Source organism: Acinetobacter parvus DSM 16617 = CIP 108168 (assembly GCF_000368025.1).
Classification (GTDB): Bacteria; Pseudomonadota; Gammaproteobacteria; order Pseudomonadales; family Moraxellaceae; genus Acinetobacter; species Acinetobacter parvus.
Genome location: NZ_KB849210.1, coordinates 147,900 through 205,570, shown reverse-complemented (window position 1 = coordinate 205,570; position 57,671 = coordinate 147,900). Strand labels below are relative to the sequence as shown.

Annotated in this window: 49 protein-coding genes, 3 tRNA genes and 3 pseudogenes (2 of these 55 cut by a window edge); 30 read left to right on the top strand and 25 right to left on the bottom strand. The window is 43.9% G+C overall.

The annotated features are described in order from the left end of the window. The 4 genes from rpoB to F988_RS01605 all read left to right on the top strand — a co-directional run. Nucleotides 1-3,225, top strand: the 3' portion of a protein-coding gene (gene rpoB / locus F988_RS01620; RefSeq protein WP_004680736.1) for a DNA-directed RNA polymerase subunit beta. It extends 864 nt beyond the left edge of the window; only the last 3,225 of its 4,089 coding nucleotides appear in the window; its start codon lies off the left edge, out of view; it ends in the stop codon at nucleotides 3,223-3,225. 143 nt (nucleotides 3,226-3,368) lie between these two features. Continuing rightward, nucleotides 3,369-7,562 carry a DNA-directed RNA polymerase subunit beta' gene (rpoC, locus tag F988_RS01615; protein WP_004680735.1) on the top strand — a complete coding sequence of 1,398 codons (4,194 nt, stop codon included), beginning with the start codon at nucleotides 3,369-3,371 and terminating at the stop codon, nucleotides 7,560-7,562. Between the two features lie 163 nt (nucleotides 7,563-7,725). Then, nucleotides 7,726-8,091, top strand: a complete 366-nt coding sequence (locus F988_RS01610) for a hypothetical protein (protein ID WP_004680734.1) — start codon at nucleotides 7,726-7,728, stop codon at nucleotides 8,089-8,091. Between the two features lie 228 nt (nucleotides 8,092-8,319). Further along, nucleotides 8,320-8,679 carry a YMGG-like glycine zipper-containing protein gene (locus F988_RS01605; protein WP_004680733.1) on the top strand — a complete coding sequence of 120 codons (360 nt, stop codon included), beginning with the start codon at nucleotides 8,320-8,322 and terminating at the stop codon, nucleotides 8,677-8,679. A gap of 56 nt (nucleotides 8,680-8,735) precedes the next feature. Here the strand turns inward: F988_RS01605 and F988_RS01600 are convergent, their stop codons facing one another. Then, nucleotides 8,736-9,242, bottom strand: a complete 507-nt coding sequence (locus tag F988_RS01600; RefSeq protein ID WP_010589263.1) for a DUF4442 domain-containing protein — start codon at nucleotides 9,240-9,242, stop codon at nucleotides 8,736-8,738. A gap of 90 nt (nucleotides 9,243-9,332) precedes the next feature. Between F988_RS01600 and F988_RS01595 the strand changes: the two genes are divergently transcribed. From F988_RS01595 to htpG, 4 genes and pseudogenes are all read left to right on the top strand, one after another. Next, nucleotides 9,333-10,205: an alpha/beta fold hydrolase gene (locus tag F988_RS01595; protein WP_004674351.1), complete on the top strand. Its 873-nt coding sequence runs from the start codon at nucleotides 9,333-9,335 to the stop codon at nucleotides 10,203-10,205. Between the two features lie 76 nt (nucleotides 10,206-10,281). Beyond that, on the top strand, nucleotides 10,282-11,646 hold the full coding sequence (locus F988_RS01590; protein ID WP_004680731.1) for a Na+/H+ antiporter family protein: 1,365 nt from the start codon (nucleotides 10,282-10,284) through the stop codon (nucleotides 11,644-11,646). Nucleotides 11,647-11,692: 46 nt separating this feature from the next. Next, nucleotides 11,693-11,962, top strand: a pseudogene (locus F988_RS01585) (lysozyme inhibitor LprI family protein). A gap of 104 nt (nucleotides 11,963-12,066) precedes the next feature. Then, nucleotides 12,067-13,986 carry a molecular chaperone HtpG gene (gene htpG, locus F988_RS01580; protein ID WP_004680729.1) on the top strand — a complete coding sequence of 640 codons (1,920 nt, stop codon included), beginning with the start codon at nucleotides 12,067-12,069 and terminating at the stop codon, nucleotides 13,984-13,986. A 96-nt stretch (nucleotides 13,987-14,082) separates the two neighbouring features. Here the strand turns inward: htpG and F988_RS01575 are convergent, their stop codons facing one another. The 4 genes from F988_RS01575 to F988_RS01560 form a co-directional block, all read right to left on the bottom strand. After that, complete coding sequence (locus tag F988_RS01575; protein WP_004680728.1) at nucleotides 14,083-15,144, bottom strand: hypothetical protein; 1,062 nt, start codon at nucleotides 15,142-15,144, stop codon at nucleotides 14,083-14,085. Between the two features lie 324 nt (nucleotides 15,145-15,468). Next, nucleotides 15,469-16,893: a hypothetical protein gene (locus F988_RS01570; protein WP_004680727.1), complete on the bottom strand. Its 1,425-nt coding sequence runs from the start codon at nucleotides 16,891-16,893 to the stop codon at nucleotides 15,469-15,471. 11 nt (nucleotides 16,894-16,904) lie between these two features. After that, nucleotides 16,905-17,090, bottom strand: coding sequence for a hypothetical protein (locus F988_RS01565; protein WP_004680726.1), 186 nt, complete (start codon nucleotides 17,088-17,090; stop codon nucleotides 16,905-16,907). Between the two features lie 392 nt (nucleotides 17,091-17,482). Continuing rightward, the gene (locus F988_RS01560) at nucleotides 17,483-18,178 is read right to left on the bottom strand and encodes a DsbA family oxidoreductase (RefSeq protein ID WP_004680725.1); all 696 of its coding nucleotides are present in this window, start codon (nucleotides 18,176-18,178) and stop codon (nucleotides 17,483-17,485) included. Between the two features lie 176 nt (nucleotides 18,179-18,354). On the opposite strand from F988_RS01560, the gene F988_RS01555 reads away from it, so the two are divergent. Beyond that, complete coding sequence (locus F988_RS01555) at nucleotides 18,355-19,104, top strand: hypothetical protein (RefSeq protein WP_004680724.1); 750 nt, start codon at nucleotides 18,355-18,357, stop codon at nucleotides 19,102-19,104. Between the two features lie 58 nt (nucleotides 19,105-19,162). Here the strand turns inward: F988_RS01555 and F988_RS01550 are convergent, their stop codons facing one another. Together F988_RS01550 and F988_RS01545 are read right to left on the bottom strand one after the other, a co-directional pair. Continuing rightward, complete coding sequence (locus F988_RS01550; RefSeq protein ID WP_004680723.1) at nucleotides 19,163-19,858, bottom strand: YidX family protein; 696 nt, start codon at nucleotides 19,856-19,858, stop codon at nucleotides 19,163-19,165. Nucleotides 19,859-19,868: 10 nt separating this feature from the next. Beyond that, nucleotides 19,869-20,231, bottom strand: coding sequence for a MerR family transcriptional regulator (locus tag F988_RS01545; RefSeq protein ID WP_004680722.1), 363 nt, complete (start codon nucleotides 20,229-20,231; stop codon nucleotides 19,869-19,871). A 73-nt stretch (nucleotides 20,232-20,304) separates the two neighbouring features. Between F988_RS01545 and F988_RS01540 the strand changes: the two genes are divergently transcribed. Then, a complete protein-coding gene (locus F988_RS01540; protein WP_004680721.1) occupies nucleotides 20,305-20,733 on the top strand; it encodes a nuclear transport factor 2 family protein in 429 nt (142 codons plus the stop codon). A gap of 240 nt (nucleotides 20,734-20,973) precedes the next feature. Beyond that, on the top strand, nucleotides 20,974-21,486 hold the full coding sequence (locus tag F988_RS01535; protein WP_004680720.1) for a hypothetical protein: 513 nt from the start codon (nucleotides 20,974-20,976) through the stop codon (nucleotides 21,484-21,486). 55 nt (nucleotides 21,487-21,541) lie between these two features. On the opposite strand, the gene F988_RS01530 is transcribed toward F988_RS01535, so the two are convergent. Next, nucleotides 21,542-22,165 carry a PH domain-containing protein gene (locus tag F988_RS01530; RefSeq protein ID WP_004680719.1) on the bottom strand — a complete coding sequence of 208 codons (624 nt, stop codon included), beginning with the start codon at nucleotides 22,163-22,165 and terminating at the stop codon, nucleotides 21,542-21,544. A gap of 214 nt (nucleotides 22,166-22,379) precedes the next feature. On the opposite strand from F988_RS01530, the gene F988_RS01525 reads away from it, so the two are divergent. Next, a complete protein-coding gene (locus F988_RS01525) occupies nucleotides 22,380-22,670 on the top strand; it encodes a hypothetical protein (RefSeq protein WP_228127118.1) in 291 nt (96 codons plus the stop codon). A 45-nt stretch (nucleotides 22,671-22,715) separates the two neighbouring features. Here F988_RS01525 and fadA read toward each other — a convergent pair whose 3' ends face one another. Then, complete coding sequence (gene fadA, locus F988_RS01520; RefSeq protein ID WP_004680717.1) at nucleotides 22,716-23,888, bottom strand: acetyl-CoA C-acyltransferase FadA; 1,173 nt, start codon at nucleotides 23,886-23,888, stop codon at nucleotides 22,716-22,718. A gap of 12 nt (nucleotides 23,889-23,900) precedes the next feature. Next, entirely contained in the window at nucleotides 23,901-26,054 is a 2,154-nt protein-coding gene (gene fadB, locus F988_RS01515; protein ID WP_004680716.1) for a fatty acid oxidation complex subunit alpha FadB, read from the bottom strand. A 393-nt stretch (nucleotides 26,055-26,447) separates the two neighbouring features. Here fadB and lpxO point away from each other — a divergent pair, with 393 nt between their 5' ends. From lpxO to pgsA, 4 genes are all read left to right on the top strand, one after another. Beyond that, the gene (lpxO, locus tag F988_RS01510; protein WP_004680715.1) at nucleotides 26,448-27,362 is read left to right on the top strand and encodes a lipid A hydroxylase LpxO; all 915 of its coding nucleotides are present in this window, start codon (nucleotides 26,448-26,450) and stop codon (nucleotides 27,360-27,362) included. A gap of 330 nt (nucleotides 27,363-27,692) precedes the next feature. Then, a complete protein-coding gene (uvrC, locus tag F988_RS01505; RefSeq protein WP_004680714.1) occupies nucleotides 27,693-29,492 on the top strand; it encodes an excinuclease ABC subunit UvrC in 1,800 nt (599 codons plus the stop codon). A 104-nt stretch (nucleotides 29,493-29,596) separates the two neighbouring features. Further along, entirely contained in the window at nucleotides 29,597-30,394 is a 798-nt protein-coding gene (locus F988_RS01500; RefSeq protein ID WP_004674389.1) for a thioesterase family protein, read from the top strand. Between the two features lie 105 nt (nucleotides 30,395-30,499). Further along, on the top strand, nucleotides 30,500-31,087 hold the full coding sequence (gene pgsA, locus F988_RS01495) for a CDP-diacylglycerol--glycerol-3-phosphate 3-phosphatidyltransferase (protein ID WP_004674390.1): 588 nt from the start codon (nucleotides 30,500-30,502) through the stop codon (nucleotides 31,085-31,087). Nucleotides 31,088-31,323: 236 nt separating this feature from the next. On the opposite strand, the gene F988_RS01490 is transcribed toward pgsA, so the two are convergent. Beyond that, nucleotides 31,324-32,097: an IclR family transcriptional regulator gene (locus F988_RS01490; protein WP_004680712.1), complete on the bottom strand. Its 774-nt coding sequence runs from the start codon at nucleotides 32,095-32,097 to the stop codon at nucleotides 31,324-31,326. 406 nt (nucleotides 32,098-32,503) lie between these two features. On the opposite strand from F988_RS01490, the pseudogene F988_RS15655 reads away from it, so the two are divergent. Continuing rightward, nucleotides 32,504-32,660 (top strand): annotated as a pseudogene (locus F988_RS15655) (hypothetical protein); the annotation flags it as partial. A gap of 109 nt (nucleotides 32,661-32,769) precedes the next feature. Beyond that, nucleotides 32,770-33,096, top strand: a pseudogene (locus tag F988_RS01485) (HlyD family secretion protein); the annotation flags it as partial. Here the strand turns inward: F988_RS01485 and ruvX are convergent. The 3 genes from ruvX to recN all read right to left on the bottom strand — a co-directional run bounded on the left by ruvX (nucleotide 33,097) and on the right by recN (nucleotide 35,883). Then, nucleotides 33,097-33,540 (bottom strand): Holliday junction resolvase RuvX, encoded by a 444-nt coding sequence (gene ruvX, locus F988_RS01480; RefSeq protein WP_004674392.1) that lies wholly within the window; start codon nucleotides 33,538-33,540, stop codon nucleotides 33,097-33,099. It lies immediately after the preceding pseudogene. Beyond that, entirely contained in the window at nucleotides 33,533-34,087 is a 555-nt protein-coding gene (locus F988_RS01475) for a YqgE/AlgH family protein (RefSeq protein ID WP_004680710.1), read from the bottom strand. The genes ruvX and F988_RS01475 overlap by 8 nt, the downstream gene beginning before the upstream one ends. Before the next feature lie 134 nt (nucleotides 34,088-34,221). Then, the gene (gene recN, locus F988_RS01470; RefSeq protein ID WP_004680709.1) at nucleotides 34,222-35,883 is read right to left on the bottom strand and encodes a DNA repair protein RecN; all 1,662 of its coding nucleotides are present in this window, start codon (nucleotides 35,881-35,883) and stop codon (nucleotides 34,222-34,224) included. Between the two features lie 229 nt (nucleotides 35,884-36,112). On the opposite strand from recN, the gene ppnP reads away from it, so the two are divergent. The 3 genes from ppnP (at nucleotide 36,113) to F988_RS01455 (ending at nucleotide 38,250) form a co-directional block, all read left to right on the top strand. Next, a complete protein-coding gene (gene ppnP / locus F988_RS01465; protein ID WP_004680708.1) occupies nucleotides 36,113-36,439 on the top strand; it encodes a pyrimidine/purine nucleoside phosphorylase in 327 nt (108 codons plus the stop codon). 119 nt (nucleotides 36,440-36,558) lie between these two features. Further along, nucleotides 36,559-37,308, top strand: coding sequence for a 23S rRNA (guanosine(2251)-2'-O)-methyltransferase RlmB (gene rlmB, locus F988_RS01460; RefSeq protein WP_004674395.1), 750 nt, complete (start codon nucleotides 36,559-36,561; stop codon nucleotides 37,306-37,308). A 30-nt stretch (nucleotides 37,309-37,338) separates the two neighbouring features. Next, on the top strand, nucleotides 37,339-38,250 hold the full coding sequence (locus tag F988_RS01455; RefSeq protein WP_004680707.1) for a DMT family transporter: 912 nt from the start codon (nucleotides 37,339-37,341) through the stop codon (nucleotides 38,248-38,250). Here the strand turns inward: F988_RS01455 and coaE are convergent. From coaE to pilB, 4 genes are read right to left on the bottom strand one after another with little or no spacing between them, the layout of a single operon-like run. Next, nucleotides 38,247-38,852, bottom strand: a complete 606-nt coding sequence (gene coaE, locus F988_RS01450; RefSeq protein ID WP_004680706.1) for a dephospho-CoA kinase — start codon at nucleotides 38,850-38,852, stop codon at nucleotides 38,247-38,249. The genes F988_RS01455 and coaE overlap by 4 nt on opposite strands. 1 nt (nucleotide 38,853) lies before the next feature. Continuing rightward, entirely contained in the window at nucleotides 38,854-39,714 is an 861-nt protein-coding gene (locus F988_RS15535) for a prepilin peptidase (protein ID WP_004680705.1), read from the bottom strand. After that, nucleotides 39,714-40,940, bottom strand: coding sequence for a type II secretion system F family protein (locus F988_RS01440; RefSeq protein WP_004680704.1), 1,227 nt, complete (start codon nucleotides 40,938-40,940; stop codon nucleotides 39,714-39,716). Before F988_RS01440 ends, F988_RS15535 begins: the two co-directional genes overlap by 1 nt. 24 nt (nucleotides 40,941-40,964) lie before the next feature. After that, a complete protein-coding gene (gene pilB / locus F988_RS01435) occupies nucleotides 40,965-42,677 on the bottom strand; it encodes a type IV-A pilus assembly ATPase PilB (protein ID WP_004680703.1) in 1,713 nt (570 codons plus the stop codon). A 362-nt stretch (nucleotides 42,678-43,039) separates the two neighbouring features. Between pilB and tpiA the strand changes: the two genes are divergently transcribed. From tpiA to F988_RS01390, 9 genes are all read left to right on the top strand, one after another. Next, nucleotides 43,040-43,831, top strand: a complete 792-nt coding sequence (gene tpiA, locus F988_RS01430) for a triose-phosphate isomerase (protein WP_004680702.1) — start codon at nucleotides 43,040-43,042, stop codon at nucleotides 43,829-43,831. Between the two features lie 12 nt (nucleotides 43,832-43,843). Continuing rightward, the gene (gene secG / locus F988_RS01425) at nucleotides 43,844-44,173 is read left to right on the top strand and encodes a preprotein translocase subunit SecG (RefSeq protein WP_004680701.1); all 330 of its coding nucleotides are present in this window, start codon (nucleotides 43,844-43,846) and stop codon (nucleotides 44,171-44,173) included. 57 nt (nucleotides 44,174-44,230) lie between these two features. Then, a tRNA-Leu gene (locus F988_RS01420) sits at nucleotides 44,231-44,315 on the top strand. A gap of 41 nt (nucleotides 44,316-44,356) precedes the next feature. Continuing rightward, a tRNA-Met gene (locus F988_RS01415) sits at nucleotides 44,357-44,433 on the top strand. An 86-nt stretch (nucleotides 44,434-44,519) separates the two neighbouring features. Next, nucleotides 44,520-44,596 (top strand) — tRNA-Met (locus F988_RS01410). Between the two features lie 203 nt (nucleotides 44,597-44,799). Beyond that, on the top strand, nucleotides 44,800-45,324 hold the full coding sequence (rimP, locus tag F988_RS01405; protein WP_004680700.1) for a ribosome maturation factor RimP: 525 nt from the start codon (nucleotides 44,800-44,802) through the stop codon (nucleotides 45,322-45,324). Between the two features lie 37 nt (nucleotides 45,325-45,361). Further along, a complete protein-coding gene (gene nusA, locus F988_RS01400) occupies nucleotides 45,362-46,846 on the top strand; it encodes a transcription termination factor NusA (RefSeq protein WP_004680699.1) in 1,485 nt (494 codons plus the stop codon). 10 nt (nucleotides 46,847-46,856) lie between these two features. Continuing rightward, the gene (infB, locus tag F988_RS01395) at nucleotides 46,857-49,571 is read left to right on the top strand and encodes a translation initiation factor IF-2 (protein ID WP_004680698.1); all 2,715 of its coding nucleotides are present in this window, start codon (nucleotides 46,857-46,859) and stop codon (nucleotides 49,569-49,571) included. Beyond that, a complete protein-coding gene (locus tag F988_RS01390) occupies nucleotides 49,571-49,972 on the top strand; it encodes a ribosome-binding factor A (protein ID WP_004680697.1) in 402 nt (133 codons plus the stop codon). The genes infB and F988_RS01390 overlap by 1 nt, the downstream gene beginning before the upstream one ends. Nucleotides 49,973-50,039: 67 nt before the next feature. On the opposite strand, the gene F988_RS01385 is transcribed toward F988_RS01390, so the two are convergent. The 7 genes from F988_RS01385 to F988_RS01355 all read right to left on the bottom strand — a co-directional run. Next, entirely contained in the window at nucleotides 50,040-50,420 is a 381-nt protein-coding gene (locus F988_RS01385) for a Na+/H+ antiporter subunit G (protein WP_004680696.1), read from the bottom strand. Nucleotides 50,421-50,431: 11 nt separating this feature from the next. Next, a complete protein-coding gene (locus tag F988_RS01380) occupies nucleotides 50,432-50,707 on the bottom strand; it encodes a monovalent cation/H+ antiporter subunit F (protein ID WP_004680695.1) in 276 nt (91 codons plus the stop codon). Further along, nucleotides 50,704-51,231 carry a Na+/H+ antiporter subunit E gene (locus F988_RS01375; RefSeq protein ID WP_004680693.1) on the bottom strand — a complete coding sequence of 176 codons (528 nt, stop codon included), beginning with the start codon at nucleotides 51,229-51,231 and terminating at the stop codon, nucleotides 50,704-50,706. Before F988_RS01375 ends, F988_RS01380 begins: the two co-directional genes overlap by 4 nt. Before the next feature lies 1 nt (nucleotide 51,232). Then, nucleotides 51,233-53,044: a monovalent cation/H+ antiporter subunit D gene (locus F988_RS01370; RefSeq protein ID WP_004680692.1), complete on the bottom strand. Its 1,812-nt coding sequence runs from the start codon at nucleotides 53,042-53,044 to the stop codon at nucleotides 51,233-51,235. Then, nucleotides 53,044-53,412 carry a Na+/H+ antiporter subunit C gene (locus F988_RS01365; RefSeq protein WP_004674421.1) on the bottom strand — a complete coding sequence of 123 codons (369 nt, stop codon included), beginning with the start codon at nucleotides 53,410-53,412 and terminating at the stop codon, nucleotides 53,044-53,046. The genes F988_RS01370 and F988_RS01365 overlap by 1 nt, the downstream gene beginning before the upstream one ends. Then, the gene (locus F988_RS01360; RefSeq protein WP_004680691.1) at nucleotides 53,413-56,256 is read right to left on the bottom strand and encodes a monovalent cation/H+ antiporter subunit A; all 2,844 of its coding nucleotides are present in this window, start codon (nucleotides 56,254-56,256) and stop codon (nucleotides 53,413-53,415) included. It abuts the gene before it with no gap. Between the two features lie 252 nt (nucleotides 56,257-56,508). Next, nucleotides 56,509-57,671 carry the 3' portion of an AAA family ATPase gene (locus tag F988_RS01355; RefSeq protein WP_004680690.1) on the bottom strand. 220 nt of this gene lie beyond the right edge of the window, so the window shows 1,163 of its 1,383 coding nt (coding positions 221-1,383); the start codon falls outside the window, past its right edge; the stop codon is at nucleotides 56,509-56,511.

Genomic DNA, 57,671 nt, shown 5'->3' with positions numbered 1-57,671 from the left:
TCTGTACCTGATGAATATTTATATGAGCGTATTACAGCTGAAGATATCACACTGAAAAGTGGTGATGTGATTCCTGCGAATACCGTTCTTAGCCATGACATCATGGTGAAGATCGCTGAAAATGGTGTGAAGCAGTTTAACATCCTATTCACGAATGATATTGATCGTGGTTCGTTTGTTGCGGATACATTACGTGCAGATACAACAACAGGTCGTGAAGAAGCACTTGTTGAAATCTATAAAGTCATGCGTCCAGGCGAGCCGCCGACGAAAGAAGCTGCTGAAAACCTATTCAATAATTTGTTCTTCTCTTCTGAGCGTTATGACCTTTCTCCAGTGGGTCGTATGAAGTTCAACCGTCGTTTGGGGCGTCCATACGAAGTCGGTACTGACCAGAAGTCACGTGAAGTTGAAGGTATTCTGTCACACGACGATATTATTGATGTATTACGTACATTAGTAGAAATCCGTAACGGTAAAGGTGAAGTCGACGATATCGATCACTTAGGTAACCGTCGTGTACGTTCTGTGGGTGAAATGACAGAAAACCAATTCCGTGTTGGTCTAGTCCGTGTTGAACGTGCTGTGAAAGAGCGTTTAAGCCAAGCAGAAACTGATAACTTGTCTCCGCAAGATTTAATTAACGCCAAACCAGTTGCTGCGGCAATCAAAGAATTCTTTGGTTCAAGCCAATTGTCTCAGTTCATGGACCAAAATAACCCATTGTCTGAGATTACGCACAAACGTCGTGTATCTGCGCTTGGTCCTGGTGGTTTGACGCGTGAACGTGCAGGCTTTGAAGTACGTGACGTACATCAAACTCACTATGGTCGTGTTTGTCCAATTGAAACACCTGAAGGTCCAAACATTGGTTTGATCAACTCGCTTTCTGTCTATGCTAAAGCGAATGACTTCGGTTTCTTGGAAACACCATACCGTAAAGTTGTTGATGGTCGTGTGACTGATGAAGTTGAATACTTATCTGCAATTGAAGAAGTAGGCACTGTCATTGCACAAGCCGACTCAGCAGTGGATAAAGATGGCAACTTGACTGAAGAAATGGTTTCTGTCCGTCATCAAGGTGAATTTGTGCGTATGTCGCCTGAGCGCGTCACACATATGGATGTTTCTGCACAGCAGGTTGTTTCTGTTGCAGCATCATTGATTCCATTCCTTGAACACGATGATGCGAACCGTGCCTTGATGGGTTCGAACATGCAACGTCAGGCTGTTCCTACATTGCGTGCTGACAAGCCGCTTGTTGGTACAGGTATGGAAGCAAACGTAGCACGTGACTCAGGTGTGTGTGTAATCGCCAACCGCGGTGGTGCGATTGAATATGTTGATGCATCTCGTATCGTGATTCGTGTCAACGAAGATGAAATGATTGCGGGTGAAGCAGGTGTAGATATCTATAACCTGATCAAATATACACGATCAAACCAAAATACCTGTATTAACCAGAATGTCATCGTGAACCTGGGCGACAAAGTTGCTCGTGGTGATATTTTGGCTGACGGTCCATCGACTGACATGGGTGAACTTGCGCTGGGTCAAAACATGCGCGTCGCGTTCATGACATGGAACGGTTATAACTATGAAGACTCGATCTTACTTTCTGAGCGTGTGCTTCAAGAAGATCGTTTAACGTCGATTCACATTCAGGAATTGTCATGTGTCGCACGTGATACTAAGTTGGGCTCGGAAGAAATTACCGCTGATATTCCAAACGTTGGCGAAGCAGCTTTATCTAAGTTGGATGAGTCAGGTATTGTGTATATCGGTGCGGAAGTGACTGCGGGTGACATCCTTGTTGGTAAAGTCACGCCTAAAGGTGAAACTCAGTTAACACCTGAAGAAAAATTACTTCGTGCAATCTTTGGTGAAAAAGCGGCTGACGTAAAAGACTCGTCTTTACGTGTTCCATCGGGTACTAAAGGTACAGTGATTGACGTTCAAGTCTTCACACGTGATGGTTTGGAAAAAGATGAACGTGCGCAGGCAATTGAGAAAGCTCAGCTTGATGCATACCGTAAAGACTTGAAAGAAGAATACAAAATCTTCGAAGAAGCAGCACGTGAACGTATTGTTCGTTTGTTGAAAGGTCAAGAATCTAATGGTGGTGGTTCAACCAAACGCGGTGATAAACTTTCTGCAGAGGTATTGTCTGGTTTAGAGTTGGTTGATTTACTTGAAATCCAGCCAAATGATGAAGCAATTGCTGAGCGTTTAACTCAAATTCAAGTGTTCTTGAAAGAGAAGAGTTACGAGATTGACGAGAAGTTTGCTGAGAAGAAGCGTAAACTTTCTACAGGTGATGAATTAACAACTGGCGTATTGAAAGTTGTTAAGGTTTACCTGGCAGTTAAACGTCGTATCCAGCCTGGTGATAAGATGGCGGGTCGTCACGGTAACAAAGGTGTTGTATCAAACATCTTGCCAGTTGAAGACATGCCACATGATGCGAATGGTGTGCCAGTCGACATCGTATTGAACCCACTTGGTGTACCGTCACGTATGAACGTGGGTCAGATTCTTGAGACTCACTTGGGTATGGCGGCGAAAGGTCTTGGCGATAAGATCGAAAAAATGTTGAAAGAACAACGTACAGTGATTGAACTGCGTGAATTCTTAGACAAGATTTATAACAAGGTTGGTGGTGAGCAGGAAGAGCTTGATAGCTTGACTGACGCAGAAATCTTGGCGCTTTCAGGTAACTTACGTGCTGGTGTTCCATTAGCGACTCCTGTATTTGATGGTGCTGAAGAAAGCCAGATCAAAGACTTACTTGAATTGGCAGACATTTCTCGTACAGGTCAAACAGTATTGTTTGATGGTCGTACAGGTGAACAGTTTGACCGTCCTGTAACTGTAGGTTACATGTACATGCTGAAACTGAACCACTTGGTTGATGACAAGATGCATGCGCGTTCAACAGGTTCTTACTCACTTGTAACTCAACAACCGCTTGGTGGTAAAGCACAATTCGGTGGTCAGCGTTTCGGTGAGATGGAAGTCTGGGCACTTGAAGCATACGGTGCTGCATATACGCTCCAAGAAATGCTTACAGTGAAGTCGGATGACGTCGAAGGTCGTACACGCATCTATAAGAACATTGTAGATGGGAACCATTACATGGATCCGGGTATGCCTGAATCGTTCAACGTATTGACCAAAGAGATCCGTTCTTTAGGTATCAACATTGAACTGAAAAATGGTGACTAAATCCCCCTCGTTCCCCCTTTAAAAAAGGGGGGAAGTTCCCCTCTTTGAAAAGAGGGGCTAGGCGGAGATTCCATAATTTCAGTAAAAACAATATTTGTGACCCAGTCGGAAGAGCGTAGCTCCCCGACACACGGAGAAAAAAATTGAAAGACTTGCTCGATATCATGCGTAAGAAAACGGATTCAGAAGGTCATGCACCTGTTGAATTTGACCGTATCCGTATTGGTCTTGCGTCACCAGAGATGATTAAGTCATGGTCTCACGGTGAAGTTAAAAAGCCTGAAACCATTAACTACCGTACTTTTAAACCTGAACGTGATGGTTTGTTCTGTGCCAAAATTTTTGGTCCAGTCAAAGATTATGAATGCTTGTGTGGTAAATACAAGCGTATGAAATATAAAGGCGTCATTTGTGAAAAATGTGGCGTTGAAGTAACGACTGCTAAAGTTCGTCGTGAGCGTATGGGTCATATTGACCTTGCTTCTCCAGTTGCACACATCTGGTTCTTGAAATCATTACCGAGCCGTATCGGTTTACTTCTTGATATGACATTACGCGATATCGAGCGCGTATTGTATTTCGAATCTTATGTTGTTACTGATCCTGGTATGACACCGTTTGAAAAGTATCAACTTTTAAGTGACGAAGAATACTACAACGCACTTGAAGAACACGGTGATGAATTCACTGCGAAAATGGGTGCAGAAGCAATTCAAGATTTGCTTAAAGATATCGATTTAGATGCTGAAATCGCGCGTTTACGTGAAGAAATTCCACAAACGACCTCAGAAACTAAGCTGAAAAAATCGTCTAAGCGTTTGAAATTGATGGAAGCATTCAAAGATTCAAACAACAAGCCTGAATGGATGGTGATGAACGTACTTCCAGTACTTCCACCAGACTTACGTCCGCTTGTACCACTTGAAGGTGGTCGTTTTGCGACTTCAGACTTGAACGACCTTTACCGTCGTGTGATCAACCGTAATAACCGTTTGAAGCGTCTTCTTGACCTTGCAGCACCAGATATTATCGTACGTAATGAAAAACGTATGTTACAAGAGTCTGTTGATGCGTTGCTTGATAACGGTCGTCGTGGTCGTGCGATTACAGGTTCGAACAAACGTCCATTGAAATCTTTGGCTGATATGATCAAAGGTAAACAAGGTCGTTTCCGTCAAAACTTACTTGGTAAACGTGTTGACTATTCAGGCCGTTCGGTCATTACCGTAGGTCCTACTTTACGTCTGCACCAATGTGGTCTTCCGAAGAAGATGGCACTTGAACTGTTCAAGCCATTTATTTTCGCGAAACTACAAGCTTCTGGTCAAGCAACAACCATTAAAGCTGCGAAGAAAATGGTTGAGCGTGAAACGCCGGAAGTTTGGGACGTTCTTGCCTCTGTAATTCGTCAACATCCAGTGATGTTGAACCGTGCGCCAACACTTCACCGTCTAGGTCTTCAAGCATTTGAACCTATTCTGATTGAAGGTAAGGCAATCCGTCTTCACCCACTCGTTTGTGCAGCGTTTAACGCCGACTTCGATGGTGACCAAATGGCGGTACACGTTCCATTGACATTGGAAGCACAGTTAGAAGCACGTGCATTGATGATGTCAACCAACAACATCCTGTCACCTGCAAATGGTGAGCCGATCATTGTACCTTCTCAGGACGTGGTCTTGGGTCTTTACTACATCACCCGTGATGCGGTAAATGCCAAGGGTGAGGGCATGGTGTTTGCGGATACACATGAAGTGAACCGTGCCTTGGCGACAGGTAAAGTGAATATTCATGCGCGTGTGAAAGTACGTGTACATCAAACCGTGATTGATGAAAATGGTCAGCGTGAACAGCAAACCATTATTGTTGATACCACACCGGGTCGTTGCTTATTGTGGGAAGTGGTTCCACAAGGTTTGAGTTTTGACATGATCAACCTTGAGATGACCAAGAAAAACATCTCGAAGTTAATCAACTCTTGCTACCGTAAGCTTGGCTTGAAAGACACTGTTATCTTCGCTGACCAGTTGATGTATCTGGGCTTCCGTCAAGCGACGCGTTCAGGTGTGTCCGTCGGTATGGAAGACATGTTGATTCCACCAAACAAAGAAGCGATTATTGCTAAATCTGAAACTGAAGTTCGCGAAATTGAACAACAGTTTGAGCAAGGTTTCGTAACTGCGGGTGAGCGTTATAACAAAGTAGTCGATATTTGGGCACGTACCAACGACCAAGTTGCGAAAGCGATGATGGATAACTTGTCTTATACCCTTGTGAAAAACAAACAAGGTGAAGATGAGAAACAGAAATCATTCAACTCGATTTATATGATGTCTGACTCGGGTGCCCGTGGTAGTGCGGCGCAGATCCGTCAGCTTGCTGGTATGCGTGGTTTGATGGCGAAGCCAGATGGCTCGATCATTGAGACTCCGATTAAAGCGAACTTCCGTGAAGGTTTAACAGTACTCCAGTACTTTATTTCAACACACGGTGCACGTAAAGGTTTGGCCGATACTGCATTGAAAACTGCGAACTCGGGTTACCTGACCCGTCGTCTCGTAGACGTAGCACAAGATTTGGTGATTACTGAATCTGACTGTGGTACAGCTGGCGGCCTAGTAATGACACCATTCATTCAGGGTGGTGATGTCATCGAGCCATTACGTGACCGCGTATTGGGTCGTGTAACTGCTGAAGATGTACGTCGTGCATCTGATGATGAAGTTGTATTACCTCGTGGTACGTTAATTGACGAGAAAATCGCAGCTCAGCTTGAAGAAGCGGGTGTCGATGAAGTTAAAGTTCGTTCAGTTATTGCGTGTGAATCTACATTCGGCGTATGTGCGCGTTGTTATGGTCGTGATCTTGCACGTGGTCATTTGGTGAACCCAGGTGAATCTGTTGGTGTAATGGCTGCACAGTCAATTGGTGAGCCAGGTACACAGTTAACCATGCGTACGTTCCACGTGGGTGGTGCTGCGAGCCGAACTTCTGCTGCGAACAGTGTTCAAGTGCGTAACAAAGGTACTGTACGTTTCCACAACGTGAAAACTGTACAACATGCCAAAGGTCACTTGGTATCGGTTTCTCGTTCAGGTGAAATTGGTATTGCGGATGACTTGGGACGTGAGCGTGAGCGTTACAAACTTCCTTATGGTGCAAGCATCTTGTTGAAAGATGGTGAAGCTGTAGAAGCTGGCGGTATCGTAGCGACTTGGGATCCGCATACACATCCATTGGTAACAGAAGTTGCTGGTAAAGCACGTTTTAGCCAGATCGCTGATGGTGTAACTGCAACCTCTAAGACGGACGATGCAACAGGTATGACCACTGTTGAAATCTTGCCTGTAACAGCACGTCCTGCTTCTGGTAAAGATTTACGTCCTGCAATCGTGTTGGATACAACCGATGGCGGCGAACAGTTCTACTTCCTGCCACAAAATACAATTGTAACTGTCCGTGATGGAGAAACGATTGGTGTGGGTGACGTTATTGGTCGTGTACCACAGGAATCTTCTCGTACCCGTGATATTACAGGTGGTCTGCCACGCGTAGCTGACTTGTTCGAAGCACGTAAACCGAAAGAGCATGCGATTCTGGCAGAAGTGTCTGGTATCGTGAGCTTTGGTAAAGAGACCAAAGGTAAGAACCGTTTAGTGATTACACCAGATGATGGCTCGGAAATTTATGAAGAGCTGATTCCGAAATGGCGTACCATGAACGTGTTTGAAGGCGAGCATGTCAACCGTGGTGAAACGGTGTCTGATGGCCCACAAAACCCACATGACATCTTACGTTTGAAAGGTGAAGTGGCATTAACCAACTATATCGTGAACGAAGTTCAGGACGTTTACCGTCTGCAAGGTGTAAAAATCAACGATAAGCACATTGAAGTTGTTGTACGTCAAATGTTGCGTAAAGTTGATATCACTGATGGCGGTGATACAAGTTTCATTAAGGGCGAGCAAGTGGATTACATCCGCGTTGTTCAAGAGAACCAAGCTGTCTTGGCTCAGAACAAGTTCCCTGCGAAGTTTGAACGTCAATTGATGGGTATCACCAAAGCATCGCTTTCTACTGACTCATTCATTTCTGCTGCATCGTTCCAGGAAACAACACGCGTGTTAACTGAAGCTGCTGTAACAGGTAAAGAAGATGATTTACGTGGCTTAAAAGAAAACGTTGTTGTGGGTCGCTTGATCCCAGCGGGTACGGGTCTTGCGTACCACTTAGAGCGTCGTCGTCAAGAGGCTGAAGCTGCGGAGTTTGAACTTCATAACGATTTCAGTGAAGTTGACCAGGCATTTAGTCAAGCGTTGAACTCAGACCAGTTCTAAGTTCCAGCAAATCAAAAAAGGCACCTTGCGGTGCCTTTTTTGTGGAAAAAACAAGCAAATGTTACATAAACACATTACAGCATTAGCACTTGATTACTTAATCAAGGTAAATGCTTCATGAAAGCAGTCTATGCTACTTTCAATTGAGAGAGGAGAAGTTCTAATGAAAAAAATGATGATGATTGTGAGTGTTGGCCTAATGTCAACCACATTGTTTGTGGGTTGCCAAAATGTAAGTCCAGAAAATAAGCGTATTGGTTCGGCTGCCATTGGGGGTGGTGCAGGTGGTGCTGTCGGAAAAGGTCTAGGCGGTAATATTGGCGCTGGACTGGGTGCGGCGATTGGTGCGGGTGTTGCTGCCAATGCAAAAGGTGCAAATAGTAAAAACACCAGAAACAGTGCGATTGGTGCTGGTGTGGGTGCGGCTCTGGGTGGTGCAGTTCTGGGTGGAGAGGCTGGTGCTGCGGTAGGTGGCGCACTGGGCGGTAGTGCTGGCGCAGCTTATGGTGAGAAAAAAGGCAAATACTAAATACTAGAATTTAGAAGTACGCCAAGTATTGTTTAAAAATTAGGAAGAAGCCCTTGTCTAGGATAAGGGCTTCTTTTCGTCATTTAAAGCGTCAACTTAATGATGATAAAAATGGAAAGTCGTTACAAAACATTAATCGATTTGGACATTCTAATAACACAATCAGATCAAATTCCCCATAAAAGAAGATTATGCTTTTTATTAGAACCAACAGGAGTGAGTATAGTCATGAAAAAAACAATGGGTTTAGTTTCTACTTTGATGTTATCGGCGGTGATGTTTACAGGCTGCCAGAATATGAGTGCGTCTGACCAGCGTATTGGTGCGGCGGCACTGGGTGGTGCTGTTGGTGGTGGTGTAGGTAACCATGTCGGTGGTAGTCTTGGTGCAGGTGTCGGTGCGGCAGCGGGCGCAGGTGTCGGTGCAAACGCCAAGGGTGGCAGCAGCAACTCAACCACAAGTAGTGCAATTGGCGCAGGTATTGGTTCTGTGATTGGTAAATCAATCTTTGGTGGTGATTCTGGGGCTGCGATTGGTGGCGCAATCGGTGGTGGTGCTGGTGCAGCCATTCAGGAGAAGAAAAGATAATTTCTCAGATTCAAAAATGCCTGCAAAACCTTGCAGGCATTTTTATATGCGTAAAATTAAGCACTGGCTTTGGGCTTTTTCAGACGGATATACAGAACCTTTTCAACCTCTGCAATTCGTGTTCCCGCATCATCCACAACGTTCAATGTATAGTTTCGAAACACAGGTTCATGATTTTCAGCCAGTTGCTTAATTTCCGCAATTTCAGTGGCACTGAGCTGTATATCCGCATAGACGGTGCTGCGACCTGGTGACAGGAAATTAATCGAGGCACTTTTATCCCACACAATGTATTTATGGCCTAAATGGTGCATCAGGATCAGCATATAAAATGGATCAACCATTGAGTATAAACTTCCACCAAAATGTGTCCCAACAATGTTACGGTTTTTTCGGGTGAGCGGCATTTTGACACGGATGTGGTAATTGTCCATATCAATGGTTTCAATTGTGATTCCTGCACCACGGTAAGGTGAGTAGTGGTTGATCATAAATTTACAAACCACAGGAATGGTTCGAATTTTTTTGAAAATGTCTTTCATGGTCAATTTTTTTTCTTGCAACTCTATTCATAGTCCATAAGTATCATTTTTATTGTATCGGTGGCAATGGCTTTTTTATGACCATGCCGACTGAAAAAATGGGAAAGAATTATGCAAGCACAAGTAAAAACCGTCACCACTTCTGATCAGCAAACACTTTGTGTCAAGACATGGGGTGATGAGAAAAACACACCATTGGTGCTGGTACATGGCTATCCAGACAATCAGGAAGTATGGGAACCGATTATTGAGAAGTTGGTAAATGACTATTTTGTCGTGACCTACGATGTTCGTGGTGCAGGGTTATCTTCCATTCCTAAACGCATCAAGCATTATCGTTTGCCACGTTTGTCACTGGATTTGCAGGAAGTGGTTGATCAGGTTCTGCCAAACCGTAATTTCCATATGGCAGCGCATGACTGGGGTTCTATACAGTCGTGGGAATCGGCAACTGAGCCAAAATTAAAGGGTCGCTTATTATCCTATACTACCATTTCGGGACCTTGCCTGGATCACGCCTCTCTGTATCTACGTGAGAAATTTAAGTCCGCTCCAAGCAATGTCTTGAAGATGCTGACTAAATCATGGTACATCGGCGCATTCCATTTACCATTGCTTGCACCAACAGCATGGACATTCTTTAGTCCAGAGAAATGGGGCAAGATTTTAAGTGGTCTGGAGAAAAAACAGGATCTACCATTAAATGCCAATATTGTGGCGGATGGTAAATATGGAATCAATCTGTACCGTGCCAACTTTATTCCATCCCTGACCCAGCCACGCCAGCGTTATGCACAGTGTCCTGTGCAGGCAATTGTATTGAAGCGGGATGCTTTCGTAAGCCCTGAATACATTACGGAATCCATGCCAAAATGGGTTGAGGAATTTGAATATGTTGAGCTGGATGCGAATCACTGGGCGGTACTGAGTCAGCCAGAAAAAATTGCCGATTATATTCGCCAATTTATCGTGAAAAATGCATAAATAAAAATCAACTGACGGCAATCGCGGAATTTAAACTCTGGTAGAATGGCGCCCTCGTTTCATTTAGTTCAAAGTTATGTTCGCGATTATTGCAGCGGTTGCTGTTATGTTCGGCCTATCCCTGGGGCGGGTTCCAGTTGTTTTTGCACTTGTAATTGGAGCTTTAACGGGAGGTTTGTTGGCAGGTCTGGGGGTACAGGGTACGTTAGATGCATTTAATAATGGTCTAGGCGGCGGTGCTCAGATCGCACTTGCTTATGGGGTGCTCGGTGCTTTCGCTTTGGCGCTTGCCCGTTCTGGCTTACCTGATTTACTTGCCTATAAATTGGTTAAAAGTCTAAAAAATGATGCAGATAATCGTACCCAGAAGAAAATGAAATTTCTCATTTTTCTTACAGTTGGTGCGGCTGCGGTGGCATCGCAAAATGTCATTCCAGTACATATTGCGTTCATTCCTGTCCTGATACCACCATTATTGATTGTTTTCAACCATCTACGCCTGGATCGTAGAGCGATTGCGTGTGTGCTGACGTTCGGTTTGGTCGCAACGTACATGTTTTTGCCAATGGGGTTTGGTGCGATCTTCCTGAATGATATTTTGGGACACAACATTAACCATTTTGGTCAAAGCTACGGCTTTCATATCAGCAATGATCAAATTCCGCGAGCAATGCTGATCCCTGTATCAGGAATGTTCCTGGGGATGTTAACAGCGGTTTTTATCAGCTACCGTAAACCGCGAGATTATGAGGACAAGGCCTTGCATAATGTTGCACGTAGTATCGTGGGTGAAATGACCCAGGAGCAGCAAGCACCCCAGATTGCAAAGTTCACGTTATTCATGGCTGCATTTGCCATTCTTGCAACGATTGTCGTACAGCTCTATTCAGATTCAATGATTGTCGCGGGCTTGGTCGGTGTGGCAATCCTGAGTTGTGCTGGAATCTTTAAATGGAAAGAAGCCGATGATGTGATTGTGACAGGTATGCGTATGATGGCACTGGTTGGTTTTACCATGATTGCTGCACAAGGTTTTGCTGCGGTCATTGAAGCAACCAATCAGGTTCCTGAGCTTGTGAAAGCAACAGCAGGCTGGATTGGGGACAGTAAGGCCCTGGCTGCCTTTGTCATGCTCTTGGTTGGTCTTTTGATCACACTTGGTATCGGTTCTTCATTTTCTACCGTACCGATCCTGGCTATCATGTATGTGCCATTATGTTTGCAGTTTGGTTTTAGTCCGATGGCAACGATCGCAATTATTGGGACTGCCGCCGCACTGGGTGATGCGGGTTCTCCAGCCTCTGATTCGACTTTGGGACCAACCGCTGGTTTGGGTGTTGATGGTCAACATGATCACATTTGGGATACTGTTGTGCCAACATTTATACACTTTAATATCCCACTGCTTATTTTTGGCTGGATTGCTGCAATGGTTTTATAAAAAATTAAAACAATGTTTAGGCTCTATTTTAGAGCCTTTTTTATTGATGGAGGCCAAATTAAAAGCTGAACAGCAAATCTGCCAGAATATTGGACTGAATGATGTTGATATAAAACTGGCAACCATCTATCAGATTATCCTGCTGCATTGCCAATGGGCGGGCGGGATGCAGAAAAGGACAAGCAGTTCCAGTGGTTAAAGCAGCGTAACTCCTATGGGGCCAATACACCATGCCTGAAACGTGCCTATGCACAGCAACAGTTGCAGCTTGACCAGTTGTTGCAGGATCGCGTAGTTGAGTCATGGGCCATTTTAATGGCGTGCGCGTATAAAAAATTTAGTCATAAGCATTGAAAAATCATAGAAATACTCCATTCATAAATCATTCTAAATTTAAGCCTCACAAATAAGGAGTGATTTATGAGTGAACAAGCCTCAAAAAATTATAGTTTCCAAGCTGAAGTTGCTCAGTTATTGCATTTGGTGACGCATTCCCTCTATTCCAATCCTGAAATTTTCCTACGTGAATTGATTTCCAATGCATCAGATGCCTGCGATAAGCTGCGTTTTGAGGGGATCAACCATCCTGAATATTATGAAAATGATCCAGACCTGCATGTTCGTGTCATTCTGGATAAAGACAACAAGACCTTGACCATTTCAGATAACGGTATTGGTTTAAGCCAGCAGGAAGCGATTGACAACCTTGGTACCATTGCAAAATCAGGCACCAAGGACTTTATGTCCAAACTGACAGGTGACCAGAAAGCCGATGCACAGTTAATTGGTCAGTTTGGTGTGGGTTTCTATTCAGGCTTTATTGTTGCCGATAAAATCACGGTGGAGTCCCGTCGTGCGGGGCTGGATGCGGCCGAGGGTGTGCGCTGGATCAGTGGTGGTACAGGCGAGTTTGAAGTTCAGCAAATTCATAAAGCGAGCCGTGGTAGCGACATCATTCTGCATTTACGTGATGATGCGCTGGAATATCTTGAGTCGTGGAAAGTTAAACAGATCATCAATAAATATTCAGACCATATTAGTCTGCCAATTGAAATGCAAAAAGAGGTTTGGCAAGAGGAAGAGGTTGCCGAGGGTGAGGAGCCTAAAGGCGGCCAAATGGTGAAGACGGATGAATGGGAAGCGATTAACTCAGCAAGTGCGTTATGGACACGTAATAAGAGTGAAATCACTGATGAGCAATACATCGAGTTTTATAAAAACCTGAGCCATGATTTTGCAGAGCCTTTGGCATGGGCGCATAACCGTGTTGAGGGCAGCACCGAATATACCCAGTTGCTGTATATCCCAAGTCAGGCGAAGCAGGACTTGTTCACGCGTGAGGCAAAGGCGGGCATCAAGCTCTATGTTAAACGTGTATTCATCATGGATGAAGCAGACAACCTGATTCCAAACTACTTGCGTTTCGTTCAGGGCGTGGTGGACAGTGCCGATTTACCGCTGAATGTCAGCCGTGAATTGTTACAAGAAAGCCGTGATGTCAAAACCATTCGTGAGGGCAATGCTCGCCGTGTTCTAACCTTATTGGATGGCCTGGCAAAATCGGAAGATGAGAAAGATCAGGAAAAATTCAAGACCTTCTACACTGAATTTGGTTCAGTGTTAAAAGAAGGTCTGGGTGAAGATATGGCTAACCGTGAGCGTATCTTAAAGCTGTTACGTTATGCGACATCGACCAATGATGAAATCTCAACCTCTTTGGCTGACTATAAAGCCCGCATGAAAGAGGGGCAGAAAGCCATTTATTATGTGACAGCAGATAACTTAACCGCCGCGAAAAATTCACCACAGCTTGAAGTGTTCAAGAAAAAAGGCATCGAAGTGTTACTCATGGCAGACCGTGTCGATGAGTGGGCAATGAATTTTGTCTTTGAGTTTGATGGGACACCATTACAGAACGTGTCTAAAGGTGCGGTGGATTTAGGTGATCTACAGGATGCGGATGAGAAAAAGGCGCTTGAGGAAGCGGCTGAACAGTTTAAACCTGTGGTGGAGCGTTTAAGCACTTCATTGAAGGACAAAACCAAGGAAGTCCGTGTGACCACCCGTTTGGTTGACTCACCTGCATGTTTGGTCACCAGTGAGGGTGAACTCTCTCCACAGTTGATCCGTATGCTGAAACAGGCAGGTCAGGCGGTTCCTGAAAGCAAGCCAACGCTGGAAATTAACCCTGAACATCCATTGGTGAAAAAACTGGAAAACTCAGCACAGTTTGATGACCTTGCCAATGTGATTTTTGATCAGGCGGTGATTGCCGAGGGCGGCTTGCCAGAAGACCCTGCGGCTTATGTCAAACGCATCAATAGCCTACTATTGAAGTAGTTTTATCTCATCTGATAGCAAAAAAACCTCTAAATGATTAGAGGTTTTTTGCTATGGATAAACTTAAAGTTATCCACAAGAGCGCTGTTAATTTCATCAAAATAAACTTTCAAATCGAACAAATGTACTCATGTAATGGCTTCGATCTTCACGGTGGTCGTTAAAATAATTGAGATCTCCTTGTACATAGAACCATTCGCGCCAAAGAGGTTGTCGCCAAGATACAAAAGGTCCCCAACTATTTAGACGTAAATCGTTGTTATCGTAATAGCCACCCGTGTAAATACCGTACTTAAAACTATTGTGTGCAAAAAATTGGTGTTGGCGGAATGTACGGTTGTCCCATCTTAAATCATCATCTTGTGTATCAGCATAGGTCAAACTGAGCTGATTTGATAAAAAAGGTTGGTTTGGGCGTGCGTGAATCAGTTCTAAATTTGTTCGAAGATAGTTTTCACTTTTACTGCCATAGCGATAGATTTGTTCAGCATTGAAATTAAAGTCATGATCTAAATCCCAATATTTTTTTGCTCTCAAACGTAAATAAACATCATCACCAGAGCGAATACCGATATCTGCATCGGTATCAAATGGTAGTCGTTTGGAGAAATTTGAAAAACGTAGCGCAATAGAGCCGTTGTTATCTCGTGCCTGTTTGGAATCTAGCCTTTTGCTGGTGTCCTGATTCGGTTGATTGTTGATATTGGCAATATTGTTGTCAAACTCATCGTCCAGCGTATCATCACCGAAGACCAGACTCAGGCGTTTCTCCAGAGTTGGGAGCTTGATCTTCCCACGAATACGGGGTTTCACCTCGTAATTGTCATATTCATTCCAGTAATTATCGAGCATAAAGCGGATGGTGGCGGAAGCAGGCTTTTCTGGATCTATCTCCCCAAACCAGTCATCAATCTTAACTGAGGTGCGGTCAGTCCATTCGCGGATAGTGCGCTGTTTGCGATCAATCCATGTTCTGTCTTCCGTTTCCTCCGTTGGCGGCACAATCGGCTGATTGGACTGTTCAGGAAAAACAGTTGGGGTCGCATCCACCCATTTTGGAATATAGTCCAGAAAATTTTCAGATGTCGCCGCTTCTGTCTGTGGAGGTTGGGGCTGCGGTGGATTCTGTGGCTCAGTGTTTGAAGCCGCATAGACCATGCTGGCTGAACCTAAAGAGCACGCCATAAAGCTATAAAATAGAGGTCGTGACACTGTTTTTGGGAAAATCATCATAATGCAGGGTTATATATTGTTCTTACCCCCATTCTTGATGATTTACTGAATAAAATCAAGTGATAGACACAAAAAGTAGTCATATCAACAAAGCTTGTTGACACTTGGTTGGAGGATATTTCAGAGGTAGATAGTGAACAGGTCAATCAGTGGAAAATAAGGGCTTGCAATAAAAGTCCATCATCTCCAGCCACAACTGGAATGTTGTAGGAAAAAATGATGGACTAAGGGGTAAAATTTAGGATGGTTTTAAGATGATTCTGAGGCCGCACTGCTTTCCAGTGCCTGATAAAGGTCATGTACAGAAATGGGTTGTGGCAGGCGGCTAATCACCTGACGGATCAGTTGCCAGGTATATCCCTCGGCACGGTCCAGCAATAGGTATGGATAGGCCTGGTCTTCACTGGATAGCCTAACGCGTTCCGAACCGTGAATGATGCGGATTTTCTGGCGTTCCCTTAACAGGATAACAGGGGTTAGGAACGTTGCCGCAGTTTCCTCGAATGGAATGAATTTCTGAGTATTGATAAATGATACAGGGATATAAGGATATACCCGCTGGTCGCGCTGCCAGACCAGAGTACCATTCATGACACATTCATTAAACAGGGTTTCATGCTGGTGGTAATGCTGCTTGAAATTTGTCCAGCTGGTCTGATGGATGGAGCTGGTTGTGGTGTGACGCTGGTCGGTATAGGCCTGTAGGATGGTGGTCGCATATTCAATGTTGTGTGTACCCACGAGCACCACATAATGCGAGAACTGGCCCTGTGCATACAACTGCTCTGCAATAAAAACCTGTGCAGATTCCCAGATTGGCTGTGCGTCATTCTCTGCCTTGAGATAGAGCCAGTCGATTTTAATGTTCTGGTAAATGTCATTGTGCAGATCAACACGGTAAAGCGAAGGGAATGTACGTGCGTCAACACGTTCCAGACGACAGAGCAAACCATCCAGATTAAAGTCTTTCAGTGCAATTGGCTTGGCCTTGTTCAGGTTTGCTACGGGGCGTACATTCTGTTTAAAACCAGATTTGGCGCGTGTGGCGGTCGCCGTGGATGCAACAGGTTGTATTTTTTCCTGAATAAGTGCTTCCAGTTGAATCTGAAAGTTCGCTGTTTCCTCTCTCATTATAGATAGCGCATCCTTATGAGCTGCCTGACCTGAAAGGCCATCTGCCGAATTCTGTTGCATGGGTTCCAGAACAGGGATGAGGTGGTCAAGCTCATCATCTGTTTTTACATAGTCGCTGGCATGGCGCTGTAGCCATTTTAACGCATCCTGAGATGAGTTCATCCACGGGCTTTTAAGGAAAGACAGGGCAGGGCGAATCACCCACACTTGCCAGTGCTGTGCCTGACGTAAGGCGGCCCAGCCCATGTCCCCAGAAGCAAACAGGGCATTTTCAACGCGCCCCATAAAGTTAAAGGTGCCACGATAGGTCATGGTGTAGCCATAATCTGCGAGTTCTTCTGCGGAAAAATCTTCATTCTGGATAAATTGTTTGAACGGGATCAACTGGTCCTGAAAGGCAGGGTCATCACAAGATGCACAAATGTCTTTAATACGTTGTTTTGATTTTGCAATTTCAAAAAGCGAAGTTTTATTGTCATTGAGCCTATCAATGAGAGTTTTGAGCTCATCAACCAAAAGAGCTTTCTCTAATACGTCCATCAATAGTTTCCTTAGAGATAGGCTTGAGCCTGTTTTAAATAGTGAAGCAGTACAATATTGACAGCAATCCCTAACAGTCTGTATTCAGTTGTAGTCGTTGAAGTATGCTGTTTCGCCCACGTTACAAGCTGTTCAATGCATATTTGTTCTGGTGGGGTCCGACCTTTAATGAGGGCTTGTAACGCTTGCATTTCCATAACAAAAGAATGTCACTTTATGACGATTATAGAAGAAAACAATGCAAAATCCATAGCCTATGAGTTAGTAAAAAATCTCATTTAGCTATTCCAAATAGAGAAATTGTTCATGGTTTAGCTTTGAAAATAAAAACATTTTAAAAGTATGCATCGGTTAATTAGATCATAAAACTAAATTTTATCTGTAAATTTATGGCTGAGTTGTGACTAGCCGCACATATCTGCTGGTGAAAAGCCGAGCAAACAGGACCGCTGAAAAAATGACGGAATGATGACCCTGGATAAAAGGTGGTTTTTCGATGATAAAAGTTTGATATAAAAAGGAATTATACAGGCCTGTATATGAGTGGGTAAGCTTCGGACTGATGTTGAAGCTTACCCAATGACCAGCATTATTGAGGCTTGATTTCGCAACTTTCATCATTACATTGCGCAGCAGCATCCTGCTCAATTTCTGTTATTGCCGACTGCGCCTGTTGCAGCGCCTGCAAGAAAATCTCACGTGGCTGTGCACCAGAAAGTGTGAGTTTCTGGTCAAACACGAAAAACGGTACCCCTGTGATATTGAGCTGTTCGCGGGCAATTTTTTCATCGTGACGAACGAAATCGGTCAATTCATCTGAATCAAGCACATACTCGACTTCGGCATTGTCCAAACCAATCCGTGAGGCAATTTCCTCAACCACCTCACGCTCACCAATCGCCAAGCCCTCAGTCATGTAGGCATGGAAAAAGGCCTCTTCTGCCTCATTGCCCAGACCCTTGCTCTGTGCCAGATGGATGATGCGGTGGGCATTGAAGCTGTTGCCCGAGTTGGCTTTCTGCCATTGAAAATCAATGCCTTCAGTAGCCGCCATTGCAGCTACATGACGTTGCATCTCCTCCATTTCGGCATAGCTTCGGCCATATTTTCTGGCTAGGCGCTCAGTATTGGAGCCCTCATGTTTTGCAGGTGCGTTTGGGTCAAGTTCATAACTGTGCCAATGCACCTCCAGTTCAATACCTGCCTCTGCCGCCACATGTTCAAGACGTTTTTTACCGATATAACAAAAAGGACAGACCACATCTGACCAAATATCCACACGCATGGAATATCTCTACAATTTCAGTTAATTTGATAATAGGGGCGTAACTACGAAATTTAAAGCAATGAAAATGTAATGCTCCGTTACGAGAAATGAAATAAAAATCAATTAACAGTCTATGTTTGATTGATTAAACTTAAATTCAGAACATAAAAAATATAAATATACTTGGAGGCTGTATGCGCCGTTTTTTATTCTTGCTTGGGCTTGTGGTGATCTGTATCGGTTCTTTTCTTCTCTATCAACATCAATTACAGCAACGTGCTGCTGACAGTAAACAGATGTTTGAAGTGGTGATGGCTGAGAAAATGCGTGAGTTATATGATCAAGCGCAGGATTGGAGCAAGCCTATACAACTCAATGTGCATGATGATCGTTTATCTGGTGATTATAAGTTGATGTCCGAATTTCTACTTAGTTATTGGATGCAAAATGTTGAGGCAAGAAACGCTTATTTAAGGCAACTCAAAGCAGCAAATTGGGATACTTTTTTAGATGTCGAACGTTTAGATCAAGACCGTCAAAAAGGTTATCGTGAGACTGAAAAAATGCTTCATGATGTTCGAAAAATCTCGACTGAATACGGAATAAACAGACAGAAAATACAGGCAGATTCACTTGAACAAGCAAAAAATCTTGCCATTCATAATGAAATGAGAAAATCCTTACAAGAAAAATTGCAAAATAACCTGAAAACAGACAAGGAGCATGACATTTTTCCGATTGAACAACAAGTTATTGAGAAAGCACAAGCGATGTTTGATATGTTAAAAACTTACCCTTGGCAAAGAGAAGATAACAAGATTCTTTTTAAGGAAACAGCACAAGTCAAAAAATTTAATGCACTTTATCAAGATGTGCTCAGCTTAAATCAGAAGATGGATAAAATTAAGCAAAACAATGTTGAAGTATTAGATCAAGAATTATAATTTCGTGATGCAATGGTGCCTTGTATACATCATTGCATGACTGAGTGCGAGCTTAAGCTTAATCAAAGATCTTTTCTGCGGCTTGGAAAGGTAGACTCACCACATCAATTGCCAAGGCAAATGGCAGCAGCACCAGTTTTTCGAAAGGGTTCATGCCTGATTTGGATGTGTAGCTTTCCTCTTTCTGGGTATAAATGGTGACCTGATAAGGCTTGCTTAAGGCTTTTAATGAGGTGAGGTTGTTTGCGGCAGGGTAGACTACACCCGCCAGCTTAATATCGAAGCAGAAGCGTTGAGCCTGCATGCGTTCATCACTGGAGGAAGAACATTCCTTGGCGCCATTTTCAATAAAAAACTCCAGATCTTTTTTGCTTAAATCCTCTTTAAGTTTTACATAGGAAAGAGGCAAGGTGCCCGAAAAATTGCCATCGTTCTTTTCAGAATAGAAACTGAGGTCGCGTGTGATCTGAATATTTTTAGGATCAAGCTTGCTAATCAAGGTCAGAAACTGGGAGCCGCCCTGTGTGAGGATATAGCTATTCTTTTGCCCTGCAATCACAATACTGTCTCTGGGTAAATTCAAAGCTGCCTGTGCAGGCCGTCCGAAAGCCACCACATTGTCTTCAACCAAAGTGACTCTAGTGGTTCGATTATAGGTTTTACCATCTTTCGTGATCAGGGTTCTGGTGGCACAGCCTGTGAAGATTAAAGTCGATAGCGCAACTAAAAAAGACGTTGTTATTATTCCTTTCATATCATTGTTCCTAAGTCGTCGCTTCCACTGTACCATGATCTAAAAAGGATTTTAATAGATGATGTGAGCGCTGTAGTTTGGTTAATTGTTCACTGACTTGCTCAAGCTCTTGTTCTATTTTTGCCTGTGCGACTGGACATAATGTGAACTTTTGTTTACCTAAGTCAAAACAAGGTAGTAATAGTTTAATATCTTTAAGATTCATTCCTGCATCATTTAATATTTTTATTTTGTTGATATTATTAATATTTTCTTGAGTATACTCTCTGTAATGATTCGCTGCCCGTTTGGGTATAATTAATCCTAATTCTTCATAATAACGTAACATGCGAGGACTCACCTTTGTGAGTTCAGCAACTTTAGCAAGATTCATTAAATTTCTCTTGACCTTAACAGTGCTGTCATAGTTTATATTTTTAACTCAAAATCAACAAGTCGAGATCATTATGAATTTTGAGCAAAAGAAAGCTGTAATCAGAAGATATTTCCAATATATTGATAACAGAGATTCAAGAATATTAGACCTTTATACGGAAGATGTGGAGTTACTTTTCCCAAAGTTTGGGCGTCATTATGGTAAAGAAGCGATGATACTCTTTGCTGAGCGAATGACAAAAATGCTTAACCAGTTACAACATGACATAGAAAATCTTGTATTTTTAGATGCAGGTGAAAAAGTCGTAGTTGAAGGTCGGGAGTGGGGCGAAATGGCTGATGGCACTCCATTTCCTGATGGAAAAGTCTCACAGGGTTTATTTTGTAATATTTTTGAGTTTAGGGATCAGCTTATTAGTTCGGTACACATATATGCTGATCCAGACCTCCCAAGTCTTGACCATGTAAGAATCAAAGCTTTAGCTTTAACCTCAAGTTAATATATTTCTGTGTAAAGTCCTCGTTAAAGCGAGGATTTTATCAAGCAAATATACCCATATTTACAAAGATCAAACATGTCCCATTGCAGATATGGATTTTATCTTTGGTTCAAATTTTTAATCATGGTCACCGTTTATCTGAGCCATACTGAATAAAACAGCGCTTTGTTGTAGCCTATTCATAGGTGCTTTTATTTAACTCACTATTTTCTTATGGATGAGAGATATTTGGAGCAAACGATGAACTTTCTAAAACGATCTGCCTTTATTGTCCTATTTGCTGTGATGGGTTTTCCCACTGTTCAGGCAGAAGAAGTGACCACATTGCCAACGATTCGCGTTATGGCTGAATCTGAGTTACGTGAGGAAGTGGGTCCTGTTCCATTTCAGGAAGACATGAAAGTGCGTCAGGCTTTGCAACACCGTATATATAAGACCCACAGTGATATGCAGAATGAGACCATAAAAGAAAGTACAGCCACTGTTGATTATCAGCCGAAAGCAGCCGATCCTGACCCATCTCAAATTCCGTTGCAATTACAACCCTATAATATTTTTGCCGTGGCGGAAGGTTTTCAGTCGTCAGACCCAACCAATGGGCTGTTTAAAATGTTGCAACCTTTTAATATTACTCGTGACAATGTCGATGGCATTCGTGATGGAACAATAAAAATTAATTTTGATGAGGTTCTGAGATTGCAGCAGCAAATTCGGGATGAGTTAAAAAGTCAAAATCAATTTCTTATGCGCTAAAGATTTTGAATTGTTGTTGGGAAAACCCCCACATATATAATGCGGGGGTAGCCTTTTATTGTTTTAGATAACGTTCAAAAATCCTAGAGAAATCATAATTTTCTATTTGTTTTCTGCGCTCTGTAAACTTGTTTTCAACCTGGATTGTGGTTTGTGAAATAATATCTGGCAAGTTTAGCAAAACCTGTTCTGATAATTCACGTAAGGAAAACATATTATTTACAGCTTGCTGAGTGATCACCAAAGAATTCATTTGTCTTTCAATTTCTTTGCATGCTTCGCCAATACTAAATAGGGCTTTATATAGATCACGGACTTTTTCAATTTGTGATTTTTCAATATCAATTGAATAACTTGCACCACCGAGTTGGAATTTGATTTCGACGTCCCGATCAATTGTACCTGCTGTTTCTAGAAGTACCCGACTGATTTGATTGTGTTTATAGGGATAACGATAAAGGGTACGTTTTTTACTGACAGCACTGGTTCCATCTAAATGTATAAAGGCAGTATTGGTAAAGCAATACTCATCCGTTTTTGCCTTGATCAAGAAGAAAATCTTTTCATTGTCTTCATGGAAAATATAGTCATCAATATCAGTTTTATCATAATCTTGCGGTTCAATAATCTTACCGATATCACTGGTTCCCATTAAATCTGCTGCCATATTTTTAAACATTGTTAGAGCCTTATCGTTTATTGGAGTTAGGATCATAATTGGCGAAGTATTGTTCTGTCTAGATTGAGTTTTTCATTAGGTGATATTTACCGTTTATCAGAGCTCTACTGAATCAAGCAAAATTTTGCTGTAGTCTTAATAAGTTGAATAGGCATTAAAATCGTGCTGAATATTAAAATTTAATAAACTAAAGAAATTACATTTTGAGAGAATCTTGAATAAATTTAATATTTTAATAAAAGAGAGAGGAGTTTTGCTTCTTTTTCTTATGGGACTGGCTTGGTTAACATTACCATCGAAATGTAGTTCGGAAAGTTGTGCTTATACAGCAATTTTAGCTGGGTTATTTACCTTTGGTTTGATGATTATTGTAGGAGTATTCCTTTTAAATTCTTGGTATAGATTAGTTAAAGAAGAAAATGAAAATAACGCGACAATCAAAGATTTTTTGATTTTGGTTTTAATATCTATCATTTATCTGGCGCAATGGTTTTTAATGCCATAAAAAATCCTCGCCGAAGCGAGGATTTTTGCTTATCAAAAGAGTGTATTAAACACGTTCGATAATAGTCGCGATACCTTGACCAAGACCGATACACATCGTCGCAAGACCGATTTGAGTATCTTGTTGTTCCATCACGTTTAACAATGTTGTTGTGATACGTGCACCCGAACAGCCCAATGGGTGACCCAATGCAATCGCACCACCATTCAAGTTGATGATGTCTTGTTTGTCATAGACGCCTAAGCCTTTCATGACTGATAAGCCTTGAGCAGCAAATGCTTCGTTTAATTCGATAGTTTGGATATCCGCCATCGTTAAACCAGCACGTTTAAGCGCTTTTTGAGTTGCTGGAACTGGACCGTAACCCATGATTGCAGCATCACATCCTGCAATTGCCATAGAACGAATCACAGCACGTGGTTTTAAACCAAGCGCTTGAGCACGTTCAGCAGACATAACTAACATTGCAGAAGCACCGTCAGAAAGAGCAGAAGAAGTTGCTGCTGTTACTGAACCACCTTTAGGATCGAAAACTGGTTTTAACGCTTTGAATGCTTCAAGGTTTGCATCAGCACGAATCACTTCATCGATGTCGCAAAGGATTTTGAAACCATTTGCATCATGACCTTCAACACCAACGATTTCGTTTTTAAAACGACCTTCTTGTGTTGCAGCCCAAGCACGACGGTGAGATTCAACACCGAAGGCATCTTGTTCTTCACGAGAGATACCGTTCATACGACCTAACATTTCAGCCGTTAAGCCCATCATGTTCGATGCTTTCGCATAGTGTTTAGATGCTTCAGGGTTCAGGTCGATGCCGTGCATCATACCGACGTGACCCATATGCTCTACACCACCGATGATGAAGATGTCACCTTGATTGGTTGCAATCTGTGCAGCAGCCGTGTGGATTGCTTGCATAGAAGAACCACACAAACGGTTAACCGTTTGACCGCCAGCAGTCTTTGGAATATCAGCCAATAAACCAATATTACGAGCAATGTTCATACCTTGCTCTAAAGTTTGGTTTACACAGCCCCAAATGATGTCTTCAACTTCGTTGGTATCAAATTGGTTACGAGCAACAAGTGCACGTACTAATTCAGCAGATAAACTGTCGGCACGTACATTGCGGAACATGCCGTTACGTGATTTGCCCATGGCAGAACGAACGCCATCGACAATCACAACGTCACGTGGATTTAAAGTAGCCATTCACGTCGCTCCTTAACCGTAGAATTTTTTGTTGTTAGCAGCCATGTCACGCAACATTTGTGGCGCTTCATAAGCTTTACCTAAATGTGCATATTTGTCGCAAAGCGCAACGTATTCAGCAACACCTGTTTGGTCGATGTAACGGCATGGACCACCACGGAATGGAGGGAAACCTACACCCATGATCATCGCCATATCTGCTTCAGAAGCAGTTGCAACGATGTTGTCTTCTAAGCAACGAACTGTTTCGTTACAGAAAGCAAGCATCATACGGTCAATGATTTCTTGTGGATCAAATTCGCGTTTTTCAGATGTTGCCACAGATGCCACAAGCTCGTATGCAGTTGGATCAACCACTTTGACTTTTTTGCCTTTGCGATCCAATTCATATTTGTAGAAACCTACGTCATTTTTTTGACCAAGACGTTTGTTTTCGTACATGACTTGGATTGAGCCTTTAAAGTCTGGCTTCATGCGGTCAGGGAAACCTTCTGCCATCACTTCTGCACCATGAACGCCCGTGTCGATACCGACAACGTCAATTAAGTATGCAGGGCCCATTGGCCAGCCGAATTTTTCCATGACTTTGTCGACTTGCTGGAAGTCTGCGCCATCTTTCAGTAATAAGTCGAATGCACCAAAGTAAGGGAACAATACGCGGTTCACTAAGAAACCTGGGCAGTCATTCACTACGATTGGTGTTTTACCCATTTTCTGAGCAAGAACCACAGTGGTCGCAATTGCTTCAGGTGAAGTTTTTTCACCACGAATAACTTCAACCAATGGCATCATGTGTACTGGGTTGAAGAAGTGCATACCAACGAAGTTTTCAGGACGTTGTAATGCTTTCGCAAGGCGTGTAATTGAGATTGTAGATGTGTTAGATGCAATGATCGTGTTTTCACGAACATGCTTTTCTGTATCTGCAAGTACGATTTCTTTAACTTTAGGGTTTTCAGTTACCGCTTCGATCACGATATCTACTTCTTTAAACTCGTCATAGCTTAAAGTTGGGCGGATACGTGCCAAAGTTTCACCCATTTCGGCAGGTGTCATTTTTTTACGTTCAACTTGCTTGGTCAGCAATTTGATTGCTTCAGACATCCCCAATGCTAATTGTGGGTTGCCGATGTCTTTCATGATAATTGGTGTGCCTTTGCTTGCCGCTTGGTAAGCAATACCACCGCCCATGATACCCGCGCCGAGTACAGCCGCTTGGTTCACAGGATGTGCACCTTTTTCATATTTTTTCGAGGTCTTTTTCACTACTTGGTCGTTGATAAACAAACCAATCAACGCACCTGCTTGAGGCGTTACAGCAGCTTTAGCAAAGCCTTCAGCTTCTGCTTTGAGCGCGTCATTACGTGGCAAGTTTGCACCTGCTTGTAATGAGTCAAGCAATAACTTAGGAGCAGGGTATTGTGCAGGGTTTGCTTTAGCTAATACCGCACCTTTCGCCGTGTTGAACGCCATCATTTGTTCAAGTGGGTTCAATTTTACAGGGTCTAATTTTTCTTGGCGTTTTGCTTTCCAGTCCAAACGACCCGCAAGTGCTTGTTTAACTAAGTCAACAGCAGCTTCTTGAAGTTTGTCAGCAGCGACGACTGCATCTACAGCGCCGTCTTTGAGTGCAGCATCAGGGCGTTTAGGGTTCGCCATTGCCATCCACTCAACAGCATTGTCGATACCAATTAAACGGCTTAAACGTACACTACCACCAAAACCAGGATAGATACCGAGTTTGATTTCTGGTAAGCCAACCTGTGCCTGCTCTGACATGACACGATAGTCACATACCAGACACATTTCAAAACCGCCACCCAATGCTGTGCCGTTGATTGCAGCAACTTTAGGGATGTCTAAATCTTCAAAGCTGTTGAAGATTTCATGGACAGGCATAAGCCAGTCAACAATCGCCTGTTCACCTGCAGCGAAGTTGTCGCCAAATTCAGTGATGTCTGCACCCACGATAAATGTTGATTTACCAGAGGTAACAACTAAGCCTTTAATGTCGTTATTGGCTTTAACTGCAGCAATCGCTGCCTGGAAGTCTTCGATGGTTGCACGGTTAAATTTATTAACCGACTCACCTTGTAGGTCAAAGCGGAATTCTGCAATTCCGTCCGCAAGCATTTGGACGGTAATGGCATTGCCAGCGTGGATCATGCCTGATCTCCTTGTTGTGGAGGATTCTAAGTTGATGTCATAAAGCTTATGCGCCTGGAAAGGCGCAAAAATGCTTCGCTAATCTTACGATAACTATATCCAAAAAGAACATAACAAGTTGTATCAAGCCGTGACGCGAGGGTCATCAATTTGTTGTAACTCATCGATTGTGTGAATCAGCTAGGCCATAAAAATGGGATAACAGTGTATTCCACTTTCTTCAAAGATGGGTTTGGATAGAGGATAAATATCGTTTTTGTTCGATTTAAGTAAGGAAAATTGGTGTTTAAGTACTTAAATTTGGTAAAATAGTCGGCTTATTTTTTGTGTGCGATTTGGAAAATTTGCGATCAAATTGGCATTGGGTTTTCATCTGGGCAGATAGAGTAAGTTATGATTAAGTGGATCATATTAGCGATATTTATCATTTCTGCGTTGTATATTCAGCGCCGTGGTAAAGTGAAACATTCGTTTTATCGTCAGTTTTTTGACCATTCAACCATTCTGGCACCCATTAATTTTTTAATGTACCTCTTTTCCAGAGTGCCAAACCAGCCGTATATCGATACCCAGTATTTTAAGGATTTAAAGATTCTTGATGAAAACTGGGAAATGATTCGGGATGAGGCCAAGGCCCTATATGACAAGGGTGGCATTAAGGCATCCAGCAGCTATGATGACTTGGGTTTTAATTCTTTCTTTAAAACAGGCTGGAAACGTTTTTATCTGAAATGGTATGACTCGGCACATCCATCTGCGGCTGAACTCTGCCCGAAAACAACGGCTTTATTAAAGACATTACCTAGCATTAAGGCGGCAATGTTTACCGAGCTTGCACCAGATAGCCGTTTAGTTCGCCATCGTGATCCTTATGCGGGTTCATTGCGTTACCATTTAGGTTTGATTACACCAAATGATGATCGCTGTTTTATTGATGTTGATGGGGAGCGTTATTCATGGCGTGATGGTGAAAGTGTGGTGTTCGATGAAACCTATATTCACTATGCGGAAAATACCACTGACCAGAATCGTATTATCTTTTTCGCTGATGTGGAACGTCCATTAAAAACCCGTTTTATGCAAAAGTTTAACCACTGGTTTGGAAAAAGTGTCATGACCGCAGCTAGTTCACCTAATGAGGCAGGCGATCAAACAGGTGGCTTAAATAAAGTCTTTGGTTATGTTTATCAAATTCGTATCAAGGCCAAAGCGTTAAAGGCTAAAAATCGTCAGCTTTACTATTTCCTGAAATGGTTCATCATGTTAGGGCTATTTTTCTTAATTTTTATTCGACCTTATGTATTTTAAGTCTGAATGAGATCAACGCCCGAAAGGGCGTTTTTTTATAACGATGATTTAGTTATTTATTTGTTTATAAATGTTGGCAAAAACAAATTCAGTTGAGTACTCAAGATTATATTGAATCTTATCCAACCCAAAATCTGTCACATGTAAATGAACTAGCCTGTGATTTCTTTAATGGGTCTGCATTTAATAGCGCTGAACAAGCATTGAGTCGAGTCTTTAAATGATAGGTGTTATTTGAGTTATTGAATTGATGGATTTTAGCTCAATTGACTTGAAATTGATGTATGCAGACTACATCATCGAAAGCATTACTGATGATGAAAGTCTGCTGTGAATCCAAACGCGCGTGAACATATTGAAAAAATCCTGACTCATATGACTCAATTGCCTGGTGTTTATAAAATGCTCGGCAAAGATGGAGAATTACTGTATGTCGGAAAAGCCAAAAACTTAAAGAATCGTGTATCCAGCTATTTTGTTAAAACCATTGAACATCCCAAAACACAGGCATTGGTTGCCCGTATCTATGATATTGAGACATTGGTTGTCCGTTCTGAAACTGAAGCGCTACTGCTTGAACAAAATCTGATTAAATTACATCGTCCGCCATACAATATTATGCTGCGCGATGATAAATCCTATGTCTATATCTTCGTCTCGGCAGACAAGCCCTATCCCCGCATTGCCAGTGGGCGTGGCAAGGGCAAGCATCAGGTCGGCAAGTTTTTTGGGCCTTATCCCAGTGCTTATAGCGCTAGAGATACGCTACTTGTATTACAAAAATTATTTAATGTGCGCCAATGTGAAAATAGTTATTTTTCACAACGTAAACGTCCTTGTTTACAGTATCAGATTAAACGTTGTACAGCGCCTTGTGTCGGTCTGATTAGCCCTCAGGACTATAAGGAAGATGTCGATAATTCAATTCGTTTTTTACAGGGTGATACCAAAGAACTCAATCAAGAGCTGATTGGAAAAATGGAACAGGCCGCCGAAGCACTGGAATTTGAAAAAGCGGTGTTCTATCGGGACCGTTTGGCCTTGCTACGTGAGGTTCAGGCACAGCAGGCGGTATTTAAGATCAAGGGTGAGGCCGATATTTTGGCGATTGCCCATCAGGCAGGCGTAACCTGCGTCCAGATCATGTATGTGCGGAATGGGCGTATGCTGGGCGGAAAAAGTTATTTTCCTGATATGTTGGGAGATGACCTGGGCCAGATGCTTACTGATTTTATGGCCAACTTCTATTTTCAGGTGGCGGATGAGGTGCCAACTGAGTTGATTGTAAATGTAGATATTCCCGACCAAAAACAATTAGAAGAAGCATTACAACAAACCTTCAATAAGAAAGTTCAAATCAAACATAAAGTGCGTGAAACGCGGGCAGAATGGCAAGAGCTGGCACAAATGAATGTGCAGCATGCCATTAAAGGTAAACTCAGCAACCATTTGGAATTGAACGAGCGTTTTCATCAACTTGAACAAGTGGTTGGTCGTCCCATTGACCGAATTGAATGCTTTGATATCAGTCATACTATGGGTGAAGCACCGATTGCTTCTTGTGTGGTGTTTGATCAGGGCGGTGCGAGAAAGCGCGATTATCGCCAGTTTGCGATTCAGGATATTACGGGCGGGGATGATTATGCGGCGATGCGTCAGGCACTGATCCGTCGCTATAAAAAGAATATGTTGCCTGATCTGCTCCTGATTGATGGCGGTAAGGGGCAACTGCATATGGCCATGGAGGTGATGCAGGAACTCCAGCTCGATGCTTTTATGATTGGTGTTTCTAAAGGTGAGGGACGTAAACCGGGATTAGAAACGCTGCATTTTACCGATGGGACAAAAATTCAATTACCCGAAGACCATAAAGCTTTACACCTCATCCAACAAGTGCGAGATGAAGCGCATCGTTTCGCCATTACCAAACATCGAGCTAAGCGTGATAAACGCCGTAGTAGTTCAGTTTTGGAAGCTATTCCTGGGCTAGGGCCAAAACGCCGTCGTGATCTACTCACTCATTTTGGTGGGATTCAGGGTGTTTTAAAAGCTTCAGAAAAAGAGTTGATGCTGGTGCCAGGCCTAGGAGAAGTGATGGCAGGGACAATTTATAAAATTCTGCATGAATAATTTGACCGATTGGCTCAATCTCTCAATGACTGATGCGTCAATAATCATTCACAAACAGGGAAAAACATTTAAAGATAAGATGGTTTGACAATTAAGGAAAGATAATGTCATTGCTTCCGCTGTATCAACAGGTTGAACATCAAGAGTGGATTGATATTCCCTCAGGATGGTTACAAGGTCGCACCGTATTTGGCGGTTTAGTTGCAGGATTATTAATCCAAAAGGCGCAGAGCGTGGTTCATGATACAACAAAGCAGTTATTGAGTTGTAATGTGACCTTTGTTGGTCCTGTGCAAGAAGGGCAGGCTAAACTCACGGCGGAAGTGTTGCGAGAGGGTAAATCGGTTACAACTTTAGAAGTGCGGTTATGGCAAGCAGATACTGTACAAAGTATTTTAATAGCAAGTTTTGGTTCGCAGCGTGAATCTCGGATTCATGTGCAAAATCTACCACAAGTTCCTGATTATCCACTGCCAGCACAGTTGGAAAAAACAGCTTATATTGAAGGCTTAATGCCACAATGTTTTCAACAGTTTGAACTATGTTGGGCTGAAGGGTATTATCCAATGGCTGGCAGCAAAGTGCCTGACTTTGGTGGATGGTGTCGTTTTATACCTCAGTTGCATCCAAATCGCGAAATGAAACTAGCCGATCTATTTGGATTGATGGATGTGTGGCCACCTGGTGTGTTGCCCATGTTTAAAACCCCTGCACCTGCAAGTTCATTAACATGGCAAATTACCTATTTGCAGCCGATTGCTCATCAAGTACAGGACTGGTTCAAATACAAAGTAGTGACTGAATATGCTGAACATGGTTATTCAACCGAGTATGCTTATCTTTGGGATGATGAAAATCGACTGATTGCGGTACTTCGACAAACAGTTGCCGTTTTTGCCTAGTCGACACTGCCGTGCATTTCGTATAAAGTTGCTTACACATGGATACAATCTCGGCACATCCTTTGTGCGACATGCATATTTGATGCGAACAACATGGCGGTGTTTATGAGCACAGGGCGAATCCTGAACATTCCTAATATTTTAACTTTGGCGCGTATTGCCCTTATTCCCGTGTTTCTGGCAATTGCCTATTGGCCGCCTGCCATTGGGATTGCTGAGCATCATGGGGGAATGATGCGACATCTGATATTGACTGCAATCTTTGTTCTTGCAGCAGTGACAGATTGGTTCGATGGGTATTTAGCTCGGACTTTGAATCAGACTTCTGCTTTCGGGCGTTTCCTTGATCCTGTTGCTGATAAGCTGATGGTTGCGGCGGCATTGATCGTACTGGTGCAATGGCAACCGACCATTTCAATGGCTTTTGCGGCGATTGTGATTATTTCCCGTGAAATTACTGTTTCAGCATTGCGTGAATGGATGGCTGAATTGGGTGCACGTACCAGTGTGGCAGTTTCTACGGTAGGAAAGTACAAAACAGCATTTCAAATGATTGCGATTAGTGTGTTTCTGCTCAACTGGAAACCACTGGAAATGTGGGCCTATGCCTTGCTTTATGCGGCAGTGATTTTGACGTTGTGGTCGATGTTTATTTATATGAAAGCAGCATGGCCTTATCTGAAACAGCCCTAACTATTTTTCTGTATTGCCATATAAATTAAGGCCTTTCTTTTGAAAGGCTTTTTTATATCTGCTCATAAAAAAACAGGCAAGAAAAAAGCCCATAACAACAATGAGCTTAGTTCTCTAACTCTAAGGAAAAGTCATGCTCTTTTGGGGAGAGTATGCTGAAGAACAGAATCATCATATGAGAATTTTTTGTTATTTACAACGCATAAAAATGTAAATGTTTTTTAATATTCTCAGGTTTAATTTCCCTGACTTTCAGAAAGGGTGGCAAATTTATGCTCAATCTGTGCGGCATTGCCTTGCAAGATTTCAATCAGTTTTTGAATATTTAGAAAGTGAAAACGGTTCTTTGAGGCAAGCAAAGTCAATGCAATGGGTGCTTCTTTGTTTGAGAAACGAATTGGCACTGAAAGGCCACAAATCATTGGGTCAATCTCACCCTGTGATAAATAGAAGCCCTGTTTCTTGATTTTTCGCATTTGCTGCATGAATTCATCGAGACTATGGGCAAAGCCTACCTGAGCAAGTTCCTGAGTAAACTGGTGATAATAAGCTTGAATCTGTTGCTTGGAGAGATGAGCAATCACAATTTTGGGTGAAGCACCTACATAAACAGGGCGTGGACAACCCCTGCCGTATGAGATGAGTTCTGCTTCTTTAAAAGTTTCATGATGCAGGTCGATGCAATAGTCATGGTTCAGGTAGGTCAGCAGGCAGCATAGTTCGGTACGTTCCACGATATCCCGCATAAAGGGGATGCTGATTTGCACCAATGGGTCGGTACTGTGTGAAATATAATCCAGAACCGCAATTTTAGAACCTAAAGTGTAGTCACCTGATGTACCACTGATCCGCTTTAGCATATCAGTTGACACCAGTTCCTTGAGGTAACGGTAGGCGGTTGGTTTGGAAAGACCGAGCTCATCACAAATGATATCGACATTGATAATCGGGCGTGAAACTGAAAACAAGTCCAGCACGGTGAGAATTTTACCAAAACTCGAAATTGCCATGATGAGAAATCTACTCCTTAAAATAACCTTAAAACCGAACTTTTATTGCTTTATAACAGAAAAATTTAAGGTCGGATATGGACTTTTGGACTTGATCGGCAGGCAAGATTAAATTAATGCCGCTGCTGAGAAAATAATGGTGTTTTAAAAGTATTATTCTAAATTAAATATGTAAATTATCAAATGGCGATAATTTATCTTGACTAATGCGCTGGGTTTTGAAAAAATTGTCAGTGCAATGTCTTTATTGGATAATTATTTTTAGGCTCATGCTGCAAAAGCTCCAATCATTGTGCATCACTCCAAATCATCAGTTCTCACCTTGTCAAAGCAATCTGGTTGTTTCCAGGTTGGCTGATTCTGTCGCCACATTTCTATGTGAGGTAAATGATCGGGGCGGTAGACTACTCGTGATGCCTTAGATATTCATGCCTTGGCGGTGCATCTGGCTTATGAAAAAGGTGAACTTAAAGGCATGACCAAACCATTACAGGAAATGCTGCATCAGGTTTCATTGGTGGTTGCCAACCTTGTGGCCCTGTCCCAGCGAGTCACGCAGCTTGAGCACATGCAAATGATCAGTCTTGCACCGCATTTAAATGTCATCCGTCAGGATACTCTGGCTTTTTTAAAGCAGGAACGAACATTAACTGCTGTGGATTTGCAAGGTTTGCGGCCTTGCTTGATCGTCATCAACTGTATGTGGTGGGTTATTTTGAGGAAACCAAGCTCAATCGTATCCACGTGGGCGATCAAGCCACAGTACAGCTCATGGGAGATCGCCAGAAAATTCGTGGGCATGTGCAAGGCATTGCAATGGGAATTGAAGACCGTGAACGTTCAGGTAGCTCTAATTTATTGGCGAATGTGAATCCAACCTTTAGCTGGGTACGTTTGGCCCAGCGTGTGCCTGTTAAAATTATGCTGGATGAGCAACCACAGAATCCGTTGGCCTTTGTTTCAGGACGAACAGCAACGGTTAGAATTATTGAGAAATGATCAAGGCGTAATCCCAGCAGGATCACGATACCAGCTTTGAATTAGCAGCGCAGCGGCAAAACTATCTGCTGACAAACGTTTAGCCTGCCCCTTGTTCTGGTAAAACTCAAGTTCTTCCCTTGCTTCACGGGTGGTCAGGCGTTCATCTACCATCCATGTTTCAATATTGGTCTGATGGCGTAAACGCCGTGCAAACTTACGCGCACGTGCTGACAGTTCAGATTCACTATCATCCATATTCAATGGTAAGCCAACCAGAAACAGGTTGGGTTGCCATTCCCTGACCAGTTTTAACAACTGATTCCAGTCAGGAATACCATCTTTCATGGCAAATAATGGCAGGGGAGTGGCACTTTCAATAGTGGATTGACCAATTGCCATCCCCATTTTCTGGGTGCCAAAATCAAAAGCCATGATGGATTGGGACGCTTGCATATCAGGCATGACCAATTTCAGACGCAAACCAGGTACGGTCTACCCCAATTTTTTTATAGGCAGCATCCCAGCGATCGTTATAAGGCAGGTTGAAAATCAGGTCCATGTCAGATTCACAGATCAGCCAGTCACCCCGTGCAATTTCTTCCTCAAGCTGGTGTTTGCCCCAGCTCGCATAGCCTAATGCAACCTGGTAACGCCCAACACCCTCGTTATGCGCAATCGCATCCAGAATATCCTTGCTGGTGGTGATACAGACATTCTCGCCAACCGCAATCGACGAGTGCCAGGTTGGTTGGCCCGTATGCAGCACAAAACCAGCTTCAGGACGTAAAGGGCCGCCCTGCAAAACCGCATGTGGCTGTACGTTGTCTGCATCGATCTCCAAATCGTTGAGGAGTTCCCTGATCTGTAGGTTTGATGGGCGATTAATCACGATGCCCTGAGCACCATCCTCATCATGACGAGCAACATAAATGACTGTGTTTGCAAAGAAGTCATCTGCCATGTCTGGTGGAGCGATAAGACAACGGTGAGTTAAATATTGTTTCGTCACCTTGGCGGTTCTCCATCAAAACAAGTCCCACTTTAAAAAGGGGATTTAGGGGGATTAAATAATAGGTTGTTTTTATCAACATACAAGAGTTGATTGGATTTCGCCAATCATTTTCTGATATTTTGTTGCATAAACTAGGCTGACTGGAATTTGAGCTGACGCAACTGTCTGGCGTGCTGCAAGGTGGTTTCGCTAATTTCAACACCACCAGACATGCGGGCAAGCTCCAGAATACGCTGTTCTTCATCCAGTTCAATGATGGTGCTACTGGCGGGGTCGGTCTGTTGTTTCTTCACCAGCAAATGCTGGTCAGACTGTGCTGCAACCTGAGCCTGATGGGTGATACAAAGCAACTGTACATGCTGCGCCAAGTCAGCCAACAAACGCCCCACCACTTCAGCTGTGCCGCCACTGATCCCCACATCGATTTCGTCAAATACCAACACCTCAGATTCGGTTTTTTCAGCATTCATGACCTGCATCACCAGGGCGATACGTGACAGTTCACCGCCTGATGCAACACGGGCCAGCGGTTGCGGTGGAATACCCTTGTTGGCCGTGAATAAGAGTTGAATAAAACTTAGACCCTCGGCATTGGCTGCTTCCAGAGGTTCAAACTTAAACTCAAAATATGCTTCTGGTAATGCTAGTGGTTTGACTTGCTCAGTCAACTGTTTTGCCAATGGAATGGCAGCTTTACGACGGATTTCATCCAGATGCTGTGCCTGTTGCATAAACTCCTGATAGGAAACTTCAACCTGTTCCGCCAGAGTTTCAGGATCTTCCAGTTGATGCAGTTGCTCTAGCTCTTGTTGCCAGATTTCATATTCCTGTTTCAGCAGTTCAGGCTGGGTACGGTATTTACGTGCAAGGCGGTGAAAAACTTCCAGTGTTGCATTGAGCTGTTCCATGCGCTCAGGATCAAAGCTTTGACGGTCAATAAACTGACGTAGGCTGGAGGTGGCGTCATCAATCTCACTTTGTGCATTTAACAGTGAATTGTAGATACTGGAAAGCTGTTCACTGCGACCCGCATGCGACTCTAAACGACGAATAATGGAAGCGATTTCCTGCGTGATGTTTTGCTCAGCTTCATCCAGCACATTCAGGCTATAAGCACAGTCCTGCATAATGTGTTCATGGTGACTAAGACGGTCAAATTCCTGTTCAATCTCTCGATAATCGGTTTGAATCACATCTTCCAGTTCTTCTATTTGTGATTCCAGAGTTTGTATTCTTTGAATTCGGGTGGTCTGTGCATCTAAGGCGGCTTGATGTTGTCGGATATTTGTTTGCCATGTCGCATAGGCTTCACGTACTGCATCAGCAGGAGCGGCAAAGTTGCTATAACGGTCGAGCCAGTGTTTTGGATAGGGCGGTTCAAGTAACTGCTGCTGGCTATGCTGGCTATAGAGCTGGACCAACAAACGCCCAATTTCTTTCAGTTCAGCCAAGCTACCTGGACGACCATTAATCCACGCCTTGCTGCGTCCAGTGGCAAAAATCACACGTCTTAAATGAATCTCACCTGAATCATCATCCAGTTCATGCTCAGCCAGCCATTTAGCCTCTACACTATCGGGTTTATAGCTAAAGACAGCGGTCACATCGGCCTTATCCGCCCCATAGCGTACATAATTGGTGTCGGTACGTTCCCCCAGACATGCGGAGAGTGCATCTAACAATAATGATTTGCCGGCGCCAGTTTCACCAGTCAGCACATTGAAACCCTGTTCAATGTCCAGTGCCAGATGGTCGGCAAGTGCAAAATTAATTAAAGTTAAATGGGTGAGCATAAATGCATCCAATGCACAGAATATTTTGCTTAAAGATAAAGAAGTTTTATCCTAGCGACAAGAGTGAATTACGCTTGGCAATATTAAAAAAATAAAATCAACAGGGACTAAATATGGGAATAAAAATTGCTAGTTTTGCATAAGGAAATGGATTGATTAGTTGCGATGGCACAATTAAACTACGTCCAGCATAATCTAATATAAATGCGGCATTATTTGGAGAGTACGCATGAGTTCAGTGCAGTTTGATCATGTAACGGTCATCAAAAAATCGAATGTGTATTTTGGTGGGGCATGTATCAGTCATACAGTACAGTTTGAAGACGGTACAAAAAAGACTTTAGGTGTGATTCTACCCACTGAGCAGCCTTTAACCTTTGCGACCCATGTGCCAGAGCGTATGGAGATCATTTCGGGTGAATGTCGGGTTAAAATCGCCGACAGCACTGAAAGTGAATTGTTCCGTGCGGGGCAGTCTTTCTATGTGCCAGGCAATAGCAAGTTTGACATTGAGACGGATGAAGTCCTTGATTACGTTTGCCATTTAGAAGGCTAACCTATTCGCGTCTAAATCGGGTACACTAGATTTAATGGAAATCCTGTAAAAGTCATTTTGCAGGATTTTTATTTTTATGAAATCTCCTTTTATATTCCGCTTTCTTAAAGAGGTCGTTCATGGCAAAACCTGAATATTATTATGGCGTTCATTCAGTGGAGTCATTGCTGGAGCTGGAGCCTGAACGAGTTTTGACCTTATTCACCCTGAAAGGGCGTGATGATCAGCGTCTACAAAAGATTTTGCAGTTGGCTGAACCTTTTGGGATTAGTGTACAGAAAGCCAGCCGAGACAGTCTCGAAAAACTGGCAGGTCTGCCATTTCACCAAGGTGTAGTTGCTGCAGTTCGACCACATCCAACTTTAAATGAAAAAGATTTGGATCAGTTAATGCAGCAATCACCTGATGCTTTATTGTTGGCATTGGATCAAGTCACTGATCCGCATAATCTAGGGGCTTGTATTCGTACTGCTGCTGCAATGGGGGTGCAAGCCGTGATTGTACCGCGTGACCGTTCAGCAAGCTTAACCCCGACAGCACGTAAGGTTGCCGCAGGTGGGGCGGAAAAAGTTAAGTTTATTCAAGTGACTAACTTAGCTCGAACATTGGCGCATCTCAAAGAAACAACACATATGCGTGTTATTGGCACAATGCTAGATGAAAAAGCATTGCCAATTCAGCAATGTGATTTTAACGGTCCAGTGGTGATTGTGATGGGGGCGGAAGATACAGGATTAAGGCCTATAACCCAGTCGCAATGTGACCAAACCGTTTATATCCCGATGTCTGGTGATTTACAAAGTTTAAACGTCAGTGTGGCGACAGGGATGGCACTTTATGAGGCATGCCGACAGCGTAATGCTGTATAATTCACACAATTATCGTCAATGTAATTAAAAATGACCGCTCGCACGCAAGGCTATCTGTTCGTTTGTATCACCATGTGCATCTGGGGTGGTTTTACCATTCTCTCCCGTTTAAATCTGCACTGGCATGTCAGTGCCTGGGACTTGGTGGCAATGCGTTTTGCGATAGCCTTTCTTATTTTAATGCCTGTGCTGCTGTATAAAAAAGATTTGGCATTCTTGTGGCATCCCCGCCCAATTATTTTGGCTTTAACTGGCGGGCTGGCTTACTGTCTAACGGTTTATACTGCTTTTTTACAAGCACCAGCAGCCCATGCTGCAATCTTCTTAAATGGCTGTATTCCTTTATGTACGGCTGTTGCTGCTTATTTATTGTTTAAACAGCCTTTTGATAAACATACCTGGCTCAGTCTCATCATTATGTTGAGTGCTCTGGCATTGATGAGTTATCTGATGTTGCATGAGCAGGCCTCTGCCTTTGGTCTTGGCGATGTGCTTTACTTCCTAAGCGCTGTTTGGTGGGGCATCTTCACTGTACTGTTAAAACAGTGGAAGCTATCGGCCTGGCATTCGATGGCAAGTGTGGCCATTTGGTCAGCACTGATTTATTTACCGATCTATATCCTATTTATTCCTAAACATTTTCAGGAAGCAGAGCCTGTCCATTTGCTGGTACAGGGTGTATTTCATGGTGTTTTGGTGGTGATTATTGCAACCCTGACCTATGTTGCCGCAATTGAACGTTTGGGTGCATTTAAAACGGGAAGCATTGTGACCTTGGCGCCATTTATTGCTGCTGTCATTGCTGTACCTCTGTTAAATGAACCTTTGAGTCCAGCGATTATGTGTGGATTAGTGGGTATGGGTATTGGCGCTTTACAACCATGGCGCTGGTTCCGTAAAGATGCATTAACGGCCCAGTTGTCTCAACAGAAACAGGATTAGCCGATCTGCTCAGCCCGCTGTAAATAATTAAGGTGTAATGGTTTGAGCTGCTTGTGCAGATGTTCAAGTAGTCCATCGTTCAGCACAATATCATTGGCGAGCTGTTGTTTTTGAGTACGGGGCATTTGGGCTGCAATAATCTTTCGTATTTGCTCTTCAGTTTGCCCATCACGCTGGCTGGCACGTTGTAACTGGGTTTGTTCATCTGCATCAATCAACAGAGTGTGTTGAACCAGTTCATGCTGGTTAGTTTCAAAGAGCAGGGGGGAAACTAGAATCACGTAGGGGCTTTCTGCTTGGTATAGCTGCTGGATGATGGATTGGCGAATAGCAGGGTGGGTGATTTGTTCTAAACTGTGACGAGCCTCTGGGAACTGAAAAATATGTTCACGTAATGCGCGGCGGTCTAGATGACCATCTTCCAGTAACACCCAGTCGCCAAATAGCTGTTGAATTTTCTGTAACGTTGGCTGGCCTGGTTCAACAATTTCCCTCGCAACAACATCAGCATCAATGACGCGAATACCTTGGGATTCAAACCATTGCGTGGCGGCTGACTTACCACTGCCAATCCCGCCTGTAATGCCCAAGATAAAGCGCATATTAACCACCTAAATAGACTTTCATAATTTGATCACCCCATAAAAATGCGATCCAGCCTGCAATGGCGATATAGGGACCAAAGGCAAAGGGCTGATTTTCACCACGTATTTTCATGAGAATAATACCAATAATGGCACCCACGACTGAGGAAAGCAGCACAACAAGCGGAAGCATCATAGGCCCCATCCAGGCACCCAGGGCAGCAAGCAACTTAAAGTCACCATATCCCATACCTTCTTTACCAGTCACCAATTTAAAAAGATAGTAAACCACCCATAGACAGAGGAAACCAATCAAATAACCCCAAATCGCTGACGTGGCAGTTGTATAAATTGCAAAACTGTTAATTCCCAAACCTAGTGCTGCCAAAGGAAGCGTAAAACGGTCTGGTAACAATTGCGTATCGAAATCAATAAAAGTGAGTGTGATCAATACCCATGTGAGGACTAAGCCAAAGAGCATTTGAATGGTTGCACCAAATACTGCTACAACGATTAATGAACAAACCATGGTGAGAAGTTCAATTAATGGATAGCGAATACTAATTGGATTCTGGCAAGAACCACATTTGCCACGAAGAATGATCCAACTGATGATAGGTATATTCTGATACCAGCGAATAGGGGATTTACATTGAGGACAGGTTGAGGCAGGTTGGCTTAATGTTAACTTACTTTGATCAATAAGTGGTTGCTCTGGATGAAGCAGCATTTGGCATTCCTGATGCCATTCTTGCTCCATCATTTTTGGCGTACGAAAAATGACAACGTTGAGAAAACTACCAATACATAGACTCAAAAGCCCAACTGCTAGGTACAGTGCAGTTGGGTTCTCGATAAAATAAGAGAGTGATTGTTGCATTAGACCACAGAACCCATTTGGAAGATTGGCAGATACATGGCAATGACAAGACCACCAACAAGTACGCCTAAAATAGCCATAATCAATGGTTCCATCATTGAGGTTAAGCCATCGACCGCATTATCCACTTCATTTTCATAGTGGGTCGCCACTTTGTCTAGCATACTATCCAAGGCACCTGATTCTTCACCAATTGCAACCATTTGAATCGCCATGGATGGAAAACGGTTAGAAACGCGCATCGCAAAGTGCAACTGTTGGCCTGTGGCGACATCTTCACGGATTTTCATCACTGCTTCTTCGTAAATCACATTATTTGTTGCACCTGCTGTAGATTCAAGAGCATCAATCAGTGGTACACCTGCTGCAAAGGTGGTGGCTAGGGTACGACTATAGCGGGCAATAATGGCTTTATATACTAAATCACCAAAAATTGGTGCCTTGAGTGCCATTTTATCTAAAAGATCACGAAACTTCTTGCTACGTTTCTTTGCCTCAAGAAAAGCGGTAATAATTGCGCCAATCACGATGATAAGAATAAACCAGTATTCCTGCATCCACTTGGACATATTGACGACCATTTTAGTAAAAGCGGGCAGGTCTGCACCAAAGGAACTAAACAGATCCTGGAAAACAGGAACCACTTTGACCATCAGAATAATGGTTACGACCACTGCAACCACAATGACTGTGGCTGGATATTTCATGGCCTTTTTAATTTTTTGTTTGAGTAATTCACTTTTTTCCTTATAAATCGCTACACGATCCAGCATGGTTTCAAGGGCACCTGATTGTTCACCAGATTCAACTAAGGAACAAAAAAGGTTGTCAAAATACTGAGGATATTTTTTCAGGGCGCCTGCAAAAGTATTCCCCCCTTCTACTTCACCCTTAATCCCCAACACCACTTCGCGCATGGCAGGATTTTCCAGGCCTTCGGCAACGATTTCAAAACCTTGCACTAATGGCACACCAGCTTTCATCATAGTCGCTAATTGGCGGGTAAAGATGGTGATATCTAGTGTGGTGACTTTCTTTTTCATTAATCCTTCGAGAATGTTTTTACGTTTTTCCCGAATATTCTTGATGGTCACACCTTGTTTACGTAAGGTGACTTTTGCTAAAGCCATATTACGTGCTGGTAATTCCCCTTTAATTTTTGCCCCTTTACGATCGACCCCTTCATAGGCAAAAGTAGGCATCATTTGCGCTTTTTTCGCTGCCATGATTCTTAATCCTTTTTATTGATTTTATTCACTGGTGACTCGGTTGACTTCCTGTAGGGAAGTAATCCCCTGTATCACTTTTTTCAAACCCGAACGTCGTAAATTGTTGAATCCCGCTTTTTCCGAGGCTGCTGCAATTTCCAGGGCATTACCATCTTCCATAATAATTCTGGATATTTCTGGCGTCACTTTCATGACTTCATAAATACCGACACGGCCCTTGTAGCCTTCCCTGCATTCACTACAGCCTACAGGTTGAAATATCTTAAATTCTGGGTCCGTGAGATCCTGTTCAGTAAAACCGAGTTCTAGCAGACTCTGTTTTGGAATTTCAACAACTTCCTTACATTGAGCACATAATCGACGTGCTAAGCGTTGTGCAATCACTAGGTTGACTGAAGTGGCGATATTAAAGGAGGGTACCCCCATGTTGCGTAATCGAGTTAAAGTTTCTGGCGCACTGTTGGTGTGTAGCGTTGACATCACCATGTGGCCTGTCTGAGCGGCTTTAATGGCGATTTCGGCTGTTTCTAAATCACGAATCTCACCGACCATAATTACATCAGGGTCTTGACGTAAGAAAGCCTTTAATGCAGCAGAGAAAGTCAATCCTGTCTTTGGATTCACGTTGACCTGATTAATGCCTTCCAAGTTAATTTCCACAGGGTCTTCTGCTGTTGAAATATTGGTATCTTCAGTGTTTAGAATATTTAGACCAGTATATAGCGATACAGTTTTACCAGAACCTGTTGGACCTGTAATCAGTAGCATTCCTTGAGGCTTTTCAAGTGCTTCCATGAATAATGCTTTCTGGTTATCTTCATAGCCTAATGCTTCAATGCCGAGCATAGCACTTGATGGATCCAAAATACGAAGTACTAATTTTTCACCAAACAGGGTGGGTAAAGAGTTGACACGGAAATCAATCGCTTTGGTTTTTGACAATTTAAGTTTAATACGACCATCTTGAGGCATTCGTTTTTCAGAAATATCCATTTGGGACATCACTTTTAAACGAGAGGCAAGTCGATTCGCCATTTGTAAAGGTGGGGTAGCAATCTGGCGTAATACACCATCCACGCGGTATCGTACTCGATACATTTTTTCATACGGTTCAAAATGTAAGTCTGATGCACCCATCCGAATCGCATCAATCAATAATTTATTGATATATTTTACAATCGGAGACTCCTCTCCTTGGGCAGGTTCATCATCATCTTTAGGTGTGTCTGTCACGACATCCACATCTAGGTCAAAATCTTCACTATCACCGAAATCAAAGCTACCACTGTCACCAAACTGTTGTTCAATCAGTTTCTCAAGCTTGTTATGTTCAACAATAATCGGTTCAATATTAAGCTTGGTGTTAAAGCGAATGGCATCTAATGAATCAATATTGGTTGGATTGCTCGTAGCAACATACAAAATTTGTCCACGTTGTATTAACGGAACAACACGATGTTTTTGTATCAGCTTGTTGTCTGTTAAATCTTTGGGTAATAAGGCTGTATCATATACAGCAAGGTCAAAAAGAGGCTCATCGAATTCATGGGAAATACTTTCTGCAACTGTGAGTGGTGAGAGGCGTTGATGCTCAATCAGGTGAGCCACAATATCCTGTTGGGCCTTTTTTGCCGCATCAATGGCATTCTGCATGTTTGATGCAGACAAATGCCCCTCTTCGACTAAACGCCGAATGAACCCTGAAAATTTTGGAGACGTATGTAAACCTGACATCTGTCCGCCTTGTGACAATAAATGTTTATAATAGCTATCTTACAAAATTATACTTTTGTTGGGTAAAAATACTACTGGAGAAAGTGTCGTTTTTGACTTGATTCGTATCTAAAACGTTGAACTGATCGAATTTTTTACAAATTAATTTTCTAAAACCAAGACAATTAGCTAAAAATGAAAATAATAAAATCCGTCAGGAAATGACCTACTTTCAAATAAATAGAATGCTATTCCCTTGTAACATTAATTTTTACAAACAACTGTACAGTGGTTATCAGGTTAAACCAGATAAAAAAACTGAATTTTATAAAAATCCGTGTAAAATATGCAGCATTTTTTAGAAATTAGCAGTAGACCAAAGTATGTCGACTCCGACCATTACCCCTTGGGTTGTTGGCAATTGGAAAATGAATCCAATGCATGCTGACGCTCTTCAATTAATAGAAGAATTTAAACGGCTATTACAACAGGACAATATTTTGCCTGAGCAATGCCATATTGGTATGGCACCGATTGCAATTGCGCTTACAAGTATTCAGGCACAGCTCAAGGATGCGGTTCGGACAATTTACACGGTGGCTCAGGATGTATCGCGTGTAGCGGGAACGGGTGCGTATACAGGTGAAGTGAGTGCAGAATTGCTCAAGGATAGCCAAATTGATTTTGTTTTGGTTGGCCATTCCGAGCGTCGTGAATTATTTGGTGATGGTGTCGAAACGCTTCAGTCAAAATTGTATAATGCGTTGAATGCTGGTCTCAATGTGATTTACTGTGTGGGTGAAAGCCTTGAGCAGCGTGAGCAGGGACTGGCTGAGCAAGTGGTATTGCAACAAATCTGTGATATCGCCTCAGTGGTGAAGCCTGAACAGTGGCAAAATATTGTGGTTGCTTATGAGCCGATCTGGGCGATTGGTACGGGAAAAACTGCGTCACCAGCAGATGCCCAAACCATGCATGCAAAAATCCGTGAGGGGCTAAAGCAAATTACACCTGTAGGTGCGCAAATGGCGATCTTATATGGTGGCAGTGTTAAGCCTGAAAATGCGGCTGAATTGGCGGCATGTCCAGATATTAATGGCGCTTTAGTGGGTGGGGCATCACTCAACGCGCAATCTTTTTACCAAATTGCAAAAGCATTTGCACAAAATAAGTAACGGGGAATAGAAATGTATAGTTTTATACTCGTTGTACATATCATTTTAGCAATCTTGATTATTGCATTGGTTTTGGTACAACAAGGTAAGGGTGCGGAAGCAGGCGCGTCATTCGGTGGCGGTGGTGCGGCAACAGTATTTGGTGCATCTGGGGCGGGAAATTTCCTGACCCGTTTAACTACTATCTTTACCGCATTGTTTTTCGTCACCAGTTTAACCCTGGCGGTTTTTGCGAAAAAACAGACCATAGATGCCTATAGTTTAAAAACTGTGCAAAGTTCAACGTCTGTTCCTACAACATCGCCTGAAACTTCATCAAATGCACCGAAAACGACAGAATAAGTCGAATTAATCCTTTCCTTTTGGGATTTAAAGGAATAGAATGCGTCCCAGAAAGCTGCGGTGGTGGTGGAATTGGTAGACACGCTACCTTGAGGTGGTAGTGCTTTCGGGCGTGGGGGTTCAAGTCCCCCCTTCCGCACCAAGCTTAATAACCAGTAAGTTTGGTGTTGCAGTGATTGTTGATGCGGGATGGAGCAGTCTGGTAGCTCGTCGGGCTCATAACCCGAAGGTCGTTGGTTCAAATCCAGCTCCCGCTACCATTTGATTAAGGTGCAACTTAATCAGGCAAATGTAAAAAACTTCAATTGACTTTTTTTTATATTTGTATATACTTTTTGCACGTTGATGCGGGATGGAGCAGTCTGGTAGCTCGTCGGGCTCATAACCCGAAGGTCGTTGGTTCAAATCCAGCTCCCGCTACCAAGTTTCTTAAAGGAGGCTCACAGTAAGGTGGGCCTTTTTGCACAGTGGGCAATGCTTTTCTGTGTAAAATAGGGGCGATTTACGCCCTTTTTTATTGGTTGTTTGGCTGTCGTGTAGTGTCGATATGAGTCGTATGGCGTGATCAAGAACATCATGCTTCACTATACGGGATTGATTGGCTCGCATGAGAGCAACGAGAGTAAATGAAATTATCAAATAAATCTCAAGCATTATATGATCTTATCGCACCAGCTGTGGCTGCCTGTGGTGTAGATTTATGGGGGATTGAGTTCCTACCACAAGGTAAACGTTCTTTATTACGCATTTTTATTGATAAACCGATTGATGAGAGTGCTGAACCTGTCCTGAATGAAGAGGGTGAGGTTGAACAAGGGCGTGGCATTGGTGTTGAAGACTGTGTTCGCGTGACGCAACAGGTTGGTGCAATGCTTGATGTTCATGATCCAATTTCAGGTGAGTATGCCCTGGAAGTATCCTCACCAGGTTGGGACCGTCCATTCTTTCAGTTGTCACAAATGTCTGGGTATATTGGGCACCAGGTCGCTTTACGACTCATTGCTGCCGTTGAGAACCGTCGTAAATTTCAGGCAAAACTGCTTTCCGTTGATCTGGAAAATGAAATGATCCAGGTTGAAGTGGATGCTAGGCATATGATTGAAATCGATAGTAATAATATTGATAAAGCAAACTTAATCTATCAAGACTAATATTAACTTAATTGTATAAGAAATCGGTAGGTGACTTATGGGCCGTGAAATTCTTACCGTTGTAGAAACGGTTAGTAATGAAAAAGGTGTTAGTCGTGAAGCAATCTTCCAAGCCCTAGAGCAAGCGCTGGTTGCGGCAACGAAGAAAAAGTTTTACGACGGCACACACTCGGAAGAAGCTCAGCTTCGAGTTGAGATTGATCGTAAAACAGGCGATTACCGCACGTTCCGTCAATGGACTGTCGTTGCGGATGAAGATCATGAAATGCCTGCATGTCAGGATGCCATCTCTGATGTAGACCCATCGAAGTGGTCAATTGGCGATGTGCGTGAGCTGGAAGTTGAATCGATTGAATTCGGTCGTATTGCAGCGCAAATTGCCAAGCAGGTAATTGTGCAAAAGATTCGTGAGGCAGAGCGTGCATTGGTTGCAGATGCTTATGAGTCGAAAGTGGGCGAGCTGATTTATGGTGAAGTGAAAAAGCAAACCAAAGATGGCTTTATCATTGACCTTGGTGACAATGCTGAAGCGTATTTGGCACGTGAAGAAACCATTCATAAAGAGATTTTACGTCCTAAGCAACGTATTAATGCCATTTTGTATAGCGTCAACCGTGAAGGTCGTGGTGCGCAATTATTATTGTCACGTGCACGTCCTGAAATGCTGATTGCCCTGATGAAGAAAGAAATTCCAGAAATTTCTGAAGAAATCATTGAAATTAAGGCGGCAGCGCGTCAGCCAGGTGTTCGTGCTAAAATTGCAGTGAAAACCAATGACCATCGTATTGACCCTGTGGGTGCTTGTATTGGGATGCGTGGTACACGTATCCAGGCGGTACAGCAGGAGTTGAATGGTGAGCGTATTGATGTTGTGGTGTGGTCTGATGACCCAGCGCAATATATCGCAAGCGCATTGGAACCAGCTGATGTATCTGGAATCGTCCTTGATGAAGATGCACACAGTGCGGATATCATTTTCGCCACCAATGACCAGTTGGCGCGTGCCATTGGTTCGCAGGGGCAAAATGTTCGTTTGGCATCGGAATTAACGGGTTATAAACTCGACATGATGCTGGAAGAAGAGTATCGTGCTCGTCAGCAAAATGAGGCACAGCAATATCTGGATATGTTTATGTCCCGTCTCGATATTGAAGAAGATTTGGCTATGGCTTTGGTCGAAATGGGCTTCACTGCTCTGGAAGAAATTGCCTATGTGCCAGCTGAGACATTTGATGAAATCGAGCTTGAGGCTGATTTGGTCGAATTGCTGCAAAGCCGTGCAAAAGAGGCTGCTTTAACCGATGCGTTAAAACAGCAGGAAAATATTCAAGAGCCAAGTGTGGAACTTCTCGGTATGGATGGTATGACCACCGAGATTGCCTATGCATTGGCGGCGCGTGGTGTGGTTACGATTGATGACTTGGCGGACCAAGCGACTGATGATATTTCAGATATCGAAGGCTTGGGCCATGACAAAGCAGGTCAATTAATCATGAAAGCACGTGAATCATGGTTTAACTAGGAGATAATAGATGACGGACAAGTCGATTCAAGAGTTAGCGCTCAGCGTAGAACGTCCTGTAGAGAAACTCCTGGAACAGGTTCGCGATGCAGGTCTACCACAGCGTAAAGCAGATGACATTATTACCACTGAACAGCAGGATACTTTGGTTAATCACCTGAAAAAAGTACATGGTCAGGGCGGTGGTAACACAGGAAAAATTGCGTTGAAACGTACAACTACCCACACAGCCAAAGTCACCAGCACTTCGGGTAAAGCAAAAAGTATCAATGTTGAGGTGCGTAAAAAGCAGGTTTTTGCCAAGCCAAATCCAGAGCAGATCGCTGCGGAAGCCAAAGCTCGTGCCGAAGCTGAGGCGAAAGCCCGTGCTGAGCAGAAAGTGCGTGAAGAAGCGGATAGCAAAGCCCGTATTCATGGTGAACAAAAAACCAATGCGACTTTGGAAGCCATGCGTGCAGCGCATACTTCTGAAAGTGCTTCACAAGCTCCTTCAAAAACCGCAGTTGTGGTGAAAAAACGCGGTAGTGACAAGGTGATTAAAGCACCTGTTGTTAAGCCAACAGAAACACCTGAACAGAAAAAAGCCCGTGAAGCAGAAGCAGCCAAGTTAAAGGCGACTGAAGAAGCTGTACGTCGTAAAGCTGCAGAAGAGGCGCAGAAGCGTACGCTGGAGCAAATGCGCCAGATGGCTTCGAAATATTCAAATGATGATGCAACCACAACCATTCGTGTGATTGATGATTCGCCTTTAGCCGCTGGACTTGTTGGTCAGGCGTATGAAGATTCTTTCAATAAGGAAGACCGTGAAATCAAGCGTGGCGGTGCAACTGCAAATCCACGTGCAAGCAAGAAAGGTGGCCGTGGTGGCGATGCCCAGGCGGAGCAGAGCTTTAGCAAGAGCCATCATAAGCGTGGCTTGAAAACCAGCCAGTCAAACAAACATGGTTTTGAAAAGCCTGTTAAGAAACAGATTTATGATGTTGAGATTGGTGAGAAGATTATCGTTGCCGATCTTGCACAAAAAATGGCGGTTAAGGTTCGTGAAGTCATCAAGACCCTGATGAAGATGGGTGAGCTTGTGACTCAGAACCAGGCCATTGAACAGGATACAGCAGTTCTTGTGGTTGAGGAACTAGGGCATAACCCTGTTCTTGTTTCTGATACGCAGGCAGAAGATAACTTGCTGGTTGCGGCTGAAGAGGCGCGTGGTGAGCAAACTACTCGTCCACCAGTGGTAACGATCATGGGTCACGTTGACCATGGTAAAACATCGTTACTGGACCGTATCCGTCGCTCTAAGGTGGCAGCGGGTGAAGCGGGTGGTATTACCCAGCATATCGGTGCATATCACGTTGAAACTGAGAAAGGCATTATTACTTTCCTCGACACACCAGGACACGCGGCGTTTACGTCAATGCGTGCACGTGGTGCAAAAGCGACTGATATCGTGGTTCTCGTGGTTGCGGCTGATGATGGTGTAATGCCACAAACTGCTGAAGCAATTGACCATGCGCGTGCTGCTGGAACCCCGATTATTGTTGCCATCAACAAGATGGATAAAGAATCGGCGGATCCAGATCGTGTATTAAATGAATTGACCACTAAAGGGATCGTGCCTGAAGAGTGGGGCGGTGATGTTCCGATTGCCAAAGTTTCGGCGCACTCTGGTGCGGGAATTGATGAACTACTTGACTTGATCTTGATTCAGTCTGAACTGATGGAGCTTAAAGCTTCAGCAGAAGGTGCGGCGCAAGGTGTGGTGATTGAAGCGCGTGTTGACAAAGGTCGCGGTGCAGTAACGTCAATTCTGGTACAAAATGGTACCTTGAATATTGGTGATCTCGTTCTTGCTGGTTCATCTTACGGTCGTGTACGTGCGATGGTGGATGAAAATGGTAAGCGTATTACATCAGCGGGCCCTTCGATTCCAGTTGAAATCTTAGGTTTACCTGATGCACCAATGGCAGGCGATGAAGTACTTGTCGTGAATGACGAGAAGAAAGCGCGTGAAGTTGCTGATGCTCGTTCAGACCGTGAACGTCATAAGCGTTTAGAGCGTGCAAGTGCAATGCGTCTTGAAAACATCATGGCGTCTATGGGTAAAAAAGATGTTCCTTATGTGAATGTTGTACTCAAAACTGATGTGCGCGGTACTTTAGAAGCATTACATGTTGCACTTGATGAACTTTCTACTGATGAAGTGAAAGTACGTGTTATTGGTTCTGGCGTTGGTGCGATCACTGAGTCAGATGTAACGCTAGCTGAATCATCAGAAGCAGTGTTGTTAGGTTTCAACGTGCGTGCAGACAATACGGCCCGTCAAAAATCTGATCAGGATGGCATTGATATCCGTTATTACAGCGTGATCTATCATTTAATTGATGATGTAAAAGCTGCAATGAGTGGTAAGCTTGCACCTGAACACCGTGAAACAATTCTGGGTGTTGCAGAAGTACGTGAAGTGTTCCATTCAAGTAAGTTTGGTGCGGCAGCAGGCTGTATGGTACTTGAAGGTACATTGCATCGTAATAAACCGATTCGCGTATTACGTGATGACGTGGTTGTATTCCAAGGTGAACTTGAATCTCTTCGTCGTTATAAAGAAGTGGTTGAAGAAGTTCGTGCTGGTATGGAATGTGGCCTTGCAGTCAAAGGATATAAAGACATCAAAGTTAAAGACAAGATCGAAGTCTATGATGTTCAATTGATTAAACGGAGTCTTTAATGGCGGGTAGCCAACGCTTAAAGCGCATGGCGGATTCAGTACAACGTGAGTTGTCTGAGCTGATCCGTCAAGAGCTTAAAGATCCTCGCTTAGGTGGTCTGGTGACCATCTCTGCGGTGAAAGTCAGTGCAGACATGGGTTATGCTGAAGTTTATGTCACTGTGATGGGGCGTGAACTTGGTGATGAGCAAAGTGAAGTCGCAAATAAAGAAACTTTAGATGTATTGAATAAGGCTTCTGGTTTTTTGCGTCATGAGTTGAGCCGTCGTATCAAGACACGTATTACGCCAAGATTGCGTTTCCATTACGATAAAACCAATGCTTATGGCAACTATATGTTTGGTCTGATCGCGGAAGCTGTGAAAGATCTGCCTCAACAAGGGCAAGACGATAAAGAATAAGTTCTAAAAGAAAGCCACCTTCGGGTGGCTTTCTTTATAGATGAAGAATGTTATTAAAAAAGACCAACTATAGTTGGTCTTTCTTTTCTGTATTACGATGGTAACGTTGCCATGGTAGCGGACGATTTAAAGCCTCTGGTACATCACCACTGGTTGAACGCAAACGTAAATGAATTGCAGCTTGTGCCATTAAATTTGCAGATACTGGAGCAGTAATAAAGGCAAATAAAGTAATCAATAATTCAGTAAAACCGAAACGACCTTGAGTCGCTCCAAATATCATAGCTGCAATTAAAAAACTTCCTAAGCCTAGCGTACTTGATTTAGTCGGTGCATGCAGACGCATAAATAAGTCGGGTAAGCGAATCATTCCGATGGAACCTACGAGCATGAAAAATGCACCAAAGATCAAAAAGAACGAAATGATAATCTCAAAAATTATTTGCATAACCACTCTCCTTAATCAATCACATGTCCAGTGGTGAAGTAACGGGCAAGTGCGGCTGTGGATACAAAGCCAAGCATTGCAACCAATAGGGCGCCCTCAAACATATTGTTGCTGACCCAGTAAATACCCAGCACCACAACCAAACAGGTGGCATTGAGGAACAGTGTATCCAATGCGAGCAGACGGTCAATCACAGACGGGCCAATAATCAGGCGGATGAGGCAAAGGAACATGGAGAGGGTAATGGCAATTAGACCAATACCCAGCGCATACGGTAAAATCGTCATTTACTTGCTCCCTTGTTCAGCTTTACATCAAAGATTTCAATCAAAGGCATTTCATAGCGCTTTTTAATATCCTGAATATCCAGCTCGGTATCATCTGTGCTGAGTGCGTGAACGAGGATATCCCCCCGTTCCTGATCAATCCCTGCTGAAACAGTTCCAGGAGTAGTGGTAATGATCATCGCCAGCAAGGTGTTGATCTGTTCATGTTCCGTTTCCAGTGGCACGCGATACCATTTCGGGTGCAGATGATCCAGTGGACCCAGCACCAGTTTGGCAATACGAAAATTTGAAACGATGATATCCCACAGCACCACAAACACCAATCTGATCGCAGGCAGCCAGTGAATGTGGGGGGTTCTGGCAATAAAGGGACGTACCAGACGGGGAATGACAATAGCCAGTAATAGCGCCATTAAAATGTCAGTCGGGTCCACACTGTGCGATAGCATCAGCCAACTCAAAAACACCAGAAATGACACAAAGGGGTGGGGGAACCAACGGTCGAGCAAGCTTATTTTTTGCATGTCAGTGTTCCTCCATTGGCTTTAACTGGGTTGAATTTGGAACTGTCGGCATATCCAGTGTTTGTTGAGCAATCTGGCGCTGCTTGTATTCCGAGATATGCTCACCCTGTAGGGTTGCTTTGGAAATAACATCGGGAATCAGCACGGCATTGTGGTCTTCAACTTCGCCGCCATATTTAGTTTCAGGCAGGTAGGTTGGATCATAAGGTTGTACGCTAATCACGCGACCCTGTGCATCCGTTTTTAAGATAGCCTGATTATAGAGCGCATGGTTCTGGATTTGCTGTGCAGTCAATACGGTATAGGTCTGGATTGGTGATGCAAACACGACATAAGCCATCAGCCCTGCCAAAATGATATAAATGGCTGTGTCATTACGGTTGGGTGCATAGGCTGGCAATCCCTGATAAGTTTGATAGGCTGCTTCATTCGGGTCAATTTCAGGTGGACTGGCACGCCAGAACAGAATGAAACCCACACGGGTCAATCCAAGAATACTTAGTAGGCTAACGATCAGGATAATGGCGATAATCCAGCCCTGATACGCCGTTTCAGCGGTGGCCTGTAAAATAAAGACCTTACCGAGAAAGCCACTAAATGGTGGTAAACCTGCGATCATCATTGCTATCAGGAAATAGGTCAGTGCCGCTGCCTTTTCATTCTTGATTTTGGGTGCAACTTTCAGATGATCCTTGAACATGCCGCGTTGGGCGGTAATCCAGCCACAGAACAGATAGAATGCAGCGGCAATCAGGGTACTATGCACCAGATAATACAGACCCGCTGACCATGCCTGTGTGTTGAACATGGCAATAGCGATCAGCAATGTACCCACAGATGACAGCACCATGAAGCCAACAAAACGACGTAGCCGTTCCGCACCAATTGCACCAATCACCCCATAAATCGAAGTGATCAGGCCAATCAACAATAGTGTGTTTTTAAAAATGCTTTGTGCCATGGCATCGTCAAACACTGTGCCATTAACACGTAAAATCGCATAAATCCCAACCTTGGTCATAATGGTAAATATGGCGGCAACAGGTGTGCTGGCAACCGCATAGGTCTTTGGCAGCCAGAATCCGACAGGCAGCATTGCGGCCTTGATGCCAAACACTACAAACAGCAGTAGGCCACCTGCAATTGCCAGCTTGTGCTGGTCATCGTCCAGTGTAGGCAGGATACGACCCACATCTACCATATTTAGGCTGCCAACACTGCCATAAATCATGCCCAGACCAATCAGGAACAGGGCGGATGCCAGTAGGTTGATGGTGACGTAATGGATACCCAACTGGAATCTTGGACGACCCTGACCATGTAGTAACAGTACATAGGAGGCCATTAACAGGATTTCAAAGAATACAAACAGGTTAAACAGGTCACCTGTCAGGAATGCGCCACAGACTCCCATGAGCAGGAAGTGGAACATGGTATGGAAATAGCGTCCGCGGGTGTCCCAGTTGTCGCTGGCATACCAGATTACGGGAATGGCCAGTGCATAGGTCAGCACCAGCATAAATGCCGATAAGCGATCCAGTACCAGTACAATACCAAACGGGGCAGACCATTCGCTGAGCTGGTAAACACTAATCTGTCCTGTACTGGCAATCATCAGGTAACTGATGGCGGTCAGCAGACCGAGAATTGCTGAAGTCAGGCTGATGCTACGCCGCCAGGGTTGTCGCCAGTCCTGTTTTAATGAACCTGCCCCAGGGTTACCCAGTAGCAATAGCATAAAGCTGGTCAATGCTGGAATCAGGATACTGATGATTGGAGTGTGAGTCTGCCAGAAAGTATTCAAATCAAACATTATGGCTCATCCTCACGTGGGTCATAGGTCAGGGTCGGCTCTTCCTTGGAGTCGACATGGTCATTTCCCGATTCATAACGGCTGCGCAGTGCCAGTTGCACAACAAACGCCGTGGTGGCAAACCCAATCACGATTGCAGTCAAAACCAGTGCCTGTGGCAATGGGTCGGTGACCTTGGTGGTTTCCGTCAAAATGGCGGGAGCATTGACCTGTAAACGTCCCATCGCAAATAGGAACAGGTTCACGGCATAGCCGATCATGGCAAGGCCAAGCACCACGGGAAAGGTTCTGGCACGCAGGATGAGGTAAATCCCTGTGGCGGTGAGTAGACCAATTGCCGAAGCCAATAAAAATTCAAGGCTGATCATTTATTTGTCTCCATTGGGAATAGGGCCAGACATGCTGGAGTGACGTGAGTCTCCCAGTACCGAGATCAATAACATGGTCGCCCCGACGACCGTGATATATACGCCTGTATCAAATCCGACTGCTGAGGCAAGATGCATTTTGCCCAGTAAGGGGGGTTCCACATAAATGTGCGCGCTGGTCAGGAATGGACGTGACCAGAACCATGCCGCAATACCTGTCAATCCTGCAATGGTCAATCCTGAACCAATCCAGATTTCATAGAGACGACCAGACCGAGCTCCAATCATACGTTCAGCCTGTTCCTGACCCAACACAATATATTGAATGATCAGTGCCATCGCGGTAATCAGTCCCGCGATAAAACCACCACCTGGATAGTTGTGTCCACGCATGAAAATATAGGTGCTGACCACCAGTGCAAGCGGCAGTATCCATGATGCCGTAATACGTAACATTAAGGGTGAGGGATTAAAGCGATAGGTGAGTCCCTGGGTCATGGTGGTGCCATGCGCACGCATACCATCCATCAAACAGAGTGCACCAATGGCAGCAATGCCCAAAACGATAATTTCACCGAAAGTATCGAAACCACGGAAATCGACAAGGATGACGTTGACCACATTCGAGCCGCCACCCAGAGGAATCGACTGTTGCATAAAGAACCATGAAATTGAATTGTGGTCACGGGTTAAAATCAGCCAGCTAATCCAGCCAATTCCCAAACCACCTGCAATGGCCAGACTGGCATCGCGCCAGCGCCGTGAACGACTGGATTCATAAGGAGTGAGCTGTGGCAGCAAGGATAGACTCATCAGCAGCAACACAGTGGTCACGATATCAACCGTAATTTGGGTCAGGGCAAGGTCTGGCGCTGACAGGGTAATGAATACCATGGTGACCACCAGACCCACTGCCCCACTAATCAGCACGGCCTTGATGCGCTCATGGTGGAACCAGAGCATCATCCAGCAACCAGAGAACAGAGTGAGCCACAGTACAATTGCTACCCACGGTGCATGGGTCAGTTCGCGTGTACCTGTGGTTAAGCCTTGGTTGAACAGTGGCAAGCCAACCATGACAATGCTAAACAGCACAATCCAGAGCAGGTAGCTTTGCAAGGAGCCATTTTCAGTCGCCTGCTTAATCTTACGGCTGTTGAGCAACAAATGTTTTAGAAATAAATCAAATAAAATTCGGCCCTGAAAGCGTCCAAACGAGGGATCAAGGTCGATTTTACGCAGTCGCCCCTGTTTGGCTAGGGCAAAATAGAACAGCGTTCCACCAACCAGTGCAATCAGGCTCATGACTAAAGGAGCATTAAAACCATGCCAGATGGCGAGGTGGACCCCCTCAAAATTTGGCTGCATCAGGCTGGCACGGGTGACACTGTTGACCATTGCACCCGCAAGCAGGGCAGGGAAAATACCCACCAGAATACATAAAGTCGCAAGGATAATTGCAGGCAGTCGCATACCAAGTGCTGGTTCATGGGCATTCTTGTTTGGAACGTTTTTACCTACCACACCATCAAAAAACACGCCATGTACCAAACGAATCGAATAGCTGACCGCAAATATTCCCGCCAGGGTTGCCACAATGGCCGAGATCACCATCACTGGGCCAGAGAGGTTTGCCAATAACTCAGTAAAGAACATCTCTTTGGAAATAAAGCCATTGGTCAATGGCACGCCCGCCATGGAGGCGGCGGTGATCATGGTCAAGGTTCCCGTAAATGGAAGCAGTGCCCAAATCCCACTAAGCTTGCGTAAATCCCGTGTACCTGTTTCGTGGTCGATAATCCCTGCAATCATAAAGAGTGCCGCCTTAAAGGTGGCATGGTTGATAATGTGGAAAATGGCCGCCGCAACCGCAAGCGGGGAGCCCATCCCAAGCAGGCACACAATCAGGCCCAAATGGCTGATGGTGGAGTATGCCAATAAGCCTTTTAAATCTTCTTTAAAAATGGCAAAACCTGCTGCCATACACAGCGTAAACAGACCGACAAAGGTGACAATGTTGTGGTACATCGCGGCACCAATAAAAATTGGGGCTAAACGTGCCAGCAGGAAAATCCCCGCTTTTACCATCGTTGCAGAGTGCAGATAGGCTGAAACTGGGGTGGGTGCAGCCATTGCATTGGGTAGCCAAAAGTGGAATGGAAACTGTGCACTTTTGGTAAATGCACCCAGTAAAATCAGTAATAGGGTCGGTACAAACAGGTGATGCTGTTGAATGGTATCTTTCATCAGCACCAGTTGATCAATTTCATAGGTTCCCGTGATCTGCCCAAGCAGTACAAAGCCCCCCAGCATGGCAAGGCCGCCCATACCTGTAAGGGTTAGGGCCATGCGCGCACCACGCTGTGCGGCATCGTACTGGCTCCAATAACCAACCAGCAGGAAAGAGGAGATACTGGTCAGCTCCCAAAACACCAATAGGATGATCAGGTTGTTCGAAAGCGAGATGCCCAGCATGGCTGCCATAAACAGCATCAGCAACAAATACAGTTTACTCAGTGAGTTTTTGGGACTGAGGTAGAAATAGGCATAAATATAAATGAGCGTACCGATACCGCTAATCAGCAGGCCAAACAATAAACCGAGCGCATCCAGACGAAAACTCAGGTTGATGCCCAGTTGTGGCAGCCAATCCCAGCTTTGCAGCAGAGTATTGCCCTGAAGAACCGTTTCTGCCTGGGTCAGAAGTAAAATAAAACAACTCAGGCTGATGCCAATCGCCCCAAGTGCCGTCACGCCCCGTGAAATACGTTGCAGTTGTGAGACAAGGGTGGTGCCGAGTATGAGCGGTAATAAGATAATAATCGGTAGCACACTGGTATCCATATTGATGATTTAGGTCGGGAGACCTAAGGATGAACTTTCTTTCAGGATTCACAGGCACTCAAGGAGAATACCAAAACTTCAAATCCAGAAACCCAATCAAGTGAACAGGGACAATCACAAGTTGTATTGCACAACTTGAAAATAAAAAATGAGATTTATTTTACTATAAAATATCAATAAAAATCTGATGTTATTACATGAAGTTACATATCATGTTGATGGATTATTTTCAATACTGCATTGAACCGTATTTCAAAGTGGGCTTTGTTGTGGTGTGTCATCAATCTTGAGCAAATTCAATAAATCAGACTTTTCCTGTGGATTCAGTGCCTGTATCTGGTGGAATAATGCATCCATTTTGGTTAATGTCGGTTCAGAGGGCAGGAGTGGTGGGGGTTGGGTCTCATTCTCTGGTCCAGACTGCACCAAATCCTGATATAAGGTGGAAAGCTGCTGTTGTGATGCCTCCAGCTGAATTGGGTAAATACCGTGCTGATCCAGTTTTAGGCACTGATAATGCAGCCCATGTTCAAGCAATTCATCACGGTTGCCTGTCACAATGATTTGCAGGCGGGGAAATGCCTCATGCAAGCGCTCAAGAATTTCGGCACATGCATTCTGGTCCAACTGCATATCCACGTGGTCAATCAGCAGGATGCCCTCGCCCTCCAGGCATGGATCAAAGCTATGTTGATTGAGCAGGCATAATCGGCGGCTAATATCACCCACCAGCGCAATCCAGGTTTTTTCTGATGCAGACAGTTGCTGAAATGGCATCACCCGATCTTCATAACGCACCATCAGTTGCAGCTTGGGAACATACTGAATGTAAAGGTCTTGCAGCTTGGGAAAAACGGTATTCAGGCTGGTTTTCAGGGCATGCAGGTTGGGTGCCGAGAGCTGTTTGGGGTGCTTGACCAGTTCCAGTTGCAGTTCTTGTAATATTTCGGACTGATTCTGCTGGTTAAAATCGTTACCCATCAGGCGTCTGACAATATGGGCCGAGTGCGCATTCTCGACATCGCTGATTTCCCGCAACCATTCAAAAAAACGTGCAAAGGTGGTGTAGGGAATGGGTGTTAAATCATAGGCTGAAATGTCCTGCAAGGTGCCTGGCACATTTTTACTCTGTAGATTCACTTCGTGTACAAAACGTTCCGCAGGATAGTAGGCAATCATTGGCAAACCCAGCAAGGGGTCCTGTTGATTCATCTTTTGGTACAGGCTCACCATCTGGTCAAGCTGCTGGCTTTCAACCTGACTAATTCCCACCCCCTGACTGTTAAAGGTTTTGTAGAGTTTCCAGCTACAGCGTTGTGTGTCGGCTGCCTGTGCAGCGCTACTTTCAGTCAAGCCATGATTGAGTTCCTCACTCATGTGTACCTGAATCTGGATTTTGGCCTGTAGCCGAGTCA

What these genes read in the sequence shown, in the direction of transcription:
- ruvX (WP_004674392.1), bottom strand. Translation starts at nt 33,540, where the DNA reads ATGCCTGATATGCAAGCGTCCCAATCCATCATGGCTTTTGATTTTGGC.
- rimP (WP_004680700.1), top strand. Translation starts at nt 44,800, where the DNA reads ATGAAATTATCAAATAAATCTCAAGCATTATATGATCTTATCGCACCA.
- F988_RS01575 (WP_004680728.1), bottom strand. Translation starts at nt 15,144, where the DNA reads ATGGTCTATGCGGCTTCAAACACTGAGCCACAGAATCCACCGCAGCCC.
- F988_RS01530 (WP_004680719.1), bottom strand. Translation starts at nt 22,165, where the DNA reads ATGTTTAAAAATATGGCAGCAGATTTAATGGGAACCAGTGATATCGGT.
- F988_RS01605 (WP_004680733.1), top strand. Translation starts at nt 8,320, where the DNA reads ATGAAAAAAACAATGGGTTTAGTTTCTACTTTGATGTTATCGGCGGTG.
- F988_RS01550 (WP_004680723.1), bottom strand. Translation starts at nt 19,858, where the DNA reads ATGAAAGGAATAATAACAACGTCTTTTTTAGTTGCGCTATCGACTTTA.
- F988_RS01555 (WP_004680724.1), top strand. Translation starts at nt 18,355, where the DNA reads ATGCGCCGTTTTTTATTCTTGCTTGGGCTTGTGGTGATCTGTATCGGT.
- F988_RS01595 (WP_004674351.1), top strand. Translation starts at nt 9,333, where the DNA reads ATGCAAGCACAAGTAAAAACCGTCACCACTTCTGATCAGCAAACACTT.
- fadA (WP_004680717.1), bottom strand. Translation starts at nt 23,888, where the DNA reads ATGGCTACTTTAAATCCACGTGACGTTGTGATTGTCGATGGCGTTCGT.
- F988_RS01545 (WP_004680722.1), bottom strand. Translation starts at nt 20,231, where the DNA reads ATGAATCTTGCTAAAGTTGCTGAACTCACAAAGGTGAGTCCTCGCATG.
- F988_RS01590 (WP_004680731.1), top strand. Translation starts at nt 10,282, where the DNA reads ATGTTCGCGATTATTGCAGCGGTTGCTGTTATGTTCGGCCTATCCCTG.
- nusA (WP_004680699.1), top strand. Translation starts at nt 45,362, where the DNA reads ATGGGCCGTGAAATTCTTACCGTTGTAGAAACGGTTAGTAATGAAAAA.
- F988_RS01610 (WP_004680734.1), top strand. Translation starts at nt 7,726, where the DNA reads ATGAAAAAAATGATGATGATTGTGAGTGTTGGCCTAATGTCAACCACA.
- secG (WP_004680701.1), top strand. Translation starts at nt 43,844, where the DNA reads ATGTATAGTTTTATACTCGTTGTACATATCATTTTAGCAATCTTGATT.
- F988_RS01565 (WP_004680726.1), bottom strand. Translation starts at nt 17,090, where the DNA reads ATGGAAATGCAAGCGTTACAAGCCCTCATTAAAGGTCGGACCCCACCA.
- F988_RS01560 (WP_004680725.1), bottom strand. Translation starts at nt 18,178, where the DNA reads ATGCGTGTGGATATTTGGTCAGATGTGGTCTGTCCTTTTTGTTATATC.
- F988_RS01570 (WP_004680727.1), bottom strand. Translation starts at nt 16,893, where the DNA reads ATGGACGTATTAGAGAAAGCTCTTTTGGTTGATGAGCTCAAAACTCTC.
- F988_RS01535 (WP_004680720.1), top strand. Translation starts at nt 20,974, where the DNA reads ATGAACTTTCTAAAACGATCTGCCTTTATTGTCCTATTTGCTGTGATG.
- F988_RS01390 (WP_004680697.1), top strand. Translation starts at nt 49,571, where the DNA reads ATGGCGGGTAGCCAACGCTTAAAGCGCATGGCGGATTCAGTACAACGT.
- F988_RS01360 (WP_004680691.1), bottom strand. Translation starts at nt 56,256, where the DNA reads ATGGATACCAGTGTGCTACCGATTATTATCTTATTACCGCTCATACTC.
- ppnP (WP_004680708.1), top strand. Translation starts at nt 36,113, where the DNA reads ATGAGTTCAGTGCAGTTTGATCATGTAACGGTCATCAAAAAATCGAAT.
- F988_RS15535 (WP_004680705.1), bottom strand. Translation starts at nt 39,714, where the DNA reads ATGCAACAATCACTCTCTTATTTTATCGAGAACCCAACTGCACTGTAC.
- htpG (WP_004680729.1), top strand. Translation starts at nt 12,067, where the DNA reads ATGAGTGAACAAGCCTCAAAAAATTATAGTTTCCAAGCTGAAGTTGCT.
- recN (WP_004680709.1), bottom strand. Translation starts at nt 35,883, where the DNA reads ATGCTCACCCATTTAACTTTAATTAATTTTGCACTTGCCGACCATCTG.
- fadB (WP_004680716.1), bottom strand. Translation starts at nt 26,054, where the DNA reads ATGATCCACGCTGGCAATGCCATTACCGTCCAAATGCTTGCGGACGGA.
- F988_RS01455 (WP_004680707.1), top strand. Translation starts at nt 37,339, where the DNA reads ATGACCGCTCGCACGCAAGGCTATCTGTTCGTTTGTATCACCATGTGC.
- infB (WP_004680698.1), top strand. Translation starts at nt 46,857, where the DNA reads ATGACGGACAAGTCGATTCAAGAGTTAGCGCTCAGCGTAGAACGTCCT.
- F988_RS01385 (WP_004680696.1), bottom strand. Translation starts at nt 50,420, where the DNA reads ATGCAAATAATTTTTGAGATTATCATTTCGTTCTTTTTGATCTTTGGT.
- pilB (WP_004680703.1), bottom strand. Translation starts at nt 42,677, where the DNA reads ATGTCAGGTTTACATACGTCTCCAAAATTTTCAGGGTTCATTCGGCGT.
- F988_RS01440 (WP_004680704.1), bottom strand. Translation starts at nt 40,940, where the DNA reads ATGGCAGCGAAAAAAGCGCAAATGATGCCTACTTTTGCCTATGAAGGG.
- F988_RS01490 (WP_004680712.1), bottom strand. Translation starts at nt 32,097, where the DNA reads ATGGCAATTTCGAGTTTTGGTAAAATTCTCACCGTGCTGGACTTGTTT.
- F988_RS01370 (WP_004680692.1), bottom strand. Translation starts at nt 53,044, where the DNA reads ATGTTTGATTTGAATACTTTCTGGCAGACTCACACTCCAATCATCAGT.
- pgsA (WP_004674390.1), top strand. Translation starts at nt 30,500, where the DNA reads ATGAGCACAGGGCGAATCCTGAACATTCCTAATATTTTAACTTTGGCG.
- rlmB (WP_004674395.1), top strand. Translation starts at nt 36,559, where the DNA reads ATGGCAAAACCTGAATATTATTATGGCGTTCATTCAGTGGAGTCATTG.
- lpxO (WP_004680715.1), top strand. Translation starts at nt 26,448, where the DNA reads ATGATTAAGTGGATCATATTAGCGATATTTATCATTTCTGCGTTGTAT.
- F988_RS01375 (WP_004680693.1), bottom strand. Translation starts at nt 51,231, where the DNA reads ATGCAAAAAATAAGCTTGCTCGACCGTTGGTTCCCCCACCCCTTTGTG.
- F988_RS01500 (WP_004674389.1), top strand. Translation starts at nt 29,597, where the DNA reads ATGTCATTGCTTCCGCTGTATCAACAGGTTGAACATCAAGAGTGGATT.
- tpiA (WP_004680702.1), top strand. Translation starts at nt 43,040, where the DNA reads ATGTCGACTCCGACCATTACCCCTTGGGTTGTTGGCAATTGGAAAATG.
- F988_RS01540 (WP_004680721.1), top strand. Translation starts at nt 20,305, where the DNA reads ATGAATTTTGAGCAAAAGAAAGCTGTAATCAGAAGATATTTCCAATAT.
- F988_RS01380 (WP_004680695.1), bottom strand. Translation starts at nt 50,707, where the DNA reads ATGACGATTTTACCGTATGCGCTGGGTATTGGTCTAATTGCCATTACC.
- F988_RS01365 (WP_004674421.1), bottom strand. Translation starts at nt 53,412, where the DNA reads ATGATCAGCCTTGAATTTTTATTGGCTTCGGCAATTGGTCTACTCACC.
- coaE (WP_004680706.1), bottom strand. Translation starts at nt 38,852, where the DNA reads ATGCGCTTTATCTTGGGCATTACAGGCGGGATTGGCAGTGGTAAGTCA.